This is a genomic window from Tatumella sp. JGM94, from assembly GCF_018257595.1.
GTDB classification, from domain to species: domain Bacteria; phylum Pseudomonadota; class Gammaproteobacteria; order Enterobacterales; family Enterobacteriaceae; genus Tatumella; species Tatumella punctata.
Genome location: NZ_JAERJN010000002.1, coordinates 115,344 through 173,014 on the forward strand (window position 1 = coordinate 115,344; position 57,671 = coordinate 173,014).

Consider the following 57,671-nt stretch of genomic DNA (forward strand, 5'->3'; position numbering starts at 1 on the left):
ACCTGTTTGGGGGTGGCCAGTTTACTGCTGGTGGGGTGCGCCGGTTCAAAACCGGCAGCCGACAATGTCACACCGGCCGTTAAACCCGAGTCGCAGCTACGGAGGGCTGCTGCCGCGCAGACTCCGGTTCCGCAGTCACAGCCTGCCGCTGCCTCCGGTTCAGGGCAACGCAGTGATCCGCTGGAAAGTTTTAACCGCACGATGTTTAACTTTAACTATAACGTGCTGGACCCTTATGTGCTTCGGCCGGTAGCCGTGGCCTGGCGGGATTACCTGCCGGTCCCGGCGAGGAACGGTCTGAGTAATGCGCTGAGTAACCTGGATGAACCTTCCAGTATGGTTAACTACCTGTTACAGGGGGATGTGCGCCGTGCTGCTATCCACTTTACCCGCTTTTTCCTGAACAGTACTCTGGGGCTGGGCGGGTTTATTGACGTAGCAGGTAAAGCGAATCCGGCACTGGCCCGTGAACATGCCTATGGCTTCGGCAGCACCCTGGGGCATTATGGGGTTGGCTATGGTCCTTATGTGGAATTACCGGGATATGGCAGTTTCACCGTACGTCAGGACGGAGGAGATGCGGTAGATACCCTGTATCCGCCATTAAGCTGGCTGACAATCTGGCTTTCGGCCGGCAAATGGGCATTGCAGGGGATCGAGACACGGGCTGAATTGCTCGATTCGGATGCTATCCTGAAACAGCAAAGTGATCCTTACGCCTTTATCCGTAATGCTTACTTCCAGCGCTACGATTTCCTTGCCAGTGGCGGTAAATTAAAACCGGAAGTTAACCCGAATGCTCAGGCTATTCAGGGTGATTTAAGCGAAATTGATGCTGACTGATCCCCGCTGACCACTCCCTGCGGGATCCCCACGGGCCGGATTTTTCCGGCCCGTGCTGTTTATGACGGATGACGTTTCTGGCTGACAGTGGGGTTGTTGCTTTGGATCAAGCTTTCGGTGTTCTCCGTACGGAAGGCATGCTTTCATCTGGCACAGTCCTCCGCGGGAGGCGTACACTGTGCTCAGTGATTCATAAACGCACCGGAGCACAAAATGACTGATGCAATTAAAAAGTGTAGTGCTAACGAAACGGCCGCCTGTTGCTGTGTGGATGTTGGCACCATGATTGATAACAGCGACTGCACCGCCAGCTGGTCGGCCAGCTATGCGGATCGGGCTGCCGCAGATGCTGCCCTGAAAGCGCTGACGGAAAAAGCACGGGCGGTGGAATCTTCACCCTGTGAGATTCAGGCAACCTTTTCTGACGACCCTGCTGGCGTTCGCTTGCAGGCTGAGTTTATTTTCAGCTGTCAGGCGGAGAATATGATTTTCCAGCTGGGGCTGCGTTAATTTCCCGCAGGGGCCGGTGTCCGGCCCCGTTTTTCTTTCTTTCCTGTTGCCACTTTTCTGTTGCTGATTGTGTTTGTTGTTTTGTATTTGTTTCCACAACTTCAGTTTTCAGGTACGCCTGCCGATTAGTCATCTGTACCATTGTCACCGATTTCCCGGCAAACAGTGCCGAAAGTTATAGTTCCCTGTCGCGACAGCGCGCAGGCAGACATTAACCGGTGAAGGTTTGCGCAGGGTCAAACCGCGGTAAAATTGCCTGTTCAGTAAATAAACAATTGGTTGACTGGAGCACGGGCTTTAGGTAAAACACCTGCTTTATTACTTGTTGCAGCTTATTGCAGGTGATGAAACCGTTCTTTTTTCTATTAACAGCGGTGCCATATGCAAGTTTATATTATGCGTCACGGTGAAGCGGCGCTCGACGCGGACTGTGATTCAGCCAGACCTTTAACCCATTGCGGATGCAGCGAATCACGACAAATGGCCAGCTGGCTGGGTAAACAAAGGGTCAGTATTGAAAGGGTGCTGGTCAGCCCGTATCTGCGGGCTGAACAGACACTGTCGGAAGTCAGGGACTGTATGCAGCTTCCGCAGCAGTTTGAAGTATTGCCTGAGCTGACCCCGTCAGGAGATGCTGAAATGGTTGCCAGCTATCTGCAGGTGTTAGCGAAAGACGGGGTGGCTGCCGTACTGGTGGTGTCTCATTTGCCGCTGGTAGGTTACCTGGTTTCTGCCCTGTGTCCGCAGGAAGCACCGCCAATGTTTGCCACCTCGGGTATTGCCTGTGTCTGTTATGACGAAAATACCGGCAACGGTGAACTGCTCTGGCAAACCAGCCCTTCAAAACTCGATAAAGCTATCTGACACCGGACCACAGGGCTGAGATGCCCCGTGGGTCAGGGTAAGTCCGGCGGCTGCCACTCTTCGGTTTCAATTAATACCAGCAATGCCGCATCCCCGCCGAACATACGCGGTGCCTGATGAAATGCCATGACAAAAGGGTGCTGTGCCAGCCACAATGGCGTTTGTTGCTTAAGTATCCGCTTACCGTGCCCGTGCATAACACTGGCACAAAACAGGTGTTCGCGACGACAGGCGGCAAGTAATGCCCCCAGTTCCTGCTTCGCTTGTTGTTGGGTCAGGCCATGTAAATCCAGAAAAATCTCGGGAGTATAGTCCCCGCGGCGCAGTTTCTTTAATTCATAGTGGCTGACGTCAGTCCGTACGTAACGCACCGGACCTTCTTCGGATAAGAAGGGCTGGAACTCATCGGAAAAGTAATGACTGTGATCCGCCTGTTCTGACAGGGCTCGTTTTTCCGGGAGATGACTGCTTTTCGTACGTACCGGTTTATGCAGAACGGTATCCTGCCTGAGGCGCCTGGTATCTGACATCAATTGCCGGAACAGCGCCTGGTCTTCAGAGGGGGTTTTTTTATCGTTCATATGACCACTGACTTTATCTGGGCGGTTAATCGGCTATTCTTCGTGGCTTCTCTGCAAAAAGCAAATACCTTTCTGAGTGCCCCCGGACCGTCGGGGGCTTCGCCGCAGAGAGGTTGTCTGCCCGCCGAAGATGACGGTGTTTTTTGTCTGTTTGGTGAAACAACCTCAGGATAACAGATAAAAGCCGCCTTTTTATCATTACGGCGCTGAATTCTGAATCACTTCATGGCAAACTACAGCCCGGATTCAGATATCGTCCCCGGAGGGCAATGTGGACAAAATTTTCGTCGATGAGGCAGTCAATGAACTGCACACAATTCAGGATATGCTGCGCTGGGCAGTGAGTCGTTTTTCTGCGGCTGATATCTGGTATGGGCATGGTACAGATAATCCCTGGGACGAAGCTGTTCAGCTGGTATTGCCAACACTCTGTCTGCCACCGGAAATTCCGGAAGATATGCATTATGCCCGTCTGACGACCAGTGAGAAAAAACAGATAGTTGAGCGGGTAGTGCGCCGGGTAAATGAACGTGTCCCGGTCGCTTATCTGACACATAAAGCCTGGTTCTGCGGGCATGAGTTTTATGTGGATGAACGGGTGCTGGTCCCACGTTCACCGATCGGTGAACTGATTAATCAGCGTTTTTCCGGGCTGGTTAACAGCGCGCCGGAGCGTATTCTGGATATGTGTACCGGCAGTGGCTGTATTGCGATTGCCTGTGCTTATGAGTTTCCGGAAGCAGAAGTGGACGCGGTGGATATTTCAGCCGATGCGCTGGCAGTTACCGAGCAAAATATTGAGACTCATGGTTTACTCCAGCAGGTTACGCCATTACGTTCTGACTTATTCCGCGATTTACCGGCGATTAAATATGATCTGATTGTCACTAATCCTCCGTATGTGGATGCGGAAGATATGGGTGATTTGCCGGATGAATATCGTCATGAGCCGGAACTGGGCCTGGCGGCGGGTATTGACGGGCTGGTATTAGTTCAGCGTATTCTGGCAAATGCAGCCGATTATCTGACTGATGACGGTGTACTGATTTGTGAAGTCGGCAACAGCATGGTGCATATGATTGAACAATATCCGGAAGTCCCCTTTACCTGGCTGGAATTTGATAACGGCGGCGACGGGGTATTTATGCTGGACCGTCAGCAACTGATTGAAGCACAACCTTATTTCAGACAGTATCAGTTTTAATTTCAGGGCGGACCGGCGGCCTGCCGGTCTGTGATTCAGCAACAAGGAACCACCATGGCCGGAAACAGTATCGGACAACTTTTTAAAGTCACCACCTTTGGTGAGTCTCACGGGATTGCATTAGGCTGTATTGTCGATGGTGTGCCTCCCGGAATCCCGTTAACGGAAGCAGATATTCAGCACGATCTGGACCGTCGCCGTCCGGGGACGTCACGTTATACCACCCAGCGGCGTGAACCTGATCAGGTTCGTATTTTGTCCGGTGTGTTTGAAGGTGTGACCACCGGCACTTCTATTGGACTGTTGATCGAAAATACGGATCAGCGTTCACAGGATTATGGTGCAATTAAAGATCTGTTCCGTCCGGGACACGCTGACTATACCTACGAACAAAAATACGGTCTGCGCGATTACCGCGGCGGCGGGCGTTCTTCTGCCCGTGAAACGGCAATGCGGGTCGCCGCAGGGGCGATAGCCAAGAAATATCTGCAGATGACCCACGGTATTGTGGTGCGCGGCTATCTGGCCCAGATGGGGGATGTACACTGCGAGTTACGCGACTGGCAGCAGGTTGAACAGAATCCGTTCTTTTCCCCGGATGAGAGCTCACTGGCGGCGCTGGATGAATTGCTGCGAGGCCTGAAAAAAGAAGGTGATTCCATCGGAGCCAAAGTGTCTGTGGTTGCCGAGGGTGTCCCGCCGGGACTGGGAGAGCCGGTTTTTGATCGGCTGGATGCCGATCTGGCCCATGCACTGATGAGTATTAATGCGGTGAAAGGTGTCGAAATCGGTGATGGTTTTGACGTTGTCACCCAGCGTGGCAGCCAGCATCGTGATGAAATTCGCAGTGATGGTTTTCAGAGTAATCATGCAGGCGGTATTCTGGGCGGGATCAGCAGCGGGCAAACCATTCGGGCGACCCTGGCGCTGAAACCGACGTCCAGTATCACGGTGCCCGGAAAAACCATTACCCGTGATGGTGAAGAAACGGAGATGATTACCAAAGGGCGTCATGATCCTTGTGTCGGTATCCGTGCGGTACCGATTGCCGAAGCGATGATGGCGATTACCCTGATGGATCATCTGCTCCGTCATCGTGCCCAATGTGCAGATGTTGTGACTACCGTCCCCCGCTGGTAATTCTATGAAAGAATATACGCTGGCTGTCCTGATGTTATTACTGAGTGCCGGAGCGCTGGCTGCGGGTACTCCCTGGCAGAATATTCAGCATCCTGTCAGTGGCCCGCCACAATCGATTGGCAGTTTTGCTAATGGCTGTATTATCGGAGCGCAGAGTCTGCCCCTGAATGCAGACCATTATCAGGTGATGCGTCAGGATCAGCGGCGTTATTTTGGGCATCCGGACCTTATCCGTTTTATACAGCGTTTTTCTGGCCGGGTGGCACAACACCGGCTGGGGGAAGTACTGATCGGTGATATGGGGATGGCCGCCGGAGGACGTTTCAGTAGCGGACATGCCAGTCATCAGACCGGGCTGGATGTGGATATCTGGTTACAGCTGCCGGCATCGCGCTGGAGTGCACAGCAACTGCTGCACCCCCAACCGCTTGACCTGGTCACCGCAGAGGGTAATCAGGTTGTTGCCCGCCACTGGACCCCTGCAGTCCCAGAGATGATCAAGCTGGCGGCAGAAGATCCGCAGGTGTCGCGGATTTTTGTCAATCCGGCAATTAAACAACAGCTTTGTCTGCAGGCGGGCAGCGACCGTGGCTGGCTGCGTAAAGTCCGTCCGTGGTTTGCACACCGCGCACATATGCATGTCCGGCTGAGTTGTCCGGCTGGCAGTACCGAATGTCAGGATCAGTCGCCACCGCCGCCGGGTGATGGCTGCGGAGCAGAACTACACAGCTGGTTCCTGCCAGCGAAACCGGGCAGTAGTCCGCCGCTAAAACGGACGCCTCCGCCGCTGCCTGACGGGTGTCAGGCACTGCTCGATAAACATTTACTGTAAGGAACCCTATGGAGTGGTTTTTAGTCAGTCCCTGGATGGTAGCATTATTATTTCTGGTGGCAGTTGCTGCCGCGTTTATTGATTCCATTGCCGGTGGTGGCGGATTACTCACCGTGCCTGCATTACTTGCCGCCGGGCTCTCTCCGGCACATGCGCTGGCAACCAATAAATTACAGTCGGTAGGCGGGTCTTTTTCCGCCAGCCTGTATTTTGTGCGTCGCGGTGCGGTGCGGCTGGCTGAACAGCGGTTAAATATTGCGATGACATTTATCGGGGCCATGCTGGGGGCAATTCTCATTCAGCATCTGCGCGCTGATGTGCTGCGCCAAATCCTGCCAGTCTTGTTAATAGGTATCGGTCTCTGGTTTCTGTTGATGCCGAAACTGGGCGAAACCGACCGCGCGTCACGACTCTCCGGATTACCCTATGCATTCGTTGGCGGGGGATGTGTTGGCTTCTATGACGGATTCTTTGGTCCCGGGGCCGGATCATTTTATGCACTGGCATTTGTTACCCTGTGTGGTTTTAATCTGGCGAAGGCCACCGCACATGCCAAAGTCCTGAATTTTACGTCTAATCTGGCCGGGCTGCTGTTTTTTATGTTTGGTGGTCAGGTGGTATGGGGCCTGGGGGCCGTTATGCTGCTGGGGGCATTTTGCGGTGCGCGGCTCGGCGCCAGGCTGGTACTGACCCGCGGCCATCAGCTGATCCGGCCAATGGTGGTGACAGTGTCGGTAGTGATGAGCCTGAAATTATTGTGGGACAGTCACGGGCAGACTATTTTGCGGGCATTAGGGCACTGAATGCCTTGCCGTACAGGGAGTTCAGCCGCAGGATCCTGCGGCCTGGCAGAGATGTTAACTGAATAAGAGCAACCCGATGACAACACATAATTATCAGGATCTGATGGTCATTTTTGACCAGTGTTTTTATAAAGATTTTAATACCCGGCTGATCAAAGGTGATGATGAGCCGGTGTATTTACCGGCTGATCAACACAGTGACTTCCACCGTGTTATTTTTGCCCACGGTTTTTATGCCAGCGCCATGCATGAGATTTCTCACTGGTGTGTTGCCGGAGAGGCACGCCGCCAGCAGGTAGATTTTGGCTACTGGTATTGTCCGGACGGGCGGGATCAGCAGACTCAGCAGCAATTTGAAGCCGTAGAAGTGACCCCGCAGGCACTGGAATGGATGTTTTCCGTCGCAGCCGGTTTTCCGTTTAATGTCAGCTGTGACAACCTTGACGGTGATTGTGAGCCGGACAGGGTGGCTTTTCAGCGTAAGGTGCATCAGCGGGTTGCCGGTTATCTTGAACAGGGGATTCCGCAACGTCCGCAGCGTTTTATACAGGCGCTCAACCATTTTTATTCGACCCCGCCATTGAGCCTGCAGCAGTTTCCGTGGCCGGAAGAGTTATCCTGATAACTTAAATTTAATGAGAGGTCCCGATTGATGCTTGAAATTGAAGCGCAGATCCTGGCAATGATAGATGAGATGGTGGAAAGCGCTTCCGATGATCAGTTGTTTGCCGGGGGCTATTTACGCGGGCATCTGACCCAGTCGGTTGCGGAACTGGAACTGCGGGGCGAAGACAGCCCGCAGGCACTGAAACAGCAGGTTGAACAGAGCCTGCAGGCGGCGATCCGTCAGCAGGAGTTGTCGCCGCCGGATCAGGTGCTGGTGCTGGACTTATGGCAACGCCTGTACCTTAAGGCCGCTGCAAAACAGTAAGCCGTCGCGGCCCGCGATCTTTCAGGTTACGGGCCGTCCCTTCAGTAATTTTCTTATCCAGAAACGGTTCGGTTGTAAAGCATCGAGGGTATCCTGATCCACAGGCTGAGGTTCGCCACTGATCTGTGCTGCCAGTACTTCTGCAGCTAACGGTGCGCTGCATAACCCGCGGGAACCCAGCGCCGCCAGCAGGTATAACTGTGGCCAGACCGGTGCCGGAGTCACCGTTTCCGGTTGCCCGCAGCGGGTATCTAAGTCTGCATACTGGCTGAGAGTGGCCTGATAATCGGGCATTGCACCGACCATTGGTAAATGGTCGCGAATAGCGCAACGAACTCCGTTACGAGCCTGCTGCTGAGATACATCGACCTCTCTGGTCCAGTCGCTTTCCGGCAGGCAATTGATCAGCCGCTGACGGTTTTGCTGCTGGTCTGTTTCCCGATAGCTGGCAGTGTCTTCAGCACGGTGGTAACTGGCACCAATACAATGGGTCTGATGCTCTGCGCTGAGAGGGGTCAGATAGCCGTCATAGCAAAGGACGGTTTTCAGCGCTGATAACTGCGGAGCTGCCGGTATATGGCTGACCTGGCCTGATACCGAGTAAACCGGTAATCTGGCTGACTGAGTTAACTGATTTATCCGGTGTCCGTTCGCCATCACCAGTACACTATGATGGCGAGCAGGCTGTTGACGAAAATGAAGCTGCCAGCCATCGTTCTGTGGCTCTGCCTGCTGCAGTTCATGCTGCCAGTAACAGCGCAAGCCTTGCTGTTGCGCAAGGCGGAACATATCGCGGGTTAATTGGCCAGGGTTCAGCCAGCCACCCTGCGGGTAACAAATGCCGCCGCAGGCCAGCGGTAGCCCCGCCAGATCGCTGGCCTGTGACGCATCGACGCCGGTTGCCAGGGTCTCCGGCAGGGCCATGTCCAGCATTTGCCGGATTTTATGCCGGCTTTTATCGTCCCAGCCCAGTTGTAATACTCCGCTCCATTGATGTTCAAATTCACACGGCAGGCTGTCATAAAAGCGCCGTGCAAAGCCGAAGGCGGCAGGGAAAAAGGTTGCCAGTGCCGGGTCATGGCTGTTCAGTAACGGATAAAGTGCGCCCTGACGGTTACCTGAGGCGTTACCGGCGGGGGCGCTATCGGCACAATATAAACTGACCTGGTATCCCCGGCGCAGTAATGCCAGCGCCAGGCAGGCGCTGGCGATCCCCCCGCCGGTAATGGCGATATCTTTTCCACGGGCCGCCGGCCGCCGGAACCACGGACGGCGGCAGGGCAGAGCCTCTGTCTGTGGCAAATAACCACACAGCATTTCCCGTTTATGGGCGAAACCTTTACGTCTTTCGACACTGAACCCTGCCTGCTGAAGTCCACGGCGAACAAACCCTGCGGCAGTAAAGGTTGCAAAGGTGCCTCCGGCACGTGACAACCGGACCATGGCACTGAACAGACGCTCGTTCCACATGTCAGGGTTTTTTGACGGCGCAAAACCGTCCAGAAACCAGGCATCAACCTGATGGTTAAGGCTGTCGTCGAAACTATCAATCAACTGATTAATATCCCCGAGCCACAGATCAAGCGTTATCTGCCCCTGGTTAAATATCATCCGCTGGCAGCCTGCGACGGCATCCGGCCATTGTTGTTGTAACTGTTGTGCATACCCGGCCAGTTCCGGCCAGTGCCGGTGGGCGGCAATAATATCGTCGCGTGTCAGCAGAAATTTTTCACAGCTGATAAAGTGCAGACGCCGGAGTTTTCCGTCCGGGTTTTCCCGTACCGCCTGATCGAATGCCTGCCAAAGGGTGAGAAAGTTGAGCCCGGTACCAAATCCGGTCTCTGCGGCAATAAAAAGTCCGGACTGATGGCTGGAAAAACGTTGCGGAAGCTGGTTCCCGCCGAGAAAAACGTAACGGGTTTCGTTGAGACCATTATCGTTAGAAAAATAGACGTCATCAAAAAAATCAGAAACAGGTGTACCCTGTTCGTTCCAGCGGAGGGTGGCATGTTCTATTCGGCAGGGTTTCACGGCGTAAGGCTCATTGGTCAGGCAATAGACTAATTTTATCGATATCATTACGGTGACGCAAATTTACACGGGAATTTGCTGATCGGACTTGTTCGGCTTACAAGTGTACGCTAAAGTGCACCGTAAACCGAAGAGATGTGAAAGAGGAATTTTGAATGAAACGTGCAGTGATCACTGGCCTGGGGATTGTTTCCAGCATTGGTAATAATCAGCAGGAAGTTCTGGCGTCCCTGCGGGAAGGTCGTTCGGGTATCACCTTTTCAGAGGAAATGAAAGAAGCGGGCATGCGCAGCCATGTCTGGGGTAACGTAAAACTTGATACCACCGGCCTTATTGATCGCAAAGTTGTGCGTTTTATGAGCGACGCCTCTATTTATGCTTACCTGTCAATGGAACAGGCGGTTAAAGATTCCGGCCTGAGCGTTGAGCAGTACCAGAATAACCCGCGTGTCGGTCTGATTGCCGGTTCCGGCGGTGGTTCTCCGCGTTTTCAGGTCTTTGGTGCTGATGCAATGCGCAGCCCGCGTGGCCTGAAAGCCGTTGGCCCTTATGTTGTGACCAAAGCAATGGCTTCCGGGGTTTCTGCCTGCCTGGCAACACCATTCAAAATTCACGGTGTTAACTACTCAATCAGTTCTGCCTGTGCAACCTCTGCGCACTGCATCGGTAATGCGGTGGAACAGATTCAGTTAGGTAAACAGGACGTGGTATTTGCCGGCGGCGGTGAAGAACTGAGCTGGGAAATGGCCTGTGAGTTTGATGCGATGGGCGCACTGTCAACCAAATACAACGATACCCCGGAAAAAGCATCACGTACTTATGATGCAAACCGTGATGGTTTCGTTATTGCCGGTGGCGGTGGCATGGTGGTGGTCGAAGAGCTGGAACATGCACTGGCCCGTGGTGCTCACATTTATGCAGAAATCGTGGGTTATGGTGCGACATCTGATGGTGCTGACATGGTTGCACCGTCTGGTGAAGGTGCAGTACGTTGTATGAAGATGGCATTGCAGGGTGTTGACACGCCGGTTGATTATCTGAATACCCACGGTACTTCAACGCCGGTCGGTGATTTAAAAGAACTGGGTGCTATCCGTGAAGTGTTTGGTGATAACTCACCGGCGCTTTCGGCAACCAAAGCCATGACTGGTCACTCCTTAGGTGCTGCCGGTGTTCAGGAAGCGATTTACAGTCTGCTGATGCTGGAGCATGAGTTTATTGCACCAAGTATCAATATTGAAGATCCGGACGAAGCGGCAAATGGTCTGAATATCGTGACCAAAGCTACTGATAAAAAACTGACGACAGTTATGTCTAACAGCTTTGGTTTCGGTGGTACTAACGCCACACTGACGATGCGTAAATATCAGGCATAATCGTCACGGCGAAGAAAAACCCGGCAGTGTGTATTGCCGGGTTTTTTTATACCTTTTCGCTGACAGTGCGGGCAGGTATTTGTACTACTGTGAATGTTCGGTTTTACCGGCACTGGCAGGCACCATACCCCAGACGGCCAGTACCGACAGGATACAGAAACCGACATTAACCAGCAGGGCGGTCATTGCAGAAATATCTACCGAAATGCCCGATGCTTTCATGGCTGAATATATAGAGGCTGAAATAGCAACCCCGAATGCACCACCGAGAGAACTTGCCATTTTATACACGCCGGAAGCCGTGCCTATTTTATCCGACGGGGCATTAGATATGGCGGTATCTGTTGACGGAGTGGCATAAAACCCCAGACCTAAACCAAATAGCACAAATCCGGCCATCACAGAACTGATATATACCCCGTCAGTCAGAAATGTCAGAGACATCAGCGCCACACCCGCACCGGTCATCAGTGCACCGAAAATCATCGGTTTTTTTGCCCCAATCCATTGCAGTATTTTTTCTCCGACACGGATCATCACCAGTACAGCAATCAGGTAACCGATAGACAGCATTCCCGTCTGGAAGGGGCTGAACCCGCGTCCTTCCTGAACATAGGTATTGGTAACCAGTAATGTCCCGGCAACGGCATTCAGCATAAAATTAGAGAAAGTTGCGCCACTGTAAGGGGCATTTCTGAACAGTGAAAAGTCGATAAATGCCGCCGATTTTTTCACAGATTCAGTGAGGTAGAATAAAATCCCGCCAATGACACATAACACCAGTAATCCCAGGGTAATGATGTCACTCCAGCCCCATGCCGCGCCTTTGGTGATAACCAGGTTCAGACAGAGCAGGAAGATAACAAACAGTAACACACCCAGATTATCAAAACGGGTTTCACCGGTAGTGCGCGGGGCTTTTTTCTCCGGTACACCGCGCATCAGCAGCATCCCGGCGATGGAAAATATAATGGAAATAATAAATATCCATTGCCATCCAAACCAGGTAGCAATTGCGCCGCCCATCAGAGAACAGAATCCTGAACCGCCCCAGGATCCGATAGACCAGAAACTGAGAGCCCGCTGACGCTGTGCACCGCGGTAGTAGACTTTTAGTAACGCCAGGGTGGCAGGCATAATACAGGCCCCGGAAAGCCCCTGAATAATACGTCCGGTGATCAGCATGGCACTGCCGTCGGCAATAATCAGCAGCAAAGAACCGATAATACTCAGGATAAAGCCAAGATAGGTAAACCGCATCAGGCCAAATTTATCAGCCAGTCCCCCGGCAACCACAATAAAACAGCCGGAAAAAAGCGCCGTAGCGCTGATTGCCAGATTCAGGGACTCATTACTGATATTAATATCTTTTTGGATATCCGGTGCGATATTAAACATCGACTGCGCGAATAGCCAGAAAGTCAGTACTCCGAAGACAATACCTATAATAAACCTGTCGCCGGGCGGTTGCACCGGGTCTGGCAATACAGGATCATTTGCCGTGGAGACTCGTTTACTCTCATCACTTGACATATAAATTCCCTTTTTAATAAATAGTTCCTGAATCAATACTTCCTTCTTTGGCTATGTTTATTTTCCGGTGACGGGCAATATCAGGTTTATCCGGTGGTTATTTTAACCGGGATTCAACCAGCGCTGCCCAGCATGAGGCTGCCGGAATAATTAAATCATCGTTAAAATCGTATCCCGGGTTATGAACATTACAGAATCCCGGCTGGTCGCCATTACCAATCAGAAAATAGCTGCCGCACGGATTTGCCTCCAGCATAAAGGCGAAATCTTCACTGCCCATCAGCGGGGGAGTGCCGGTATGGACTTTCTGCGCGCCGAAGAGGTCGGTAGCGACCTGCGCCGCAAATGCTGTTTGCTGAGCATCATTTACCAGTACCGGACTGCCATTGACGTGCGTAATTTTTGCGGTAGCGGAAAAACTCTGTGCCTGGGCGGTGACCAGTTCATTAATCCGCCGGAGCAGTTGTTCACGCACCACGGGATTAAGGGCACGGACGGTTAATTTCATCAGTGCATAGTCATTCACCACATTGGGTGCGTCTCCGGACTGGATGCAGCCGACGGTGATCACTGCGGCTTCAGCCGGCGCGATATTACGGGAGACAATACTTTGTAACGCACAGCCTATCTGGCAGGCGATCAGGGTAGCATCCACACCTTTCTCCGGCATCGCACCATGGGCACCGATGCCGTTAATTTCTATATGCAGGGTATCTGATGAGGCCATCAGTGCCCCCTGGCGAAAATAAAACTCACCGGTTTTCATGCCCGGCATATTGTGCAGGGCAAAAATACTGTCACAGGGGAATTTTTCGAAAAGCCCGTCATCAAGCATCACTTTTCCGCCGTACAGTAACTCTTCTGCAGGCTGAAAAATAAGATGCAACGTACCATTAAAATGACGGGTTTCTGCCAGGTATTTAGCGGCACATAGCAGTATTGCCGTATGTCCGTCATGACCGCAGCCGTGGAACTTCCCTTCGTTATGGCTGCTCCAGGTTTTACCGCTTTTTTCATGAATCGGTAATGCATCTATATCAGCACGGATACCGAGGCGCTGTGGCCCGTCGCCTTGTTGTAACGTGGCAACCACACCGGTGGTGGCCATGCCACGGTGAATGCTGTACCCCAGTTTTTCCAGGTACTGCGCGATGAAATCACTGGTGCTCTGTTCTTCAAAACCGATTTCCGGATGCTGATGCAGCTGACGGCGAATCGCGATAAACTCATCAGCGCTTTTGGTAATACTATCAATAATATTTTTCATAAAGACCTCTTGCAGATAACGGGTATATAAATACTAGAACGATATGCCGGACAGAAACAGAGAAGTATTTGCACTAAAAAGGGGGTTTATTTGACTATTATCATCCCCTTATTTGTAAACAGGTAAAATAATCCCTATGAGTTATTTTACTTCGGGGGATTGTATATGCTGGCAAAACCACCGCCTGATTATGGATTACAGGCTTATTTTATAAGTTATTGTAAGAATTATGGGTATAACGGTATTACCTTTATTTATGTTATCAGTGGAAGTGTACGGGTAATCAGTGATAACCGGCAGGTTGTGCTGGACGAAAATGATATCATGACGATTAACCAGTCACAGGATTACAGTATTATCAGTGACCAGGATAATGTTGTTCTGCTTCTGGAAATATCCGGACATTTTATATCTCGCTATTATCGTAAATATTATTCTGAAAATTATGTAGTATTACCCGGAGAAGACGGGCGTTACCGTGAGGGGTATATAGATAACCTGAGGGATTTAATATTCAGATTATTTATCTGTCCTCTGAAAGGTAATGATGAAATTTTTCTTTTGGAATCGAACAGTATCCTGTCAAAGATCATGATGGTTTTAATCGCTTATTTCAGGGTGAGAAAAGAAGGCGGCGTGAAAAAAACATCAGGACGTAGCAGGAGGGTCGAGGAAATCGTAAAATATATAAATAATAATTATACATCACCCGTCTCTTTACAGCGTATTGCAGAAAAACAGGGGATGTCATTAAGTTATCTGTCGCGGCTGTTTAAACAGGAAGTAGGGGTCAGTTACCGGGATTATTTACATAACCGGCGTTTTGAATCGGCGATCATCGATCTGCTTAACAGTAACAAACCTAATTATCAGATTGCCCGGGATCATGGTTTTTCTGACAGCAGGCAGTTTGTTTCTTTGTTCAGAAAAAATTATCAGAAAACACCGTCCCAGTTCCGTCGTGATAACGCTTATCAGATCGATAGCAGCAGATCATCCCCGCAGATACGTGAGAGTATTGGTGTAGTAAATAAATTTTGCCAGCCGGTCAGCAGTGCAAGAGTACTTTCATTGTTAAGCCATATGCTGAATCAGACACAGGGTGAGGGGCATCATGAGGCGTTTTCCGGTATTGAAGAGTCGTCTGTCGATATTAGCCGCCAGCCGGCGATACTGACGCCCGCGAAAAGAGCAATTATTATCACCGTCGGTGAGTTTAGCGAACTGTTAAAAACGCAAGTACAACAGCAAATTAGTCTGCTATCACAGGCAGGTATTATCGATTTTGTTGATCTGTCACCAGGGATTTCAGTGACAGCGACAGGGCCCGGGTTTCACACTGACGAGCCGGTAAACACCTATTCAGCCTATGCGGATCACGATGCGGCGATTTCATTTCTTTACCGGCTGAATATCCCTTTGTTTATCAGGCTCCGTCAGCCGGCAACAGAGCCGCTGTCAGAACTTTTTATCCACCAGATGATGGGTTTCTTACAGCATTGTCTGCGGTTATATGGCCGGACATACGTTTCACGCTGGCATTTCGTTGCGGTGCCGGCAGAAGATGAGACGCTTCAGGCAGAAGGGAATCCGTTTTTCTGTGACCTGTTTTCGGCGATTAAGTCCCTGTGTCATGGGGTAAAAACCGGCGGAATGTGTTTTTTTCGTGACGGCAGGCTGACAGAGTATTCTTACCTGCGGGCAATGCCACTGTCGACGTTTATTGAGTTTATTGGTTGTGATATTGAGAATGATAACGGCCAAAACAGCGGGGCGGGGAACAGGTCTCTGCAGCAGCATACAACGGATATCGGAGAGCTTGTCCGGCAACTGACACGGTTGCTACAGGAAGAGTTGCTGTTTGCACCACTTATTCTGATGCGCTGGAACACACTGACCGGGGACACTCGTCATATCAACGGTAGTTTTTTTCGTGCAGCAATTATCTTTAATTTTCTGCAACAATTGCCGGCCAGTGTTTGTGGAGTCTCGCTGGCGTTAAATACCGAAATTCTGAAAGAAACCTTACCGTCACGTATTGATACCCGGGGGATAGCGGTTTTTTATACCGGTTGCCTGAAACGGCCGGTATTTTATGTGCTTGGTTTTATAAGAAGAATGCACGGCATTATCCTTGCGCAGGACGGTGATTATATATTAACAAAGACAGCCACCGGCTATCAGATGGTTGTGACCAATGCTGCGATTTTTGATCCCCGTCTTTCGGTACAGGAGTCGGTGATCCGTAATTTACGGAAGAAGAAAAAAATAGTGATTAATGGAATAGAAGCCGGGCAGTATCAGCTGACCCGCGCGATTTTTGACCAGCAACACGGTGATTTATATAGTCTGTTTCAGCTATTTCAGACTGAGTATGGGCGGGTTCAGGAAGTTATTGATTATCTTAACCGGCATACGGGGCCCGGTTTACGTGTTCGCGATGAATACCTGCCCCGGGATCAGTGGATATTGCTGGCAGAAATGGAAGCGAATGCGATCCACTTCTATGAACTGACCTTTATCGGACAGGGAGGCAGATTGGGCAAAGACGACGGGGTTACGGCGATAAATTGACAACCGGTACAGTTCTGTCAAAATCCTGGTTATTATTAGTTTGCTTATTACTTTTGCAGGGGCTTCCGGCGGACTTTCTGTTGAAGACGTCACCCCTGCAAGCCTTATAAGGACGTTCTCGTTTATGGCTGATACTTCCCCGCAGGATCCTCAGCAAGAGAGTGCATCATCTCTGCCGGTGGCTGTGACTTCTTTTTCGGTGTTTCTTACCTACCTGACAGCAGGCCTGGCGCTGCCGGTGATCCCGCTATATGTTCATCAGCAACTGGGAATGAACGATGTGATGGTCGGTCTGGCTGTCGGTATTCAGTTTTTTGCCACCCTGATGACACGCGGCTTTGCCGGTAAACGGGCTGACCAGAAGGGGGCCAGACTGACCACCTTACAGGGGATGATGGTCATTATTTTTGTCGGTGTTGCCTGTCTTGGATCAGCACTCTTCCGCGGATCGCTGGCGGTACAATTTGGTCTGTTAATTCTTGGCCGGTTATTGCTCGGATTCGGCGAAAGTCTGTTGTTTACCGGCAATCTGACCTGGGGACTGGGACTGATAGGCGCAAAACGATCCGGTATTGTGATGTCGTGGAATGGTATGGCTATCTACGGGGCTCTGGCGGCGGGTGCACCACTTGGTTTGTTGATCAACAACCATTATGGCTTTGTCGGAGTGAGCGCGGTGGCAACCCTGTGTCCGCTACTGGCACTGGCCTGTTGTTTTCGGATCCGTCCGGTCGCTGTCAGCTCCGGTAAGCGGCCGCCATTATTCAGCGTTGTCCGGCAGATCCTGACCCCGGGCACAGTACTGGCATTGCAGGGAGTGGGTTTTGCGGTGATTGGCGCATTCACATCACTGTATTTTGCTGACCGGCATTGGGGAAATGCCGGTTATACCCTGACTGCATTCGGGCTTTTTTATGTTGTGGTGCGTATTTTCTTTGGCGGATTGCCGGACAAAATGGGCGGGATCCGTGTGGCAATGATTTCACTGGGCGTGGAAACCGCGGGGTTGCTGTTATTGTGCACCGGCACTCAGGAATGGATGGCATTTGCCGGTGCGGCACTGACCGGCTGCGGATGTTCACTGGTCTTTCCGGCGATGGGCGTTGAGGTGGTACGCAGTGTCGAAGCAAAAGTCCGGGGAACCGCGTTAGGCTGTTTCTCGGCTTTTCAGGATATTGCTTACGGCGTCAGCGGGCCGGTTGCCGGCCTGCTGGCGAGTGGTTTTGGTTATGGCTCGGTTTATCTGGCCGGGGCCTGTGCTGCGTTTGGCGGGCTGGTGATCACTCTCAGGCTGCTTATTCAGTCAGGTAAACGGCGCAGTAGCTGACAGGCCGCCCGGGTTTCGGCCGATTGCAGGACCAGATTCCCTCTCTGCGCTTTATCGCCGGTTATAATCGCTGATACCGGCGGTAAAATTAACCGGAAATGCTGCGTTGTTTCACCATAACTGTGACCGTTAAAATAGCCACAGTACCACGATGATTATCAACAACGGAATCACCAGCAGCCATAGCCGCGATAAACCGGTGTTACCCGGCACGACAGCTGCTGGCGGAAGCTGAGTAGTGAGTGGCTGAGGAGGCACAGCCATTTGTTTTCTGTTTGCACGGATAAGTTGTTCTGCACGTAAACGAAACAGTTTATGCAGTAAATCCTGTGCCTGAATGTCGGTCAGTTGCTGCCCCTGAACTGACGGAAATTGTTGTTCACAATAGCCGATCAGTTGCCGGGTTTCGCTGTCAGAGGCCGGGTGTTTCAGCGATTTTAATAATTCCGCCAGCGTCACCGGCTGTGTCCGGGTATGCAGTGTTATTTTCGCCTGCAGGTACTGTGTCAGCAGCGGGTAGAAGCGCGACGGGATCGGATCACCATTTTTTAACGATAGCAGGCTGAATAAACTCTGCCATACGCTGGACGGTGACTCTCCGCCGGAAATTGTCAGTTTAAGAACCTGCTGCTGTAAACTCTGATGTTCGGCAGGCAACAGTGTCCGATCCGTGGTACGGATTTGCTGTGGCGACGGAATATCCATTTGTCCGTTTTTCAGCATAGTCAGTACCTGCTGCAGTTGTTGCTGAGTCAGGGAGCTGAGCACGGTCTGGCCGAAATTCTGGCGAATAAAGCTACTGACGGCCTGCCGGTTATTACCGACCGGCAGCAGATCAGTCAGTTGCTGCAGTAAAATTCGTGCGGAACGGGCATTTTGCTCCTGAAGCAGACGATCAGTCAGCCATTTTTCAGCAGCAGGGAAATGGCTGGATAACAGCTCATTATCACTCTTAACCCCGGACTGATGACGGATCCCTGCCCATAGCTCCGCAGATTTCAGAGAGCTGATTGCCATAATTTTGACAATAATTCGTTCCAGTGTGGTGCGTTGCGCGCTGGTCAGGGCAACAGACGACACTGCAGGATGTGTATCTTTTGGATGAGCAGAGGGTGTTCTGTCACCGGTGACCTCAGAAGGGCCGCGGAGTGGTTGCATGACAAACATTCCAGCTAGTAGAGAGAATTCAGCCCGGGGTAAGCCGGAGTAACGGCGGGTATGATAACAACCTCCCTGTAAAATCCAAAGAGCTATACAGAAAGAATTGTTCAGCGCCGGTGCATATAATCCCTAGCGGGGCTTATTTCCTGTACGCCGGCCAACAGGAATGCGCAACCGTTGCGCCAGAATGACGCCAGCCAGTGTCAGTGATCCGCCAATCCAGTGCCAGCTATGCATTTTCTCATGCAGACAGGTGATTGCGATCACTGCGGTAAATACCGGGGCAAGATTGAGAAAGATACTGGCGGTATTGGCTCCGAGCCGCATCACCCCCTGGATCCATAAATAAGGCGCAATAATGGAAGCCGCAATTGCCGCATAGAGTACCAGCGGGATATTTTTAGCGGTCAGGGCCACTGACGGGGTGATTAAAAATCCGGGCAACAACATTAAAACGGCAAACAGGATTTGGATATACAGGCTTTGCCACCGCGGCAGATCCATTGACCAGCGTTTAGTGAGCACACCGTATAAGGCATAGGCCGCTGCTGCTACTATCATCATCAGCTCACCACTGCCAAGTCCCTGTGACAGTAATTGTTGCGGATGACCGTCACTGATAAGCCATGCCAGTCCGGCAAAAGAGATAACAGCACCGAGTACAATTCCGAGTGTCGGTGTCAGGCGCAGAATAAACAGGCTAAAAATAACCGTCAGTAGCGGAATGCTGGCGATCAGGATACCGATAAATAATGCACTGACGGTCCGGGCGGCATAATAGGCCAGGCTCTGGTATAGCACCATACCCAATGCGCCAAGTATCAGTAGTTTCAGCCACTCCCGGGACAGGGCTGTGCGGTGACGGATCACCCCCGGTAATACAAAAGGCGTCAGCACCAACAGAGCGAGCATCCAGCGGTAAAAAGAGATGGCTTCCGGTGTGATCACCCCGACCGACAGTTTACTGACAATCGAGTTCACCGCCCAAATCAGGACAGCCCCCAGAGGAAACAAAAAGTTCATCGCCCGTTCTTCCATATCATATCAGCGTATTCTCTGTGGTTTTAGCGGTTCAGGAACCAATAATAAACGGCTGATAAGATGAAGCACAAACGGGGCAAAGGCAAGCTATTCAGCCGGCAATCGCCGGATGTTTTCTACCCCGCTTTATGACAGAATATTATGATATTTCCGGTTCAACAGGACAAATCCAGTGAAAATTGTTGTCGATGAAAATATGCCGTATGCACGTGAGTTATTCAGCCGTCTGGCTGAGGTTGTGGCAGCACCGGGGCGGACCTTGTCATCCGGGGAATTAGCCAGTGCCGACGGGCTGATGGTCAGGTCAGTCACCAGGGTGAATCGTCAGCTTCTGGCAGGCAGCCGTGTCCGTTTTGTCGGTACTGCCACCGCCGGTCAGGATCATGTCAATAGTGACGAGTTACAGGCGGACGGCATCGCGTTTTCGGCTGCACCGGGCTGCAATGCGATAGCCGTCGTGGAATATGTGTTTTCGGCGTTACTGGCACTGGCTGAACGCGACGGTTTTCTGCTGACCGATCGTACCGTCGGGATTGTCGGTGCCGGTAATGTCGGAGGCCGGTTACAGAAACGGCTGGCAGCCGCAGGGATTAAAACCCTGATTTGCGATCCACCGCGGGCCGACCGCGGGGATGAGGGTGAATTCCATCCGCTGGAGACTCTGGTCCGTAAAGCCGATATTATTACCTTTCATACGCCATTATTTAAAGACGGCCCTTATAAGACGTTACATCTTGCTGACCAGTCATTGCTGGAGAAACTTGTCCCCGGCGCCATCCTGATTAATGCCTGCCGCGGTCCGGTGGTTGATAACCAGGCATTACTGGCGGTGCTGGAAAAGCGCAGTGATTTGTCTGTGGTACTGGATGTCTGGGAGCCGGAACCGGAACTGTCATTACCGTTACTGGAAAAAACGGCTATCGCTACCGCGCATATCGCCGGTTATACCCTCGAGGGTAAGGCCCGCGGCACCACCCAGGTGTTTGAAGCCTGGTCGGCGTTTGTCGGGCAGCCTTGTCAGGTGGCTTTAAGCGAGTTACTGCCGGTGCCGGATATCCGCCAGATTACCCTGCACGGGGAATGTGATCAGGCAATGCTAAAACGTCTGGCACATCTGGTGTATGATGTGCGCCGCGATGATGCCCTGTTACGTGCCGTCGCGTCACAACCGGGTGAGTTTGATCGTCTGCGTAAGCAATATCAGGAGCGACGTGAGTGGTCTTCGCTGCAGGTTGATTGTGATAACGCGGCAACAGCAGATAAACTGCGGCAACTGGGTTTTGATGCAAAATTTAGCGGTGATTGCTGAGTCTGTCGGCAATCACCATATCCTGTTCAGGCGGTGTCTCTCACCGCTTTATTTTTTGTTTTTCTGGAGTAAACCAACATGTCTGACGGCTGGAATATCGCCCTTTTAGGGGCAACTGGCGCAGTGGGAAGTGCTGTACTGGAGTTATTGACGGAGCGTCAGTTCCCGGTTGGTGATTTATTTTTACTGGCCAGTGAAAGCAGTGCCGGTGAAACGGTACGTGTCGAGGGTAAAAATCATCAGGTACTGAATGCTGAAGACTTTGACTGGTCGCAGGCGCAGCTGGCCTTTTTTGTGGCAGGGACCGAAGCGTCAGCCCGCTACGCAGAGCAGGCGGCCAATGCCGGTTGCCTGGTGATTGACAGTAGTCCTTTATTTGCGTTGTCGCCGGACGTGCCTCTGGTTATCGCTGATGTTAACCCACAAGTGTTAGCCGATTACCGTAACCGCAATATTGTCAGTGTCGCCGACAGTCTGGTCAGTCAGCTGCTGTGTGCAGTGAAACCGCTGGCAGATAATGCCGGGCTGGGACGTTTGCAGGTGACGAATCTGATGTCGGTCTCCAGCCATGGAAAAGCCGCAGTGGACGGGTTAGCCGGAGAAAGTGCCCGTTTGCTGAACGGTATGCCGGTTGAAGAGTATCATTTCGGCCGGCAGCTGGCATTTAACCTGTTGCCTTTACTGCCTGATGAGCAGGGCAGTGTGGCGGCCAACCGCCGGATGGTGGATCAGGTGCGTAAAATTCTGCAGGACGAAGGGCTGCCGGTTTCCGTCAGTTCTGTACAGGCACCGGTCTTCTACGGTAATGCCCAGAGCGTACAACTGGAGTGTCTGCGCCCTTATTCTGCCGGGGAAGCACGTAATGACCTGGCGATGTCGGGTGATATTCTGCTGAGCGATGAAGGTGAATTCCCGACACCGGTCAGTGATGCGACTGGCAGCGGGCAATTGTGTATCGGTTCGTTACACAGTGACTATGGTATTCCTGAGCAACTGCAATTCTGGTCAGTGGCTGATAATATCCGCTTTGGCGGGGCACTGATGGCGGTTAAAGTCGCCGAGCAGCTGGTGCAGGAGTATCTGTAAACATGTCTGATGTAAAGACGCGCAAGCTGGCACTGGGAATTGAATATGATGGCAGCCGTTATTACGGCTGGCAGCGTCAGCCGGAAGTGCGCAGTGTGCAGGGCTGTCTGGAAAAAGCCCTGTCGCAGGTCGCGAACCATGAAGTCAGTGTGTTTTGTGCTGGCCGGACGGATGCCGGAGTGCATGGGACAGGTCAGGTGGTGCACTTTGAAACGACGGTGCAGCGGGCCGACAGTGCCTGGACGCTGGGTGTGAATGCTAACTTGCCAAAAGATATCGCGGTCCGCTGGGTCACTGAGGTCTCTGACGATTTTCATGCGCGGTTCAGTGCGACAGCCCGGCGTTACCGTTACATTATTTACAACCAGCGGTTGCGTCCGGCGATTTTAGGGCAGGGGATCACCCATTTCTATCACCCGCTGGATGAAGCCGCAATGCATCGGGCCGCCCAGAGTCTGCTGGGGGAAAACGATTTTACCTCTTTCCGGGCTGTACATTGCCAGTCTAAAACGCCGTGGCGGAATATCAGTCATATCCATGTCTGGCGGCAAGGGGCGTTTGTCATCGTTGATATTAAAGCCAATGCTTTTGTTCACCATATGGTACGTAATATTGTCGGCAGTCTTATGGACGTGGGATGCGGTAACCAGCCGGAGTCCTGGATAGGGGAACTGCTGGCTGCGAAAGATCGCAAGCTGGCATCAGCGACGGCCCGTGCTGAAGGGCTGTATCTGGTCGCTGTCGACTATCCGGCCGTTTTTGGTTTGCCGGAGCCGGAGCCGGGCCCGTTATTTTTGGTCAGTGATTTTTTTTCACAGAATAAAGGATAGAAATTCATGGAGTACGTCCATTTCATTATTGATTTTATCCTGCACATTGATGTGCACCTCGCGCGGCTGGTTGCCGATTACGGGGTATGGATTTACGCGATTCTGTTCCTGATCGTTTTTTGCGAAACCGGGCTGGTGGTAACGCCTTTTTTACCGGGGGATTCCCTGTTGTTTGTCGGCGGTGCCCTGGCTGCGCTGCCGGGAAATGATCTGAATATTCATCTGCTGGTACTCTGTATTGTCATTGCCGCCATTGCCGGTGACGCAGTCAATTATACTATTGGACGCTTATTCGGTGAAAAACTGTTCAGTCGTCCGGACTCAAAAATATTTCGTCGCAGTTATCTGGAAAAAACCCATCAGTTTTATGAAAAACATGGCGGGAAAACCATTGTGTTTGCCCGTTTTATCCCGATAATTCGTACTTTTGCGCCGTTTATCGCCGGAATGGGTAAAATGTCTTACCGTCAGTTCGGGCTGTTTAATATTGCCGGCGGAGTTGCCTGGGTATTGCTGTTTAGCTATGCCGGGTATCTGTTTGGCGATTTACCTGTGGTACAGAAAAATCTCAATTTGCTGATTGTTGCTATTATTGTGATTTCGATATTGCCCGGCATTATCGAGGTCTGGCGGCATCGCAGACAGGCCACCCGGAAAACGTAGTTTTTCCCGCAGGCCCCTGACCGTTAAACCAGATTTTTATCCACAGCGTGGACAGGTTGTGGTTTAATGGGCGTCATTTACCGGCTGTTGGATAAAAATTCAGCAGAAATAAAACAACTGGATAACCCAGGTTCAAACAGAAAGGTCATCAATGAGCTGGATTGAACGCATTCTTAATAAAAGTAATGTCACCCCTGCGCGTAAAGCGAGTATTCCTGAAGGGGTTTGGACGAAATGTGATAGCTGCGGCCAGGTGCTCTATCGCGCGGAGTTAGAAAGAAATCTCGAAGTCTGTCCGAAATGTGATCACCATATGCGGATGCATGCCCGTGACCGCCTGACGTCATTTATGGACCAGGGCACGATGGTTGAACTGGGCAGCGAGCTGGAACCGAAAGATATTCTGAAGTTCCGTGACTCGAAAAAATACAAAGACCGTTTGCTGGCAGCACAGAAAAGTACCGGTGAGAAAGACGCGCTGGTGGTGATGAAAGGTGAACTGCACGGTATCCCGGTGGTGGCTGTCGCGTTTGAATTCTCCTTTATGGGGGGGTCAATGGGGTCAGTGGTCGGTGCCCGTTTTATCCGTGCTGCAGAACAGGCGCTGGAAGATAACTGTCCGCTGATCTGTTTCTCGGCCAGTGGCGGCGCGCGTATGCAGGAAGCATTAATGTCACTGATGCAGATGGCTAAAACCAGTGCTGCACTGGCAAAAATGCGTGAGCGCGGACTGCCGTATATTTCGGTACTGACAGATCCGACCATGGGTGGTGTGTCAGCCAGCTTTGCTATGCTGGGTGATCTGAACGTTGCCGAGCCAAAAGCCCTGATTGGTTTTGCCGGTCCGCGGGTTATTGAGCAAACAGTACGTGAAAAACTGCCGCCGGGCTTCCAGCGCAGTGAGTTTCTGATCGAGAAAGGGGCGATCGATATGATCATCCGCCGGCCGGAAATGCGCTACAAACTGGCCAGTCTGCTGGCGAAAATGATGAACCTGCCAGCTCCTTTGCATGATGGTGTTGAATCTGACGTTGAGACCACACCGGACCATAACGAGGCCTGACAGTAATGATAAAGACGCTTTTACAGCGTCTTTTATTTATGTACCGCAACAACATCAACGGGACACATGGAAAATCTTCACCGACCTCAGGCCACGTCTCCTCTTGCTACGTGGCTGACTTATCTGGAAAACCTGCACAGCCAGGCGATTGACTTAGGTCTTGAGCGTGTGCGTCTGGTTGCCTCTCAGCTTAACCTGCTAAAACCTGCCCCTTTTGTGTTTACTGTGGCAGGCACTAATGGCAAAGGCACGACCTGCCGTACCCTCGAAACCTTGCTGATTGCGGCGGGATATCGGGTTGGCGTATACAGTTCTCCTCATCTGGTCCGTTATACAGAACGGGTGCGTATTCAGTCTCAGGAACTCAGTGAGGCTGAGCATACGGCAAGCTTTGCGGCGATCGAGCAGGGCAGAGGGGACACCTCCCTGACCTATTTTGAGTACAGCACGTTGTCGGCCCTGTATCTGTTCCGGCAGGCTGATCTGGATGTGGTGATCCTTGAAGTCGGGTTAGGTGGCAGAATGGATGCGACAAATATTGTTGATGCCGATGTGGCGGTTGTCACCAGTATTGCCCTCGACCATACGGACTGGCTGGGCGCGGATCGTGAGAGTATCGGCCGTGAAAAAGCCGGCATTTTCCGCACCGGCAAACCGGCAGTGGTGGGTGAACCGGATATGCCCGCCACTATTGGTACCGTCGCGGCGGATAAAGGAGCTATCTTACTGCAACGTGACTGGCAGTGGTCTTATACCGAACAGCAGGGCAGCTGGGATTTTCGTGATATTCAGGGAGAGCTGCGCCAGTTACCGCTGCCGCGGGTTCCTCTGCCGAATGCGGCTACCGCGCTGGCGGCGTTGCGGGTTTCCGGGTTACAGGTCAGTGAAGCCTGTATCCGTGAGCACCTCGCCAGCGCAGAGTTAACCGGACGTTTTCAGACAATCAGCGAGTCACCGCGAGTGATCCTGGATGTCGCCCACAATCCCCATGCGGCAGCGTACCTGGCATCGCGGTTAGCCGCCTTAGGAGCTACCGGTAAGGTGCATGCGGTGGCCGGGATGCTGCATGATAAAGATATTGCCGGAACACTGGCACAACTGACGCCGCAAGTCGATTACTGGTATTGTGCGCCTCTTGAAGGGCCGCGTGGAGCCAGTGCTGAAGAGTTAGTCTCGCATTTGCCTCAGGCAGCCAGCTTCTCTTCGGTGGCGGAAGCCTGGTATGCCGCCCGCGATCGGGCAGCGGCTGAAGATATTATTCTGGTTTGTGGTTCTTTCCACACCGTAGCACAGGTGATATCTGTCTCAGGGGAGGGAGGACGTGGCGAGTAAATTTCAGAATCGTTTAGTCGGCACCATTATTCTGGTGGCTGTCGGAGTGATAGTCCTGCCGGGCCTGCTGGATGGTAAGAAAAAGCACTATAAAGAGGAATTTGCTTCAATTCCGCTAGTGCCTAAGCCCGGTGATCAGCAGGACAATGATCTGGTGCCTCCGGTCACTCAGCCTCTGAGTGGACAGCCGGCCCCGGCACCGGTGTCCGGCAATACTGCTGCCAGCGGAACCGGCACTCAGCCAGTGGCAGCACAGCCTCAGGTTACAGCTCCGGTACCTGCCGCCCCGGCTCAGATACAAAGCTCGCAGGCTGCCAGTGCTGCCCTGCAACAGCAGGAGGCCGCACGCCAGAAGCAGGATCGTTTAGTGCGTCAGCAGGCAGAGCGTGAAGCCAGTGAAGCTAAGGCTCAGGCCAGGGCACAGCGTCAGGCCAGTGATGCCGCAGAAAAAGCACGGCAGCTGCGGGCTGAACAGGAACGCCAGCGTGCACTTCAGGCATTGAATGATCAGTCTTCCGCACCCGCACCGGTTAGCGGAACCAGTAATACAGCAGAAACGCCGGCAGGACAGGCGTATGTTATTCAGTTGGGCGCCTTAAAAAATGCTGCCAGAACCAGTGAAATAGTCAGCGAACTGCGCAGTGCCGGATTCCGCGCTTACTCTCTGCCGGCGACCCCGGTACAGGGCCAGTTAAACCGTATTCTGGTCGGGCCGGACAGTTCGAAAAGCCGTCTGCAGTCGCAGCTGGCAGCGCTGAAGAGCAAAACCGGTCTGAGTGGTGTTGTCAGGCCTTATTCTGCCCGCTGACAGACAGTATCTGATCAGTAAATTGGGCAGTTTTTTGTATATCTCCATATAAAACATATGGTTAGTTAGTTGTTATTGTCAGGGCAATGAAACGAAATTTTCATTGCCCTTTTTCTCTGCCGTCGGGGGAAAACGCTACGCAAACGTTTTCTTTTTCTGTTAAAATGCGCCCCGAACCGATTGCAGAAAGGATAAATGTTGCAGCGGAAGAGCTCATGAACTGGATTGATTACGTCATTATCGGGATAGTCGGATTTTCAGCGTTAGTTAGCCTGATCAGAGGATTTGTGCGTGAAGCCTTATCTTTAGTCACCTGGGGATGTGCTTTTTTTGTTGCCAGCCATTATTTTTCCTATCTTGCGGTCTGGTTTACCGGGTTTGAAGAGCCCATGGTTCGTAATGGTGTAGCAATTGCCGCGTTATTTATCGCGACGCTGATTGTCGGAGCTATAGTGAATTACGTGATTGGATCTCTGGTCGAAAAGACCGGATTGTCCGGCACGGACAGGGTACTGGGTGTCTGTTTTGGCGCGTTAAGAGGGGTGCTGATTGTATCGGCAATTCTTTTTTTCCTCGATACATTCACGGGTTTTTCCAAAAGTACTGACTGGACACAATCGCAGCTGGTTCCGCAGTTTAGCTACATCATCAGATGGTTTTTTGACTATTTACAGAGCACGTCGAGTTTTTTACCCCGGCCATAACAGCGGGGGGATGTGGCTTAATGAGGAAATGACAACATGTGCGGTATTGTCGGTATCACCGGATTTCTGCCGGTCAACCAGTCTATCTATGATGCATTAACTGTATTACAGCACCGCGGTCAGGATGCTGCCGGTATCTGTACCATTGATGCAATGAATTGCTTTCGCCTGCGAAAAGCAAACGGACTGGTGAGCGATGTGTTTGAAGCACGTCATATGCAGCGCCTACAGGGGAATATGGGGATTGGCCATGTTCGTTACCCGACAGCAGGAAGCTCTAGTGCCTCGGAAGCCCAGCCTTTTTACGTAAACTCTCCTTATGGCATCACCCTGGCCCATAACGGAAATCTGACTAACGCCCATGAATTGCGTTCCCGGTTGTTTGAACACGGGCGCCGCCATGTGAATACCACCTCAGACTCTGAAGTCTTACTGAATGTCTTTGCCCAGGAACTGGACCGTTTCCAGGACTATCCGTTATCGGCAGACAATATTTTTGCAGCGGTAGAGTCACTGCATAAACAGGTACGTGGTGCTTATGCCGTCGTCTCCATGATCATCGGCCATGGCATGGTTGCTTTCCGTGATCCTAACGGTATTCGTCCTCTGGTTCTGGGTAAACGGGTATTACCTGATCAGCGCACAGAATATATGGTCGCCTCTGAGAGTGTGGCACTGGATACATTAGGTTTTGAATTTATCCGTGATGTGGCACCGGGCGAAGCGGTTTATATCACCGAGAAAGGCGAACTGTCGACCCGACAGTGTGCCGAAAACCCTAAAACGCATCCCTGTCTGTTTGAGTATGTCTATTTCGCCCGCCCGGATTCATTCCTCGATAAGATTTCGGTCTACAGCGCGAGGGTACGGATGGGCACTAAACTGGGTGAAAAAATTGCCCGTGAGTGGGAAGATCTGGATATTGATGTGGTTATCCCTATTCCGGAAACATCGACGGATGTGGCTCTGGAGATTGCCCGTATTCTGGATAAACCTTACCGGCAGGGATTTGTGAAAAACCGCTATGTCGGGCGTACCTTTATTATGCCGGGCCAGCAAATGCGTCGCAGTGCTGTACGACGTAAACTGAACGCAAACCGTGCTGAATTCCGGGATAAAAACGTATTACTGGTGGATGACTCGATTGTACGTGGTACCACCTCAGAGCAGATTATTGAGATGGCCCGTGAAGCCGGGGCAAAGAAAGTGTATCTTGCCTCTGCGGCCCCGGAAGTACGTTTCCCTAATGTGTATGGTATTGATATGCCGAGCGTCACCGAGTTGATTGCTCATGGTCGTGAAGTTGACGAAATTTGCCAGCTAATTAAAGCCGATGCCCTGATTTTCCAGGATCTGAGCGACCTTATCGCTGCCGTGCGCGAAGAAAACCCGGACATCAGCGAGTTCGATTGTTCTGTGTTTGACGGTATTTATGTCACCAAAGACGTGGATCAGGGATATCTGGATTATTTACAGGCTTTGCGTAATGACGATGCGCAGGCTGTTGCCAGACAAACGGAAGTCGAAAACCTGGAATTACATAACGAAGGGTAAGCCCTTTGATATTCTCAGGAAACACAACAGGGCGGATTTCCGCCCTGTTGTGTTACAGGAAATCTATTCGCCTCAATGGCCTGTGACACGTTATTATGCACACTTTAATGTGTTATCCGGAGCAGGTTATGAAAAGACTCATTGTCGGGGTGTCAGGTGCCAGCGGCGTTATTTACGGTATTCGTCTTTTACAGGTACTGAAAGAGGTACCGCAGGTTGAAACTCACCTGGTCATGAGTCAGTCAGCGCGTCAGACACTTGCTTTGGAAAGTGACTTCTCTGTACGTGATGTGCAGCAACTGGCGGATGTTGTTCATGATATTCGTGATATTGGTGCCAGTATTTCCTCCGGCTCCTACAAAACGGATGGAATGGCCTTATTACCCTGCTCAATGAAAACCCTGTCCGGCATTGTGCACAGCTACAGTGATAACTTACTGATCCGCGCTGCCGATGTGGTACTCAAAGAGCGGCGTCGGCTGGTGCTTGGGGTACGGGAAACGCCTTTACACCTTGGTCATTTAAGAATGATGACCACTGCCGCAGAAATGGGGGCCATTATTATGCCTCCGGTCCCCGCATTTTATCACCGCCCGCAGAACGTCATGGATATCGTTGATCAGACAGTGAACCGTGTTATTGATCAGTTTGATATTGAATTACCGAAAGATTTATTTGCCCGCTGGCAGGGCAAAAGCTGATCCCTCAGGGCACCAAAACAGAGCAATTACATACCGGGGCACTATCAGAGTGCCTTTTTTGCACCATTAGGGTGCCTGAGTGTAAATAGCAAGCCATCCGGCAGTGCGACGCCGGGGGGGTAGGCTGCGCCATACATAACATCCGGTGCCGGACGAAGGGGCTGGCGGGAAGATAACTGCCTGGCATGAAATGTGCTAAAGAATCAGTGAGCACACAACATTTATTACTCAACACTATAAAAATTAACCTGAGGGCAGTCCATGAAAAAGCGAGTATTAGCTCTTTCTCTGATGCTGGCATTCTCCAGTGCCGGCAGTGTTTTTGCAGCAGTCCCGAAAACGCTTCGTATCGGAACTGATCCGACCTATCCGCCCTTTGAATCAAAAAATGCCAACGGCCAGCTGGTGGGGTTTGATATCGATTTAACCAATGAAATTTGTGCCCGTATTCATACCAAATGTACTTATGTGGAAAGTGATTTTGACGGGCTGATTCCGTCACTGAAGGCGGAGAAAATAGACGCAATTATCTCTTCATTGTCGATTACCGAAAAACGTGAACGTGAGATCGCGTTCTCGGAGAAACTGTATGCGGCTAACTCCCGGCTGGTGGCGAAGAAAGGGTCAGTCTTACAGCCAACAATCGCTTCACTGAAAGGTAAATCCATCGGTGTTGAACAGGGGACGACCCAGGAGACTTATGCTAACCAATACTGGCGTCCGAAAGGCGTGAATGTGGTCTCTTATGCCGGACAGGATCAGGTGTATCAGGATTTGAATGCCGGGCGTATCGATGCGGCTTTCCAGGATGAAGTACAGGCCGAAGAAGGCTTCCTGAAAAGTCCGGTGGGTAAAGCCTATGCCTTCTCTGGCCCGGCAGTTAAAGATGATAAGATTTTTGGTGTCGGTACCGGAATGGGGCTGCGCAAAGGTGATAATGAGCTGAAAACCGCAATAGATAAAGCCTTCGAGTCAATGCGGCAGGATGGTACTTACCAAAAACTGGCGAAACAGTATTTCGACTTTAATATTTACGGCGATTAGTGCGTCGCGAGCTGCCCGCTTTAGTGTGCGGGCAGTTGTTGTTTCTTTTGTTGCAGGAATTTTTTGATGCTCTATGGATATACCGACGTCATTATGAAAGGTGCGCTGGTAACAATTGAACTGGCAATCAGCTCTGTGGTTCTGGCGGTGATTCTGGGCCTGACAGGTGCCGCGGCGAAGTTATCTAAAAGCCGCCTTTTATCGACTATTTTCGGCCTGTATACCACTATTATCCGCGGTATTCCTGACCTGGTTCTGATGCTGTTGATTTATTATGGTTTACAGATTGTCCTCAATCAGCTGACTGACGCACTGGGCTGGGATCAAATTGATATTGACCCGATGGTTGCCGGGATCATTACCATTGGTTTTATCTACGGTGCTTATTTTACCGAAACATTTCGCGGAGCGTTCCTCTCGGTACCTAAAGGACAAATTGAAGCGGCGACGGCCTATGGTATGTCAGGGGCTCAGATTTTCCGCCGAGTCACCTTTCCGCTGATGATGCGATTTGCGTTACCTGCTATTGGCAATAACTGGCAGGTGATCCTGAAAGCTACTGCGTTAGTGTCATTGCTCGGCCTGGAAGATGTGATCAAAGCTACGCAACTGGCCGGTAAGAGTACCTGGCAGCCGTTCTATTTTGCCATCGTTGCCGGGGTAATTTATTTGTTCTTTACTACGGTGTCTAACGGGGTGCTGTGGTTGCTGGAACGCCGTTATTCAGTTGGGGTGAAAAAGGCTGAATTATGATTGATATTCTTCACGACTATTGGAAGTCATTGTTATGGACTGATGGCTATCGCTTTACCGGGGTTGCTATCACGCTGTGGTTATTGATCATTTCTGTGGTTATTGGTGGCGTGATGGCCATTTTTCTGGCGATTGCCAGAGTCTCTTCTAACCGGTTTATCAGTACCCCTGTCTGGCTGTTTACCTATATTTTCCGCGGGACGCCGTTATATGTTCAGTTACTGGTATTTTATTCCGGGATGTATACCCTGGAAATAGTGAAAGGTAACGAACTGCTGAATGCTTTTTTCCGTAGCGGCATGAATTGTGCCATCCTGGCGTTTACGCTGAATACCTGTGCCTATACGACAGAGGTATTTGCAGGGGCTATCCGTTCGGTGCCCTATGGTGAGATTGAAGCAGCGAGGGCTTATGGGTTCTCTCGTTTTAAAATGTACCGCTGTATCATCTTGCCTGCCGCTTTGCGTATCGCGCTGCCAGCTTATAGCAATGAGGTGATACTGATGCTGCACTCCACCTCACTGGCATTTACCGCGACCGTACCGGATGTATTGAAAATAGCCAGAGATATTAATGCGGCTACTTATCAGCCATTTACTGCGTTTGGTATTGCTGCCGTTATTTATCTGATTATTTCTTATTGTCTGATTACGTTGTTCCGTATGGCTGAGCGTCGCTGGCTGCCCCACGTTACCTCCTGATTTCGCAGAGTAAAATTATGGCTGATATAAAATTAAGTGTGACAGAACTCCACAAACGTTATGGCGAGCATGAGGTTCTCAAAGGTGTTTCATTACAGGCTGCGGCTGGTGATGTGATTAGTATTATCGGATCTTCCGGTTCCGGTAAGAGTACCTTTTTACGTTGTATCAATTTTCTTGAAAAACCCAGTGAAGGCTCTATTTCCCTGAATAATGAAAATATCCATCTGGTACGGGATAACGACGGGCAACTGAAAGTGGCTGATAAAGAACAGCTGCGCAAATTACGTACCCGGCTGACGATGGTGTTTCAGCACTTTAATCTGTGGAGCCATATGACGGTGCTGGATAATGTGATGGAAGCCCCGGTGCAGGTACTGGGGGTCAGTAAGCAGGAGGCCCGTGCACGGGCGATTAAATACCTGGATAAAGTGGGTATTGATGAACGGGCCCGAGCCAAATACCCGGTACATCTGTCGGGAGGACAGCAACAGCGGGTATCGATTGCCAGAGCCCTGGCGATGGAACCGGAAGTGTTACTGTTTGATGAACCCACATCAGCACTGGACCCGGAGCTGGTGGGTGAGGTACTGCGTATTATGCAGCAGCTGGCAGAAGAGGGAAAAACCATGGTGGTCGTTACCCACGAAATGGAGTTTGCCCGTCACGTTTCAAATCATGTTATTTTCCTGCATCAGGGGAAAATCGAAGAGCAGGGTGATCCGCAGACAGTATTCAGTCAGCCGAAAAGCCCGCGCCTGCAACAATTCCTTTCCGGTGCATTAAAATAATCCTGTCCCGCCTGGCCTGCGGGCTGAGGCGGGGTATCTGGCAACCGGCAAAGGGGGCTGAACGTGCGTTTTTTCCGGTGAGGTTGCGGAAAAATCAGCCAGCGTGCCGTGACAGAGTAATATTTCATACTGACTTTTGGTTCATTGTAATAATTGTCTGATAATATTAGTACAGTGAGTATCAGCTGGATAAAAGGGTTACGGATGGTGGAGCAAATTTCTGAAAACGGTATTGAGCAGGTTGATATCGTGAGTGAAGACGATAACGTTGTCACAACAACCAGTCGCGTGCAAATGCGTGCCGAGTGTCTCCGTCACCGGGCAACCTATATCGTGGTGCATGACGGAATGGGGCGGATACTGGTTCAGCGCCGGACCGAAATTAAAGACTTTATGCCAGGTAAGCTGGATGCGACTGCCGGTGGTGTCGTTCAGTCCGGAGAAGATGTGCTGGCATCAGCGCGCCGCGAGGCTGAAGAAGAACTAGGAATTGCGGCGGTTCCTTTTGCCGAACACGGTAAATTCTACTTTGAAGATGAGCATTGCCGTGTCTGGGGATCATTATTCAGTTGTGTTTGCCGCGGGCCTTTTGCCATGCAGGAAACAGAAGTGGCTGAAATTTTCTGGATGACACCTGAAGAAATTACCGTTCGTTGTGACGAATTCACCGATGATTCTCTGAAGGCGTTATCTTTATGGATGAGCCGTAATAACGAAGGCCGTCGCGCTTCTAACGAGCTGCAGCCATAATCTTTATGGTATTTAGCCGGCATAAATAACAGACAGGCGGGCATCAATGCCCGCCTGTCTGTATCCGGAGATTAGTGATTATTTTCAGCCTGTTTTGACTGAATCGCGGTTAACGCAATGGTGTAGACAATATCGTCGACCAGTGCTCCGCGTGACAGGTCATTCACCGGTTTACGCATGCCTTGTAACATCGGCCCGATAGAGATCAGATTTGCAGAGCGCTGTACTGCTTTATAGGTGGTGTTACCTGTATTCAGGTCCGGGAAGACAAACACCGTTGCCCGGCCTGCGACCACGGAATCCGGGGCTTTGGACTTCGCCACATCTTCCATAATGGCGGCATCATATTGCAAAGGACCGTCGATAATTAAATCAGGCCGTTTTTCTCTGGCCAGACGAGTAGCTTCCCTGACTTTTTCCACATCACTGCCGGCCCCGGAATTTCCGGTGGAGTAAGAGATCATGGCGACTTTCGGATCAATACCAAAGGCACGGGCTGAGTCTGCTGACTGAATCGCAATTTCTGCCAGTTGCTCTGCCGTCGGGTCCGGGTTAATCGCACAGTCACCGTAAACCAGTACCTGTTCCGGTAGCAACATAAAGAACACCGATGATACCAGTGAACTGTTAGGCGCTGTTTTAATCAGCTGTAATGGCGGACGGATAGTGTTAGCGGTGGTATGAACAGCCCCCGAAACCAGCCCGTCGACTTCGTTCTGTTCCAGCATCAGGGTTCCGAGGACCACATTATCTTCCAGTTGCTCGCGGGCGACAATTTCGGTCATCCCTTTATTCCTGCGCAACTCAACCAGCCTCGGCACATATTTTTCCCGTACCTGTAGCGGATCGATCACTTCGATACCCTGACCGAGGCTGACGCCCTGGGCTGCGGCGACACGGTGTATTTCATCCGGATTACCGAGCAGCACACAGGTCGCGATACCCCTGGCAGCACAGATGGCAGCAGCCTTCACCGTTCTGGGCTCATCCCCCTCAGGCAGCACAATACGTTTAGCCGCCTGACGAGCCAGTTCAGTTAACTGATAACGGAAGGCAGGAGGTGAGAGCAGGCGGTTTCGTACCGATGTTTCGCCCAGTGAATCAACCCAGTGACTGCTGATATGGCTGGCCACATATTCCTGTATTTTTTCGATACGCTGGGTATCATCCACCGGCACTTCCAGGTTAAAACTTTGCAGGTTGAGCGATGTCTGCCAGGTGTTGGTGTTGACCGTAAACACAGGCAGACCGGTTTGCATCGCCCGCGAACAGAGATCGAGGATCGGCAGGTCAATATCATATCCCCCGGTCAGCAGAATGGCACCAATTTCCACACCGTTCATCGCAGCCAGACATGCTGATACCAGTACGTCCGGCCGGTCAGCTGAGGTGACCAGCAGAGATCCCGGCCGGAACAGTTCCAGCATATGCGGAAGACTGCGGGCACAGAAGGTCACTGATTTTATCCGCCGGGTGCGGATGTCACCCTGATTGACGATCCGCGCATTCAGATGACGGCACATATCGATAGCCCGGGTCGCTATCAGGTCAAAACTCCAGGGAATACAGCCTAAGACCGGCAACGGACTGATTTCACGAAACTGTTCGCCTTCCAGGCTGGCAACGCCGGCTTCGGTTGAATCTTCGAAAATTTCTGACAGATCAGGACGTGTCCGGCCCTGATCATCGATCGGTGCATTCAGCTTATTGATAATGATGCCTGAAATATTTTTATTTTTTTTTCCGCCGAAACTGCCCTGAACGATCTCAATCCGTTCTTTAAATTGCGCAGCTGAATCGTTACCGGGTGACATGACGAAAATAATCTCAGCATTCAGAGTACGGGCAATTTCGTAATTCAGTGCATTGGCAAATTCGTGCTTGCGGGTCGGAACCAGCCCTTCCACCAGTACCACCTCTGCATCACCGGCGTTCTCATGATAGCGGGCGATAATCTCTTCCATCAGCACATCCTGCTGGTTTGAGCCCAGCAGGTTTTCCACGTAAGACATGCGGAACGGTTCGGCGGCAGGGATGGTTGAATTATGGCGGATAATTGCGGTGGTATGGTCTTCCGCATCGCTATTTGAACGGGGCTGTGCGATAGGTTTAAAGATGCTGAGGCGCATCCCTTTACGTTCCATAGCGCGAAGTACGCCAAGGCTGACACTGGTCAGACCGACACTGGTGCCGGTGGGGATAAGCATAATTGTGCGGGACACTATCGACCTCTCTTCATTTTGTCGGGTCTTAAAAACAACACCGTCAGCCTGAGCTGACGGTGAGATAATAAATTCAGGCGGTGAGCCTTGCGGCATCCCGGGCAATCACCAGTTCTTCATTTGTCGGGATCACCAGCACCGGCCGGGTGCCGGGTTTATTGATAAATCCGGATTGTCCGAAACGGGCAGCAAGGTTGCTGTCATGATCAACATCCAGATTCAGTAATGCCAGTCTTTTCAGGGTCAGTTCACGCACTCTGGCGGCATTTTCACCAATTCCTCCGGTAAAGACGACGGCATCTAACCGGCCATCCATTAATGAAGTGTAGGAGGCGATATATTTTGCCAGACGATGACAGAACACATCCATTGCCCGGCGCGCATTGTCTTCCGTCAGGTAATTTTCTTCCACATAACGGAAATCATTAGTGGCTTCCGTCAGCCCCAGCAGCCCGGATTCTTTGGTCAGCATGTGGTTAATCTGGTCGGTTGTCATCCCCAGATTATCATGCAGGAAGAAGATAATTGCCGGGTCAAGATCACCACTACGGGTTCCCATGACCAGTCCTTCCAGCGGCGTTAACCCCATGGACGTATCAACGCATTCACCATTACGGATTGCCGCCACTGAAGCCCCGTTCCCCAGGTGGCAGGTAATAACATTCAGCGACTCTGCCGGGATTTCCAGGATCTTTGCGGCTTCACGTGATACATAATAGTGACTGGTGCCATGGGCACCATAGCGACGTATCCCATGTTGGGTATATAACGGGTAAGGCAGGGCATAAAGATAAGCTTCTTCGGGCATAGTCTGGTGGAATGCTGTATCAAATACCGCGACATTTTTGTCCGACAGATGCGGGAAGTTTTTTAATGCTTCTTCGATGCCAATCAGATGTGCCGGATTATGCAATGGCGCAAAGCCGGACGCATTACGGATTTCTGCAATCACGTGTTGATCAATAATCACTGACTGGGTCAGGCGCTCACCACCATGTACTACCCGGTGCCCGATAGCAACAATCTGTTCTGACAGCAGCGGTTGCTGGCGAAGGATATTACTGACGATAAAATCAAGTGCCTGACTGTGGGCTGCATAAGCGCCAAGAGATGCTTCCTGTTTACCGCTTTCCTGAGTCCATTTTATCCGTGCTTCCGGCAAATTAAAGCATTCTGCCAGTCCGGAAAGATATTCATCACCGTTTTCAGGGTTTATGATAGCAAACTTCAGGGAAGAACTGCCGCAGTTGAGGACCAGGACTAACTTACTCGACATGGAAGCACCTATTTGTTTAAAGTGGCGATGAACAGCGCCATCAGACGTTAATGTAACCCATGAATGCTGACGGGGTTAGAATAAATACCCGGCCGGAGCAAAATATTGTCCATACTCAAAAAAAACTGTAATTTCTGCATTTTTTTTTGAATGTGCAGCGATGATTTTTTGCGAGCGGCACCGGGGATGATCTGCTGTAAAAAAGCCTATGGTATTTAAAGCGATGTTAAATTTCACCTGATTAGTGACTGTTTTAAAATTTTTTTGATGTTTTATTGATATAGTTGAGGTTCCGTGATGAGTAATTCAGGCAATGTAAGCTGGTTTGGTATATTACAACGCGGTCAGCACTATATGAAAACCTGGCCTGATGATAAGCGTCTGAGGCCGGTATTCCCTGAACACCGCATCGGTAAGGCGATACGGTTTGGTATCCGGTTTATGCCACCGCTGGCGATATTCACCCTGTGCTGGCAAATTGCGTTACATGCACAATTAGGTCCTGCGGTAGCCAGCGCGCTATTTGCCTGCAGTCTGCCGTTGCAGGGATTATGGTGGATGGGCAAACGCTCGGTTAAGCCTCTGCCGCCGTCATTATTACAGTGGTATCATTCGTTACGGGAAAAACTGGCCCATGCGGGCCAGGCAACGGCTATGCCGGAAGGTTCTCCGACGTACCAGTCTCTGGCGGATGTGCTTAAGCGGGCTTTTAACCAGCTGGATAAAACCTTTCTTGATGAACTCTGACTGATACCCTGTTCCTCTCTGCCCGCAGGCAATAACCCTGCGGGACAAAATGATATCCGGGGTATCGGCTAGCGATAGTGCTCCGAGATTTTATCGAGGGTAGTGGTACAGCTGGCACAGAATACTGCCATAAAATCGTTCACTTCCGGCATCTCATGGCGTAGTTGGCCGATACGTTCTTCCAGTCCTTCTTTGACATGCTGAAACTCATCGTTATGAAAGCGTAACTCGTTTAATGCTTTGATATAAGCGGATAAAATATCTGCCGCTTTGACGATAGCTTTGTATTGCGGATCGACATCATTCTGAATGATCAGCCCCGAGAAACTTGCCCGCAAGTCTTCGGGTAAGGTCTCAATACACTCCTGCTCGGCCAGAGTTTCCAGCTGTTTAAATGCCTCCGTGAAACGGGGGTTATGGTACTTGGTCTTGGAGTTGATATCCTGAAGCTTGGTTTCGGAGACTTCATGATATAAGGCGATGACTGCAGCACGATCAGGATTGAGAGTATTTCCATAACGGGTATTACCGATGACAGTCAGTAAATGGGCAATCACAGCTACCTGATGACTATGCTCAGCGACATTCTCTTCCTGAAAACAATGCATTAATGCCCAGCGTTTGATCAGTGGCATGCGGGTGATCCATGCCATAAACGTACTTTGTAACTTCATACACAAACTCCTTACCTGCCGTTCTCGTCGTGAGTGGCATCAATAATAGCAGCGGATAATGACAGGCGGGAAACCGGAGCGGGTGAAATACGGAATTCAGGATAATAAAAATGCCCGGAATCTGCTGATCCGGGCAGGTCGGATGCCGCTGATTACTGGTGGTAGTGTTCCAGGAACCGGCCGAATTTACCGATAGCCATTTCGAGGTCATCAACACGTGGCAGTGTGACAATCCTGACATGGTCAGGCCATGGCCAGTTAAACGCGCTGCCCTGAACCAGCAGGACTTTTTCCTGTAACAGAAAATCCAGTACCATTTTCTGGTCATCGTGCAGATTGAATTTTTTCGGGTCGATACGCGGGAACATATATAATGCGCCCTGTGGTTTTACACAGCTGACACCGGGAATTTCGTTAATCAGTTCCCAGGCACGGTCCCGTTGCTGGTAAAGACGCCCGCCGGGAGTAATAAACTCGCTGATACTCTGATAACCCCCTAATGCGGTCTGGATCGCATGTTGCGCCGGTACGTTGGCACACAGACGCATAGAGGCCAGCATTTCAAGGCCTTCGATATAGCCTTTGGCATGTTTTTTCGGGCCATTCAGCACCATCCAGCCTTGTCTGAAACCGGCCACACGGTAAGTTTTGGACAATCCGTTAAAGGTGACAGTCAGTAAGTCCGGAGCCAGAGCGGCAATAGACTGGTGCCGGGCTTCATCATAAAGAATTTTATCGTAAATCTCGTCGGCAAAGATAATCAGGTTATGTTCACGGGCGATAGCCACAATTTCCAGCAATAGTTCTTTGCTGTACACCGCACCTGTCGGGTTATTCGGGTTAATAATAACAATCCCGCGGGTCCGCGGAGTGATCCTGGCCCGAATGTCGTCCAGGTCAGGGAACCAGCCAGCAGATTCGTCACAGAGATAATGTACCGCTTTACCGCTGGATAAGGAGACCGACGCTGTCCATAGCGGGTAGTCAGGTGCCGGTACCAGCATTTCGTCACCGGTGTTCAGTAACGCCTGCATAGATTGCACGATCAGCTCTGAAACACCGTTACCGATATAGATATCTTCAACAGTGACATCACGCATACCCCGTTTCTGATAGTGCTGCATAATGGCTTTGCGGGCGGAGTAGAGTCCTTTTGAATCACAGTATCCCTGGGAGGTCGGCAGATGTTTAATCACATCCACCAGAATTTCATCCGGCGCTTCAAACCCGAACGGTGCCGGATTGCCGATGTTGAGTTTGAGTACTTTATTACCTTCTTCCTCAAGGCGTTTAGCCTCTTTCAGTACCGGACCGCGTATGTCGTAACAAACGTTCTCAAGCTTCGCAGATTTTTCAATTTTATAAGTCATTACAATCGCCTTGGATGGCAGAGTCCATGTGTCTGCCCTGTGAGTCAACACTATAAATGTACTCTTCTGATGGTGCTAAAAGAAGGGTAAAGGCATCTTTTGGGGATTTGTTCAGCTCATCAGTAATTTTAATATTATCATATAATGTAAAATATAATAAAACCAGATTAATTAACCAGTAATCTCTATAAACATAGAATTTTATTCTGGTTGTTGCTTTCAGGCTATCTGATTGAAATTTACCGTGTAAAAGATGAACAGTTAACCGAAGGTAAAGATAAAACTGTAAATTATTAGTAAGGACAGATTAATTGTTTATTTATGTAATCGGTTCCATTTTTATTGTATAGATAAGAAAATTAGCAAACAGCATTTCAAATCAATAGTTAATTAAGATAATTCTGTTAAATTTTAATGATTGTCCTGATTTTATTTATATTGATGATGTTATATTACATATAAAAAACAGCAGGATAGGGTTTTTTGCTCAACTATTTTCGGTTATCTTTCTCGCCGGGATGATGTCAGTGGTAAATACCGCTCTCTGAATATGAAGCAGGTCAAAAATTATGTACTTTTATATAAAAAAAATTCCAATTCCCGGTTAAAAATGATTAAGTATTATTAATAAATTTAATGCGATTAAAATCTGCAATAAATTTTACGACCTGCCATTTTCTGGTCAGGATAAATATTCAGCAGAAGCGTGAAACATTTCCGGAGAAAATGTCTTCTTTCACGCAACATAGAAATAATTGTGTTAATGAGAACTTTCTGAAACAGGGCCGCTTTTCTGTCTGCGCTTATTGCCGATGGACCCTTTTTTGGAAATACTCACCCCGATTTGTATCCTGCCGGCAGGCAGGTTTTGAAGTAATACCAGGGCAGTAAGTAATAAAAATCTTATAAGTGACTAAAAAATATGACAAATACTAATCCTCCAATTATGAATCTGGATCTCGACCTGCTAAGAACATTTGTCGCAGTAGCGGATCTGAATACGTTTGCCGCCGCCGCCGCGGCTGTGTGCCGTACTCAGTCAGCTGTCAGCCAGCAAATGCAGCGGCTTGAGCAACTGGTCGGAAAAGAACTGTTTGCACGACACGGGCGTAATAAATTACTGACAGAGCACGGTATTCAGTTACTTGGCTATGCCCGTAAAATTTTACGTTTTAACGATGAAGCCTGTGCATCGCTGATGTACAGCAATGTGCAGGGAGTATTGACTATCGGTGTGACTGAGGACACGGCCGAGACCTTGCTTCCTTATGTGCTTAACCGTATTACCACGTTATATCCGAAACTGACGATTGATATCCGTATTACCCCGTCGGCCACTGTGTTTGAGCTGCTGGAGAGAAAAGAGGTTGATATCGTGCTGAGCACTTCAGCCGGTGATGGCGTTATCAGCCAGGTACTGCGTACTTCTCCGACATTGTGGTTTTGTGCCGCAGATTATGCTTTCCGGCACGGTGAAGCCTTGCCGTTGGTTTTACAGGATGAGTCTAACCCTTATCGTGAAATGGCCATCGAAAATCTTAATCGTAATGGAACGCCATGGCGTATTTCCTACGTGGCGACCTCTCTGTCTGCGGTGAAAGTCGCGGTAAAATCAGGCCTGGGAGCAACAGCACGTCCGGCCGAAATGATCGGCCCGGAAGTCAGAGTGCTGGGCAATGCGGAAGGACTGCCTGCTCTGCCGGATACCCAGTATCTGGTGTGTCGTCAGCAAGATAATGATAACGAACTGTTGCGGTCGGTCTTTACCGTATTACAGCCGCTGGCTGATCCGTCACATCCGTTATCTGAAGATAACGAGACTCTGCCAGAAGAGGATGAAGATCTGACGGATGTCATCCCGGGAAATAGTGAAGATCACTAGCGGAACAGCCGTTAGCGTTACTGATTATTAAAACCCGTCATCTCTGTGGCGGGTTTTTTATTGCCGTCACCCGCAAAAACTTGAATAAAAACCCGCAATCTGGCTGTTTTTTATTCATCCTTCTCTGAATTCTGCTCTCGATCAAAAAATAATTCATCCTTTCCGGGGTAAATTGAAAAAGACCTGCCAGACTATAAGGACATCGTTGCTAAATTAAACAGTTCGCCCTATGAGCAACCATGACTGAAGCGATTTAGCTGGACGAAGTCGCACTGTTTGTTAATAATATGTGTGTTTTGTGAATTAGTCTTTAATTATAATTGTCAGTGTTGACAAAAGGTTACTGTAGAGGGTAGATAAACCATAATTATACTGTGGGTACCATAGGTGCAGCAGATTTTTATAAGGTTAACCCTTCCTTTGAATGATTGTGGTGACGGGCGTTAAGCGTCAGCTGGCTTCCGGATCTACGTTTGATGAGTAAGCATGAGTATGTCAACAACCACTGAAGTAATCGCACATCATTGGGCTTTCGTTGTATTTGTCATTATTGCTTTCGGGCTCTGTGCTTTCATGTTAACCGGGGGCTGGTTACTCGGGGGCAGGGCAAAAGCAAGATACAAAAATACACCTTTCGAGTCGGGTATCGACGCGGTCGGTAATACCCAGCTGCGCTTGTCTGCAAAATTCTACCTGGTGGCGATGTTCTTCGTCATTTTCGATGTTGAAGCGCTGTTTCTTTACGCATGGTCAGTTTCTGTGCGCGAAAGCGGCTGGATAGGCTTTGCCGAAGCGGCGATCTTTATTTTGGTATTACTGGCGGGTCTGGTGTATCTGGCACGTATCGGTGCGCTGGACTGGGCACCTGCCCGTCGTCGCGTCACCACAGATTCCGGACGTAGTGATATCCCTTCTCAAAAGCAGTAACAGTGAGGCATTAGAATGGACTATACGCTGACCCGCATAGACCCTGAAGGCAGCGGGAATAATGATCGTTATCCCCTGCAAAAACAGGAGATTGTGAGCGATCCGCTGGAACAGCATGTACACCGCAGTGTGTATATGGGCAAGCTGGAGCATGCGCTGCATGACATGGTTAACTGGGGCAGAAAAAACTCTCTATGGCCTTATAATTTCGGTCTTTCCTGCTGCTATGTTGAAATGACCACTTCTTTTACTGCTGTCCATGATGTAGCACGTTTTGGCGCCGAAGTGATGCGTGCCTCTCCCCGTCAGGCTGATTTTATGGTGATTGCCGGGACACCGTTTACCAAAATGGCCCCGGTAATACAGCGTCTCTATGACCAGATGCTCGAGCCAAAATGGGTTATCTCAATGGGAGCCTGTGCCAACTCTGGCGGTATGTACGATATCTATTCTGTTGTGCAGGGCGTTGATAAGTTCCTGCCGGTGGATGTGTACATCCCCGGCTGCCCGCCTCGTCCTGAAGCCTATATGCAGGCCCTGTTGTTGTTGCAGGAATCGATCGGTAAAGAACGCCGGCCACTCTCCTGGGTGGTCGGGGATCAGGGGGTCTACCGGGCCAATATGCCTTCAGAGCGTGAACGAAAACGTGGCGAACGTATTGCTGTGACAACTTTACGCACCCCGGATGAAATCTAAGCCGGTTATTCAGGGATGAGTGTATCCCGGCGTCATCTGAACCATCATCCCGCCGGCCGCCATCCTGATGTCATCTTATAAGTGCCTGAATACAGGCCGGAATGGTGAATATCGTATGACTGATTTGAACACGCAAGACTCCGTTCTGCCCGCCTGGCAAACCAGAGATCATCTTGATGATCCTGTTATCGGTGAACTGCGTAATCGTTTTGGCCCTGAGGCCTTTACTGTTCAGCCAACCCGTACCGGGCATCCGGTGGTCTGGGTTCCGCGTGAACAGTTACCGGAAGTAATCACCTTCTTACGCGCACTGCCTAAACCCTATGTCATGCTTTACGATTTGCATGGAACAGATGAACGGCTGCGTACCCACCGTCAGGGGCTGCCTGCTGCTGACTTTTCTGTTTTCTATCATCTGTTATCGATTGATCGTAACCGCGATATTGTGATCAAGGTAGCGTTAGCGGAAAGCGATCTGTATTTGCCGACTCTGACCACAATTTTTCCCAATGCCAACTGGTATGAACGGGAAACCTGGGAAATGTTTGGCATTACGTTCCGCGGACACCCGCACCTGACCCGTATCATGATGCCTGATACCTGGAGTGGTCATCCGTTACGTAAAGACTATCCGGCCCGTGCCACGGAGTTTGATCCTTTTTCCCTGACCAAAGCGAAAGAAGATTTGGAAATGGAGGCTCTGACATTTAATCCCGATGCCTGGGGCATGAAGCGCGGTACGGCCAGTGAAGATTTTATGTTCCTCAACCTCGGCCCTAACCATCCGTCAGCCCATGGTGCCTTCCGGATCATTCTGCAGCTGGATGGTGAAGAAATTGTCGATTGTGTGCCGGACATTGGTTACCACCATCGTGGTGCTGAAAAAATGGCAGAGCGCCAGTCATGGCATAGCTATATTCCCTACACGGACCGGATTGAGTATCTCGGCGGCTGTGTTAATGAAATGCCTTATGTACTGGCTGTCGAAAAGCTGGCGGGGATCACTGTTCCCGATCGGGTCAATGTGATCCGTGTGATGCTTTCTGAGCTGTTCCGTATCAACAGCCATCTGCTTTATATCTCGACGTTTATTCAGGATGTGGGGGCGATGACCCCGGTATTCTTTGCCTTCACTGACCGGCAAAAAATTTATGATGTGGTGGAAGCGATCACCGGATTCCGGATGCATCCTGCCTGGTTCCGTATTGGTGGCGTTGCTCATGATCTTCCTAACGGCTGGGAACGGTTACTGCGTGACTTTCTCGACTGGATGCCAAAACGGCTCAAAGAATATGACAAAGCCGCATTGCGTAATAGTGTGCTGGTTGGCCGCTCGCGGGGAGTCGCCGCCTATAACCAGCAGGAAGCCCTGGCCTGGGGAACTACCGGGGCCGCATTACGTGCCACCGGGCTGGATTTTGATGTCCGTAAATGGCGCCCGTATTCCGGTTATGAAAACTTTGAGTTTGACATTCCGGTCGGCGGGGGCGTCAGCGATGCTTACAGCCGCGTGATGCTGAAGATGGAAGAGATGTGGCAGTCACTGCGTATTCTTGAACAATGTCTGAAAAATATGCCGGCGGGTCCGTTTAAAGCGGATCATCCTCTGACAACACCACCGCCGAAAGAGCGCACATTGCAGCATATCGAAACGCTGATTACCCACTTCCTGCAGGTTTCCTGGGGTCCTGTGATGCCTGCTAATGAATCGTTCCAGATGATTGAAGCGACCAAAGGTATCAACAGTTATTACCTGACAAGTGATGGCAGCACCATGAGTTACCGGACCAGGGTCAGAACGCCGAGCTTTCCGCATTTACAGCAGATCCCTTCGGTGATCCGTGGCAGCCTGGTATCAGATCTGATTGTCTATCTTGGCAGTATTGATTTTGTTATGTCTGACGTGGACCGCTAATGATGAATAACCAGCAAATAGCCGTTAAAACGATAGACCCTGCAGAAACTTTTGTGCTGAGCGCAGAAGAACATCAGGCCATTGAACACGAAAAGCATCATTACGAAGATGCCCGCGCCGCGTCGATAGAAGCTCTGAAAATTGTCCAGAAACATCGCGGCTGGGTTCCCGACGGGGCGATTGATGCGATTGCCGGTGTGCTCGGTATTCCGGCCAGTGATGTCGAAGGGGTCGCCACCTTTTACAGCCAGATTTATCGCCAGCCGGTCGGCCGGTATGTTATCCGCTACTGTGACAGCGTGGTCTGTCATATTACCGGCTACCAGGGGATACAGACGGCACTGGAACACACCCTGAATATTAAACCGGGACAGACCACCGCCGACGGGCGCTTCACGCTGTTACCTACCTGTTGTCTGGGAAACTGTGATAAGGGGCCGGTCATGATGGTCAACGAGCAGACGCATGTCCATCTGACACCGGAAGCAATTGCCACTTTACTGGAGCAGTATCAATGACCGTTAAAACAATCATTCGTACTGCGGAAACCCATCCTCTGACCTGGCGGATGCGGGATGATAAGCAACCCGTGTGGCTGGAAGAGTACCGCAGTAAAAATGGCTATGCCGGTGCTGTAAAAGCACTTCAGAGTTTGTCGCCGGATGACATTGTGGCACAAATCAAGGACTCCGGGCTGAAAGGCCGTGGCGGGGCTGGTTTCTCCACCGGCCTGAAATGGAGCCTGATGCCTAAAGATGAATCCATGAATATCCGTTATCTGTTATGCAATGCGGATGAGATGGAGCCCGGCACCTATAAAGACCGCCTGCTAATGGAACAGATGCCACACCAGCTGGTGGAAGGGATGCTGATTGGGGCATTTGCTCTGAAAGCCTACCGCGGCTATATCTTCCTGCGCGGTGAGTATATTGAAGCGGCCGCGCACCTGCGACGGGCAATAGATGAAGCGACCGCGGCGGGCCTGCTGGGAAAAAATATCCTTGGGACCGGTTTTAACTTTGAATTGATCGTTCATACGGGCGCCGGGCGCTATATCTGTGGTGAAGAAACCGCTCTGATTAACTCACTGGAAGGCCGCCGGGCTAACCCGCGCTCCAAACCACCGTTCCCGGCATCCGCTGGTGTGTGGGGTAAACCGACCTGTGTGAATAATGTTGAAACCCTGTCAAATGTGCCGGCCATTATTGCCAACGGGGTGGACTGGTACAAAGGGATTTCCGGCAGTGATGATGCCGGGACCAAAATGATGGGGTTTTCCGGACGGGTGAAAAACCCCGGTGTCTGGGAACTGCCTTTCGGGATTACTGCCCGTGAAATTCTTGAGGACTATGCCGGAGGAATGCGTGACGGGCTGCAGTTTAAAGCCTGGCAACCCGGCGGTGCAGGCACCGACTTTCTGACTGATGCGCATCTCGATTTACCGATGGAGTTTGCCAGTATTGGTAAAGCCGGCAGCCGTTTGGGGACCGCGCTGGCGATGGCGGTTGATCATGAAATTAATATGGTTTCCCTGGTCCGTAATCTTGAAGAGTTTTTTGCCCGCGAGTCCTGTGGCTGGTGTACCCCGTGCCGTGATGGCCTGCCGTGGAGTGTCAAAATTCTTCGCGCTCTGGAACAGGGAAAAGGGCAGCCGGGGGATATTGAAACGCTGCAACAACTCTGTCGCCAGCTAGGCCCGGGCAAAACGTTCTGCGCCCATGCGCCTGGTGCCGTAGAGCCATTGCAGAGTGCGATTAAATATTTCCGTGATGAGTTTGAAGCGGGTATTGCACCCCAGGTATTCGGCAATATCCGTCCTGTGAAGGGTATTCAGCCTAACCTGCTGAAATCACGATGGTAAGTCAGGTAGCCTCCCCGCGGTCAGGGGAGCCTGGCGCCTGATTCACCACGATAAATTATAAGTATTATGTTTAACGCTCGTGCCGGCACGAGCCTTACGGAAGCATGTTCACTATGGCTACTATTCATGTAGACGGTAAAGAATATGAAGTAAACGGGGCTGACAATCTGTTACAGGCTTGTCTTTCTCTCGGGCTGGATATTCCTTATTTTTGCTGGCATCCGGCGCTGGGCAGTGTAGGTGCCTGCCGTCAGTGTGCGGTAAAGCAATACCAGAATGCCGAAGATACCCGTGGACGTCTGGTGATGTCCTGTATGACCCCGGCCTCTGACGGCACTTTTATTTCGGTGGAAGATGCCGAAGCGAAAGAGTTTCGTGAAAGTGTGGTTGAATGGCTGATGACCAATCATCCCCATGATTGTCCTGTCTGTGAAGAAGGGGGGAATTGTCATCTGCAGGACATGACGGTGATGACCGGACACAGTTTCCGGCGTTATCGTTTCACCAAACGCACCCATCGTAACCAGGATCTCGGGCCTTTTATCTCTCATGAGATGAACCGCTGTATTGCCTGCTATCGTTGCGTCCGTTATTACAAAGATTATGCGGGTGGTACCGACCTCGGGGTCTATGGTGCCCACGACAATGTCTACTTTGGCCGGCCGCAGGATGGCACCCTCGAAAGCGAATTTTCAGGTAACCTGACAGAAGTCTGCCCGACCGGCGTGTTTACCGACAAAACTCATTCCGAACGCTACAACCGTAAATGGGATATGCAGTTCGCTCCCAGCATCTGTCAGCAGTGCAGCGTCGGCTGTAATATCAGCCCCGGTGAGCGTTATGGTGAATTGCGACGTATCGAAAACCGTTTTAACGGCAGTGTTAACCACTATTTCCTGTGTGACCGTGGCCGGTTTGGCTACGGGTATGTAAACCGTGATGACCGTCCCCGTCATCCTCGCCAGCGGCACGGCAGTGACTGGGTTACCCTGAGTTCAGAACAGGTGATTAATGCGGCTGCCGATATAATACGTCAGGGGAAAAAGGTCATTGGTATCGGCTCCGGACGCGCCAGTATAGAAAGTAACTTTGCGTTACAGCAACTGGTCGGAGCAGAAAACTTTTCGACCGGAATGGCCAGCAGTGAACATAATAATGTGATGCGGGTTCTGCAGGTGCTGCGTGATGGCGGTATCAACACGCCGTCCTTACGGGATATCGAATCTTATGATGCCGTACTGGTACTGGGAGAAGACCTGACCCAGGTAGGGGCGCGGGTAGCCTTATCCGTACGTCAGGCCCTGAAAGGAAAAGCGCGTGAAATGGCAGCGGCCCAGAAAGTGGCTGACTGGCAGATTGCGGCGATCCTCAATATCGGCCAGCATGCGAAACATCCGCTATTTTTAACCCATACCGAGGAAACCCGGCTGGATGATATTGCTGCCTGGAGCTATCGGGCAGCGGTGGAAGATCAGGCCCGGCTTGGCTTTGCGATTGCCCATGCCATCGACAGCTCGGCACCGGCGGCCGGAGAGATGGACGCCTCTCTGGAGGGCAAACTGGATGTGATTGTGCAGGCACTGAGTGGTGCGAAGAAACCGCTGATTATTTCCGGCACTCACTCCGGCAGCCAGGCAATAATCGATGCCGCGGCCAATGTGGCCAGAGCACTGAAAAACCGCGGATCAGATGTGGGTATCACTCTCCTGTTGCCTCAGGCTAACAGCCTCGGGCTGGCGATGCTCGGTGGTCAGCCGCTTGAGCCGGTACTGGATAGGCTGCACCAGGGGGACGCTGATACGGTTGTAGTCCTTGAGAATGACCTCTATCGCCATGCTCCGGCATCACTGGTGGATGCGGCGCTGGCACGTTGCCAGCAGGTCATAGTGGCGGATCACCAGCAGACCAGAACCCTGGATAAAGCCAGTTTCGTACTGCCTGCGGCAACTTTTGCCGAAGCTGACGGGACCGTTGTCAGCCAGGAAGGGCGTGCACAACGTTTCTTCCAGGTATTTGACCCTGCATTCTACGATAATTCGGTACAAATTACCGAAAGCTGGCGCTGGCTGCATTCGCTGCATGTGGCGCTGGAAAGCCGGAAAATTGACTGGTCACAGCTGGATCATGTTATTGACTCAGTGATTGCTGCACAGCCTCAGCTGGCGGCGATTAAAGATGCCGCTCCGGACGCAGCCTTTCGTATCCGCGGGCAGAAACTGGCCCGCTCACCTCATCGTTATAGCGGGCGTACGGCCATGCGCGCCAATATCAGTGTGCATGAACCGCGGCAGCCGCAGGATATTGATACGATGTTCGCCTTCTCCATGGAAGGGAATAACCAGCCTTCCGCACCGCGTTCTCAGGTGCCGTTCGCCTGGGCACCCGGCTGGAATTCACCTCAGGCGTGGAATAAATTCCAGGATGAGGTCGGCGGGCATTTACGTCATGGCGACCCCGGGGTCCGGTTAATCGAACCTTCTGCCGGACAACTGGAGTGGTTTATGCCGCCGCTGCCAGCCCCGGTGATCCGTGGTCAATGGCAGGTAGCCCCTCTGTATCGCTTATTTGGCAGTGAAGAGCTGTCACAGCGCTCGGCGGTGTTCCGTGAACGTATGACTGAAGCCTGTGTGGTTCTGAATCAGGGGGAGGCGGAAAAGCTGGGTATCACCCGCGGCACATGGCTGGAACTGCAATGCGCCGGTGAAACCCTCCGCCTGCCGGTCCGTTTTTCAGCGACGTTACCTGCCGGTCAGGCAGGCTTGCCGCTGGGAATGCCGGGGGTTCCTCTGTTCCTGTCCGGTGCCACTATTGAAAAACTGCAGGAGGCAGCACAATGAGTTGGTTTACTCCTGAAGTCATCGCGGTACTGATCCAAATAGTGAAGGCAATAGTTATCCTGCTGGTGGTTGTGGCCTGTGGCGCCTTGATGAGTTTTGCCGAACGCCGCCTGCTGGGGTTATTCCAGAACCGTTACGGGCCAAACCGTGTCGGCTGGGGGGGCTCACTGCAGCTGGCTGCAGATATGATCAAAATGTTCTTTAAAGAGGACTGGGTTCCGCCTTTTACTGATCGGGCTATTTTTACCCTTGCACCGGTCATTGCCTTTGTCGCCTTACTGCTGGCGTTTGCCATTGTCCCGGTCTCTCCGGACTGGATGGTCAGCGATCTGAATATCGGATTGTTGTTTTTCCTGATGATGGCAGGGCTGGCGGTGTATGCGGTGTTGTTTGCTGGCTGGTCGAGTAATAACAAATACTCACTGCTGGGGGCGATGCGTGCTTCGGCCCAGACGCTCAGTTATGAAGTCTTCCTCGGGCTGTCCCTGATGGGGGTCGTCGCACAGGCGGGCTCGTTCAATATGACCGATATTATCGTCAGTCAGACTCATCTGTGGAATATCATTCCGCAATTCTTTGGCTTTTTGACCTTCTGTATTGCCGGCGTTGCGGTCTGTCACCGTCATCCGTTTGACCAGCCAGAGGCTGAGCAGGAGCTGGCGGATGGTTATCACATTGAATATGCGGGGATGAAATTCGGTCTGTTCTTTGTCGGTGAATATGTGGCTATTACCACAGTATCGGCACTGATTGTCACACTGTTCTTTGGCGGCTGGTTAGGTCCCTGGTTACCGCCATTTATCTGGTTTGCCCTCAAAACGGCATTTTTTATGATGATGTTTATTCTGATCCGCGCTGCGCTGCCGCGTCCGCGTTATGACCAGGTGATGTCGTTCGGCTGGAAAGTATGTTTGCCGTTGACGCTGTTGAACCTGCTGGCTACCGCAGCAGTGATTCTGTACAACGCGCAATAAGGAGCTACACCATGACATTAAAAGATATTGTGGTGGGATTTGCGACACAGGTGCGCAGTATCTGGATGATCGGAATGCACGCCTTTGCTAAGCGCGAAACCCAGATGTATCCGGAAGAGCCGGTCTATCTGCCGCCGCGCTATCGCGGGCGGATTGTGCTGACCCGCGACCCTGACGGCCAGGAACGTTGTGTGGCCTGTAACCTCTGTGCTGTAGCCTGTCCGGTCGGGTGTATCTCTTTACAAAAAGCGGAAATGAGTGACGGACGCTGGTATCCGGAGTTTTTTCGCATCAATTTTTCGCGTTGTATTTTCTGCGGATTATGTGAAGAAGCCTGCCCGACTACTGCGATTCAGCTGACACCTGATTTTGAACTGGGTGAATTTAAACGTCAGGACTTGGTGTATGAAAAAGGTGATCTGCTGATTTCAGGCCCCGGCAAATATCCGGAATATAATTTTTACCGTATGGCCGGTATGGCTATCGACGGTAAGGATAAAGGTTCTGCCGAAAACGAAGCCAAACCTATCGACGTTAAAGGCTTATTACCCTAAGGAGTCGGCAATGGAGTTCGCATTTTATTTTTGTGGGGCAATTGCGGTGTTAACCACCTTCAGGGTGATTACTCACACCAGCCCGGTACATGCCCTGCTGTATCTGATTGTTTCGTTGCTGGCAGTGGCAGGCGTGTTTTTCTCCCTCGGCGCCTATTTTGCCGGCGCACTGGAAATTATCGTCTATGCCGGTGCAATTATGGTGCTGTTTGTGTTTGTGGTGATGATGCTGAATCTCGGCAAAGTTCAGCAGCAACAGGAACGTGAATGGCTGAAGCCGGGTTTATGGTTCGGACCCGGGACTATCTCATTACTGTTACTGATTGCTCTGGTTCATGCCATTTCCGGCATTAACGATCAGGGGATCGACGGTACGGTGATGGGTGCTAAAGCCGTAGGGATCAGCCTGTTTGGCCCCTATGTGCTGGCGGTGGAACTGGCGTCGATGCTGCTGCTGGCGGGGGTTGTGGTGGCTTACCATATTGGCCGTGAAGACAGACGGGGTGAGGTGCTCAGTAACCGGCCCGACGACACAATCAAAGGTAACAAGGAGGAACAGATATGATCCCTCTGCAACACGGACTTATTCTTGCGGCAATTCTGTTTGTGATGGGGCTGACCTCACTGATGCTGCGCCGTAATTTACTGTTTATGCTGATTGGTCTGGAAATTATGATTAATGCGGCCGCACTGGCACTAGTGGTTGCCGGCAGTTACTGGGGGCAGGCGGATGGTCAGGTTATGTATATTCTGGCGATCAGTCTGGCGGCTGCAGAAGCCAGTATCGGGCTGGCTTTACTTCTGCAATTGCATCGTCGTCGTCAGACTCTGAATATTGATTCAGTGAGCGAGATGCGCGGATGAACCTTCTCTATTTAACTATTTTATTGCCGCTGATCGGCTTTCTGTTACTGGCATTTTCCCGTGGCCGTTGGTCGGAGAATGTCTCCGCCACCGTGGGAATTGGCTCGGTGGGGCTGGCTGCGCTGGTTACGCTGTATGCCGGAATGGATTTCTTCGCCCGGGGCGAGGCTGTCTATCAGCAGGCCCTCTGGACCTGGATGCAGGTCGGGCAATTTAATATTCAGGTGAACCTGACGCTGGATGGCCTGTCCCTGACTATGTTGTCGGTGGTGACCGGTGTGGGTTTCCTGATCCATATGTTTGCCTCATGGTATATGCGCGGTGAAGAAGGGTATTCACGGTTTTTTGCTTATACCAACCTGTTTATCGCCAGTATGGTGGTGCTGGTACTTGCCGATAACCTGATGCTGATGTACCTCGGCTGGGAAGGAGTAGGGCTGTGCTCTTATCTGTTAATTGGTTTCTATTATACCAATCCGGATAACGGCAAAGCCGCGATGAAAGCATTTATCATTACCCGTATCGGGGATGTGTTTCTCGCCATTGCATTGTTTATTCTTTACAACGAGCTGGGTACGCTGAATTTCCGTGAAATGGTCGAACTGGCACCTGCGCACTTTGCGGCGGATAATCATATGCTGCAATTCGCCACCCTGATGTTGCTGGGGGGGGCTGTCGGGAAATCGGCCCAGTTACCGTTACAAACCTGGCTGGCTGATGCAATGGCCGGACCGACGCCGGTATCTGCACTGATCCATGCGGCGACTATGGTCACCGCCGGAGTCTATCTGATTGCCCGCACCCATGGCCTGTTCCTGCTGACACCGGACGTTTTACATCTGGTGGGGATTATCGGTGCAATAACCCTGGTGCTGGCAGGCTTTGCGGCACTGGTACAAACCGATATCAAACGGGTACTGGCCTATTCGACCATGAGCCAGATTGGTTATATGTTCGTGGCGCTGGGGGTCCAGGCCTGGGATGCTGCCATTTTCCATCTGATGACCCATGCGTTCTTTAAGGCTCTGTTGTTCCTGTCCTCCGGTTCGGTGATCCTTGCCTGTCATCATGAACAGAACATTTTCAAGATGGGGGGATTACGTAAGAGCCTGCCGCTGGTCTATGCCTGTTTCCTGGTAGGCGGTGCCGCGTTGTCTGCGTTACCGGTGATCACCGCAGGTTTCTACAGTAAAGATGAAATTCTCTACGGTGCAATGAGCAGCGGCCACAATGCTTTACTGGCAGCCGGTCTGGCCGGGGCTTTCCTTACCTCCCTGTACACCTTCCGGATGATCTTTATTGTGTTCCACGGTGAAGAGAAAATTAAGGCTCATGCAGGAAAAGGGATCACTCACAGTTTACCGCTGCTGGTATTACTGGTGCTTTCGACTTTTGTCGGCGCATTAATCACACCACCGCTGGCTAACGTTCTGCCGCAGGGTAACGGTGCTGATGGCGGGAAAATGGCCCTGGAAATCGCGTCGGGGATTGTTGCCGTTGCCGGTCTTGTGATTGCCGGGTTGTTGTGGCTGGGTAAACGCCGGCTGGTGTCAGCGGTGGCAGCCAGTGCACCGGGACGCATTCTCTCTCGCTGGTGGTTCGCTGCCTGGGGTTTCGACTGGTTATATGACCTGTTATTTGTCAGACCTTATCGCGCCATTGCCTGGTTACTGAAATCGGACCCGTTAAATACGCTGATTGGCTTGCTGGCAGGCGGTTCGCGGCTGGCCAGTAAAGGTCTGGTAGTGAGCGAAAATGGTTATCTGCGCTGGTATGTCGCTTCAATGGGCATCGGTGCAGTTGTGGTGCTGGCGTTAATGCTGGTGGTTTGAGGTGAGCTGGCAGGGACATTATGTCATTCCTTCCATGCTTGATAAATTTTCGCGGGTCGCAGACACCCGCGGATCACTAAAAGGGAACCAAACGCCGTGTTACTACCTTGGCTAATTATAATCCCCTTCGTTGGCGGCTTCCTTTGCTGGCTGGCTGAACGTTTTGGTGTTAAAGCACCACGCTGGATAGCACTGTTAACAATGGGGTTAACACTGGCACTTTCCCTGCTGCTCTGGTCGCAGGGGGGGTATTCATTAACTCAGGCTGCGGGTATCCCGCAGTGGCAGTCTGAATTTTCGGTGCCCTGGATCCCGGCACTGGGTATCAGTTTCCATCTGGCGATTGACGGATTATCGCTGCTGATGGTGGTGCTGACCGGGTTACTCGGGACAATGGCAGTGCTCTGTTCCTGGAATGAAATTCAGAAATATCAGGGTTTCTTTTACCTGAATCTGATGTGGATCCTGGGCGGTGTGGTCGGTGTCTTCCTGTCGATGGATATGTTCCTGTTCTTCTTCTTCTGGGAACTGATGCTGGTACCGATGTATTTCCTGATTGCTTTGTGGGGACATAAAGCCTCAGATGGTAAAACGCGTATCTCAGCCGCCACAAAATTTTTCATTTATACCCAGGCGTCGGGTTTAGTGATGCTGATTGCCATCCTTGGCTTAGTGTTCGTACATTTCGATGCAACCGGAGTGCTGACGTTCAGCTATGAACAACTACTGAACACACCGATGTCTTACCCTGTGCAATATTTGCTGATGCTGGGTTTCTTTATCGCATTTGCGGTAAAAATGCCGGTGGTACCGCTGCATGGCTGGTTACCGGATGCCCATAGCCAGGCCCCGACAGCAGGCTCAGTCGATTTGGCGGGTATTCTGCTGAAAACAGCCGCTTATGGCTTATTACGTTTCAGTCTGCCGCTGTTTCCTCAGGCATCAGCCGAATTTGCCCCCATCGCGATGGGGCTGGGTTTACTGGGGATTTTCTACGGTGCCTGGATGGCATTTGCCCAGACGGATATTAAGCGTCTGATTGCTTACAGCTCTGTTTCTCATATGGGGTTTGTGCTGATAGCGATTTATACGGGCAGTATGCTGGCTTTCCAGGGCGCCGTGGTACAAATGATCGCTCACGGGTTATCTTCTGCAGCCCTGTTTATTCTGTGTGGTCAGTTGTATGAACGGTTACATACCCGTGATATGCGTCTGATGGGGGGACTGTGGTCAAGAATTAAATGGTTACCGGGGCTGTCGTTGTTTTTTGCGGCGGCTAACCTCGGGATGCCGGGCACCGGTAACTTTGTCGGTGAATTTATGATCCTGACTGGCAGTTTCCGGGTAGTGCCGGTGGTGATTATTATCGCCACCTTTGGTCTGGTATTCGCTTCCGTATACTCATTAATCATGATGCAGCGGGCATACTACGGTGCACCCAAATCTCTGACGCCGCTGCGGGGCATGTCTGCCCGTGAGTTTCTGATGATTCTGGTACTGGTGGTATTGCTGGTGCTGCTGGGGGTTTATCCGCAACCGATTCTCGATACCTCAAGTGCGGCCATGAGTAATATTCAACACTGGTTTACCGCTTCAACTTTAATAACAAGGCCATGATTAGCCATGACAATAACTACTGAACAATTGATTGCGCTTCTCCCCCTGTTAATCACCGGATTAACTGTGGTGGTGGTGATGCTGTCCATTGCATGGCGACGCAACCCGGTTGTGAACGCCACACTGACAGTCATTGGTCTTAACCTTGCGTTGTTATCTCTGTGGTTTGTTGGCCATAACGGAGCAACGGACGTGACCTCCCTGTTACGGGTGGACGGTTATTCGGTGTTCTACAGCGCATTGGTACTGATGGCGGGCTTAGCCACCTGTACCTTTGCGTTTCCATGGCTGAAATCTTTCCGGGATAATAGCGATGAGTTCTATCTGCTGCTGAGCATCGCGGTTCTGGGCGGGATAGTACTGGCCAGTGCAGATCATCTGGCGTCAATGTTTATCGGAGTGGAGTTGCTCTCCCTGCCGTTGTTCGGGCTGGTGGGGTATGCCTTCCGTCATAAACGGTCACTGGAAGCGGCACTGAAATATACGATTCTGTCGGCAGCGGCTTCGTCCTTTCTGCTATTCGGTATTGCGCTGGTGTATGCCGGCAGTGGTGATTTAACTTTTTCCGGGCTGGGAAGTCACCTGCTGGCGGCTGGTCTGAATTCACCTCTGATGCTGACCGGATTCGGGATGATCGTTATCGGTATTGGTTTCAAACTGTCACTGGTGCCTTTCCATCTCTGGACGCCGGATGTTTATCAGGGCGCCCCTGCTCCGGTCTCTGCGTTCCTGGCGACCGGCAGTAAAATTGCTATCTTTGCGGTGATAATGCGTTTGTTCCTTGAAACGCCATTAACCCATAGTGAAGGTATGCGGACTGCACTGGGATTCATTGCCTTTGCGTCTATTCTGTTCGGTAACCTGATGGCTATTGCTCAGAGCAATATTAAACGCCTGCTGGGGTATTCTTCGATTGCACATCTGGGATATTTGCTGGTGGCCTTAATTGCCGCAGGATCACAGCAATTATCTCTGGAAACCACCGGCGTTTATCTGGCAGGGTATCTGTTCAGCAGCCTTGGCGCTTTCGGGGTCGTCAGCCTGATGTCAGCAGCCGGTCAGGAGACAGATACGGACTCTCTGTATTCTTATCGCGGGTTATTCTGGCACCGGCCGGCATTGTCTGCCGTGATGGCAGTAATGATGCTGTCTCTGGCAGGGATCCCGTCGACCCTTGGCTTTATTGGTAAATTCTATGTGCTGGCATCGGCGATACACGGCCAGTTATGGTGGCTGGCGGGAGCCGTTGTTGCGGGGAGTGCTATCGGGCTGTATTACTACCTGCGGGTTACTGTCAGTCTGTTCCTGAGCGCTCC

Annotated in this window: 52 protein-coding genes (2 of these 52 cut by a window edge); 42 read left to right on the top strand and 10 right to left on the bottom strand. The window is 51.2% G+C overall.

Translation table 11 applies throughout. The features are described 5' to 3' along the window. The 3 genes from mlaA to sixA all read left to right on the top strand — a co-directional run. Positions 1-843, top strand: partial view of a phospholipid-binding lipoprotein MlaA gene (mlaA, locus tag JK216_RS02245; RefSeq protein ID WP_212707260.1) — the 3' portion only. 15 nt of this gene lie to the left of the window's left edge; only the last 843 of its 858 coding nucleotides appear in the window; its start codon lies beyond the left edge, outside the window; the stop codon is at positions 841-843. Between the two features lie 213 nt (positions 844-1,056). Next, positions 1,057-1,353: a DUF406 family protein gene (locus tag JK216_RS02250; RefSeq protein ID WP_212707259.1), complete on the top strand. Its 297-nt coding sequence runs from the start codon at positions 1,057-1,059 to the stop codon at positions 1,351-1,353. Between the two features lie 381 nt (positions 1,354-1,734). Beyond that, the gene (gene sixA, locus JK216_RS02255) at positions 1,735-2,217 is read left to right on the top strand and encodes a phosphohistidine phosphatase SixA (protein ID WP_212707258.1); all 483 of its coding nucleotides are present in this window, start codon (positions 1,735-1,737) and stop codon (positions 2,215-2,217) included. A 32-nt stretch (positions 2,218-2,249) separates the two neighbouring features. Here sixA and smrB read toward each other — a convergent pair whose 3' ends face one another. After that, the gene (gene smrB / locus JK216_RS02260) at positions 2,250-2,798 is read right to left on the bottom strand and encodes an endonuclease SmrB (RefSeq protein ID WP_212711182.1); all 549 of its coding nucleotides are present in this window, start codon (positions 2,796-2,798) and stop codon (positions 2,250-2,252) included. Positions 2,799-3,069: 271 nt separating this feature from the next. Between smrB and prmB the strand changes: the two genes are divergently transcribed. From prmB to JK216_RS02290, 6 genes are all read left to right on the top strand, one after another. Further along, on the top strand, positions 3,070-4,002 hold the full coding sequence (prmB, locus tag JK216_RS02265; protein WP_212707256.1) for a 50S ribosomal protein L3 N(5)-glutamine methyltransferase: 933 nt from the start codon (positions 3,070-3,072) through the stop codon (positions 4,000-4,002). A gap of 54 nt (positions 4,003-4,056) precedes the next feature. Continuing rightward, on the top strand, positions 4,057-5,142 hold the full coding sequence (gene aroC / locus JK216_RS02270; protein ID WP_212707255.1) for a chorismate synthase: 1,086 nt from the start codon (positions 4,057-4,059) through the stop codon (positions 5,140-5,142). Between the two features lie 4 nt (positions 5,143-5,146). Next, on the top strand, positions 5,147-5,974 hold the full coding sequence (gene mepA / locus JK216_RS02275) for a penicillin-insensitive murein endopeptidase (protein WP_212711183.1): 828 nt from the start codon (positions 5,147-5,149) through the stop codon (positions 5,972-5,974). A gap of 8 nt (positions 5,975-5,982) precedes the next feature. Beyond that, complete coding sequence (locus tag JK216_RS02280; RefSeq protein ID WP_212707253.1) at positions 5,983-6,777, top strand: TSUP family transporter; 795 nt, start codon at positions 5,983-5,985, stop codon at positions 6,775-6,777. A 76-nt stretch (positions 6,778-6,853) separates the two neighbouring features. Continuing rightward, positions 6,854-7,399 carry an elongation factor P hydroxylase gene (locus tag JK216_RS02285; RefSeq protein ID WP_212707252.1) on the top strand — a complete coding sequence of 182 codons (546 nt, stop codon included), beginning with the start codon at positions 6,854-6,856 and terminating at the stop codon, positions 7,397-7,399. Between the two features lie 27 nt (positions 7,400-7,426). Then, on the top strand, positions 7,427-7,708 hold the full coding sequence (locus JK216_RS02290; protein WP_212707251.1) for a YfcL family protein: 282 nt from the start codon (positions 7,427-7,429) through the stop codon (positions 7,706-7,708). Between the two features lie 21 nt (positions 7,709-7,729). On the opposite strand, the gene mnmC is transcribed toward JK216_RS02290, so the two are convergent. Continuing rightward, positions 7,730-9,739, bottom strand: coding sequence for a bifunctional tRNA (5-methylaminomethyl-2-thiouridine)(34)-methyltransferase MnmD/FAD-dependent 5-carboxymethylaminomethyl-2-thiouridine(34) oxidoreductase MnmC (mnmC, locus tag JK216_RS02295; protein ID WP_212707281.1), 2,010 nt, complete (start codon positions 9,737-9,739; stop codon positions 7,730-7,732). 155 nt (positions 9,740-9,894) lie between these two features. On the opposite strand from mnmC, the gene fabB reads away from it, so the two are divergent. Continuing rightward, entirely contained in the window at positions 9,895-11,115 is a 1,221-nt protein-coding gene (gene fabB, locus JK216_RS02300; RefSeq protein WP_212707250.1) for a beta-ketoacyl-ACP synthase I, read from the top strand. An 84-nt stretch (positions 11,116-11,199) separates the two neighbouring features. On the opposite strand, the gene JK216_RS02305 is transcribed toward fabB, so the two are convergent. Beyond that, complete coding sequence (locus tag JK216_RS02305; protein ID WP_212711184.1) at positions 11,200-12,648, bottom strand: MFS transporter; 1,449 nt, start codon at positions 12,646-12,648, stop codon at positions 11,200-11,202. Between the two features lie 97 nt (positions 12,649-12,745). Beyond that, on the bottom strand, positions 12,746-13,915 hold the full coding sequence (locus JK216_RS02310) for a M20 aminoacylase family protein (protein ID WP_212711185.1): 1,170 nt from the start codon (positions 13,913-13,915) through the stop codon (positions 12,746-12,748). Positions 13,916-14,080: 165 nt separating this feature from the next. Here JK216_RS02310 and JK216_RS02315 point away from each other — a divergent pair, with 165 nt between their 5' ends. Beyond that, positions 14,081-16,489: a helix-turn-helix domain-containing protein gene (locus JK216_RS02315; protein WP_212707247.1), complete on the top strand. Its 2,409-nt coding sequence runs from the start codon at positions 14,081-14,083 to the stop codon at positions 16,487-16,489. Positions 16,490-16,613: 124 nt separating this feature from the next. Continuing rightward, complete coding sequence (locus JK216_RS02320; RefSeq protein WP_212707246.1) at positions 16,614-17,816, top strand: arabinose transporter; 1,203 nt, start codon at positions 16,614-16,616, stop codon at positions 17,814-17,816. Between the two features lie 129 nt (positions 17,817-17,945). Here JK216_RS02320 and flk read toward each other — a convergent pair whose 3' ends face one another. Then, positions 17,946-18,974 (bottom strand): flagella biosynthesis regulator Flk, encoded by a 1,029-nt coding sequence (gene flk / locus JK216_RS02325; RefSeq protein WP_212707245.1) that lies wholly within the window; start codon positions 18,972-18,974, stop codon positions 17,946-17,948. A 132-nt stretch (positions 18,975-19,106) separates the two neighbouring features. After that, a complete protein-coding gene (locus JK216_RS02330; protein WP_212707244.1) occupies positions 19,107-20,000 on the bottom strand; it encodes a DMT family transporter in 894 nt (297 codons plus the stop codon). Positions 20,001-20,190: 190 nt separating this feature from the next. Between JK216_RS02330 and pdxB the strand changes: the two genes are divergently transcribed. The 15 genes from pdxB to yfcD all read left to right on the top strand — a co-directional run bounded on the left by pdxB (position 20,191) and on the right by yfcD (position 34,107). Then, positions 20,191-21,327: a 4-phosphoerythronate dehydrogenase PdxB gene (pdxB, locus tag JK216_RS02335; protein WP_212707243.1), complete on the top strand. Its 1,137-nt coding sequence runs from the start codon at positions 20,191-20,193 to the stop codon at positions 21,325-21,327. 78 nt (positions 21,328-21,405) lie between these two features. Further along, positions 21,406-22,413, top strand: coding sequence for an aspartate-semialdehyde dehydrogenase (locus JK216_RS02340; protein ID WP_212707242.1), 1,008 nt, complete (start codon positions 21,406-21,408; stop codon positions 22,411-22,413). 2 nt (positions 22,414-22,415) lie between these two features. Beyond that, positions 22,416-23,243, top strand: a complete 828-nt coding sequence (truA, locus tag JK216_RS02345) for a tRNA pseudouridine(38-40) synthase TruA (protein ID WP_212707241.1) — start codon at positions 22,416-22,418, stop codon at positions 23,241-23,243. 6 nt (positions 23,244-23,249) lie between these two features. Then, positions 23,250-23,906, top strand: coding sequence for a DedA family protein (locus JK216_RS02350; RefSeq protein WP_212707240.1), 657 nt, complete (start codon positions 23,250-23,252; stop codon positions 23,904-23,906). 151 nt (positions 23,907-24,057) lie between these two features. After that, positions 24,058-24,969 carry an acetyl-CoA carboxylase, carboxyltransferase subunit beta gene (gene accD / locus JK216_RS02355; protein ID WP_212707239.1) on the top strand — a complete coding sequence of 304 codons (912 nt, stop codon included), beginning with the start codon at positions 24,058-24,060 and terminating at the stop codon, positions 24,967-24,969. 66 nt (positions 24,970-25,035) lie between these two features. Then, entirely contained in the window at positions 25,036-26,301 is a 1,266-nt protein-coding gene (folC, locus tag JK216_RS02360) for a bifunctional tetrahydrofolate synthase/dihydrofolate synthase (RefSeq protein ID WP_212711186.1), read from the top strand. Further along, a complete protein-coding gene (gene dedD / locus JK216_RS02365) occupies positions 26,291-27,109 on the top strand; it encodes a cell division protein DedD (protein WP_212709965.1) in 819 nt (272 codons plus the stop codon). Before folC ends, dedD begins: the two co-directional genes overlap by 11 nt. A gap of 215 nt (positions 27,110-27,324) precedes the next feature. Further along, complete coding sequence (gene cvpA / locus JK216_RS02370) at positions 27,325-27,813, top strand: colicin V production protein (RefSeq protein WP_212707236.1); 489 nt, start codon at positions 27,325-27,327, stop codon at positions 27,811-27,813. Positions 27,814-27,849: 36 nt separating this feature from the next. Further along, positions 27,850-29,367, top strand: a complete 1,518-nt coding sequence (purF, locus tag JK216_RS02375) for an amidophosphoribosyltransferase (RefSeq protein ID WP_212707235.1) — start codon at positions 27,850-27,852, stop codon at positions 29,365-29,367. 128 nt (positions 29,368-29,495) lie between these two features. Next, positions 29,496-30,068, top strand: a complete 573-nt coding sequence (locus tag JK216_RS02380; RefSeq protein WP_212707234.1) for a UbiX family flavin prenyltransferase — start codon at positions 29,496-29,498, stop codon at positions 30,066-30,068. A 261-nt stretch (positions 30,069-30,329) separates the two neighbouring features. Continuing rightward, positions 30,330-31,112: a lysine/arginine/ornithine ABC transporter substrate-binding protein gene (locus JK216_RS02385; RefSeq protein ID WP_212707233.1), complete on the top strand. Its 783-nt coding sequence runs from the start codon at positions 30,330-30,332 to the stop codon at positions 31,110-31,112. 66 nt (positions 31,113-31,178) lie between these two features. Continuing rightward, the gene (gene hisQ, locus JK216_RS02390; protein WP_212711187.1) at positions 31,179-31,865 is read left to right on the top strand and encodes a histidine ABC transporter permease HisQ; all 687 of its coding nucleotides are present in this window, start codon (positions 31,179-31,181) and stop codon (positions 31,863-31,865) included. Then, entirely contained in the window at positions 31,862-32,566 is a 705-nt protein-coding gene (locus JK216_RS02395) for an ABC transporter permease (protein WP_212709964.1), read from the top strand. The genes hisQ and JK216_RS02395 overlap by 4 nt, the downstream gene beginning before the upstream one ends. A gap of 17 nt (positions 32,567-32,583) precedes the next feature. After that, positions 32,584-33,357 (top strand): histidine ABC transporter ATP-binding protein HisP, encoded by a 774-nt coding sequence (gene hisP, locus JK216_RS02400; protein WP_212707230.1) that lies wholly within the window; start codon positions 32,584-32,586, stop codon positions 33,355-33,357. Between the two features lie 204 nt (positions 33,358-33,561). Then, positions 33,562-34,107: an NUDIX hydrolase YfcD gene (yfcD, locus tag JK216_RS02405; protein WP_212707229.1), complete on the top strand. Its 546-nt coding sequence runs from the start codon at positions 33,562-33,564 to the stop codon at positions 34,105-34,107. A gap of 71 nt (positions 34,108-34,178) precedes the next feature. Here the strand turns inward: yfcD and pta are convergent, their stop codons facing one another. Both pta and JK216_RS02415 read right to left on the bottom strand, forming a co-directional pair. Next, positions 34,179-36,329 carry a phosphate acetyltransferase gene (gene pta / locus JK216_RS02410; protein WP_212711232.1) on the bottom strand — a complete coding sequence of 717 codons (2,151 nt, stop codon included), beginning with the start codon at positions 36,327-36,329 and terminating at the stop codon, positions 34,179-34,181. A 73-nt stretch (positions 36,330-36,402) separates the two neighbouring features. After that, a complete protein-coding gene (locus JK216_RS02415) occupies positions 36,403-37,605 on the bottom strand; it encodes an acetate kinase (protein ID WP_212707227.1) in 1,203 nt (400 codons plus the stop codon). Between the two features lie 297 nt (positions 37,606-37,902). Here JK216_RS02415 and yfbV point away from each other — a divergent pair, with 297 nt between their 5' ends. Then, a complete protein-coding gene (gene yfbV / locus JK216_RS02420; protein WP_212707226.1) occupies positions 37,903-38,352 on the top strand; it encodes a terminus macrodomain insulation protein YfbV in 450 nt (149 codons plus the stop codon). 68 nt (positions 38,353-38,420) lie between these two features. On the opposite strand, the gene yfbR is transcribed toward yfbV, so the two are convergent. Continuing rightward, entirely contained in the window at positions 38,421-39,026 is a 606-nt protein-coding gene (yfbR, locus tag JK216_RS02425) for a 5'-deoxynucleotidase (RefSeq protein ID WP_212707225.1), read from the bottom strand. Between the two features lie 152 nt (positions 39,027-39,178). Continuing rightward, positions 39,179-40,396, bottom strand: a complete 1,218-nt coding sequence (locus tag JK216_RS02430) for a pyridoxal phosphate-dependent aminotransferase (protein WP_212707224.1) — start codon at positions 40,394-40,396, stop codon at positions 39,179-39,181. A gap of 922 nt (positions 40,397-41,318) precedes the next feature. On the opposite strand from JK216_RS02430, the gene JK216_RS02435 reads away from it, so the two are divergent. From JK216_RS02435 to nuoN, 14 genes are all read left to right on the top strand, one after another. Next, positions 41,319-42,278, top strand: a complete 960-nt coding sequence (locus JK216_RS02435; protein ID WP_212707223.1) for a LysR family transcriptional regulator — start codon at positions 41,319-41,321, stop codon at positions 42,276-42,278. A gap of 486 nt (positions 42,279-42,764) precedes the next feature. Continuing rightward, positions 42,765-43,205, top strand: a complete 441-nt coding sequence (locus JK216_RS02440) for an NADH-quinone oxidoreductase subunit A (protein ID WP_212707222.1) — start codon at positions 42,765-42,767, stop codon at positions 43,203-43,205. A gap of 15 nt (positions 43,206-43,220) precedes the next feature. Then, entirely contained in the window at positions 43,221-43,901 is a 681-nt protein-coding gene (locus tag JK216_RS02445; protein ID WP_212707221.1) for an NADH-quinone oxidoreductase subunit B, read from the top strand. A gap of 115 nt (positions 43,902-44,016) precedes the next feature. Continuing rightward, positions 44,017-45,816, top strand: coding sequence for an NADH-quinone oxidoreductase subunit C/D (nuoC, locus tag JK216_RS02450; RefSeq protein ID WP_212707220.1), 1,800 nt, complete (start codon positions 44,017-44,019; stop codon positions 45,814-45,816). A gap of 2 nt (positions 45,817-45,818) precedes the next feature. Continuing rightward, positions 45,819-46,334, top strand: a complete 516-nt coding sequence (gene nuoE, locus JK216_RS02455) for an NADH-quinone oxidoreductase subunit NuoE (protein ID WP_212707280.1) — start codon at positions 45,819-45,821, stop codon at positions 46,332-46,334. Further along, complete coding sequence (gene nuoF, locus JK216_RS02460; RefSeq protein WP_212707219.1) at positions 46,331-47,677, top strand: NADH-quinone oxidoreductase subunit NuoF; 1,347 nt, start codon at positions 46,331-46,333, stop codon at positions 47,675-47,677. The genes nuoE and nuoF overlap by 4 nt, the downstream gene beginning before the upstream one ends. Positions 47,678-47,790: 113 nt before the next feature. Further along, positions 47,791-50,514 carry an NADH-quinone oxidoreductase subunit NuoG gene (gene nuoG, locus JK216_RS02465; RefSeq protein WP_212707218.1) on the top strand — a complete coding sequence of 908 codons (2,724 nt, stop codon included), beginning with the start codon at positions 47,791-47,793 and terminating at the stop codon, positions 50,512-50,514. Then, a complete protein-coding gene (gene nuoH, locus JK216_RS02470) occupies positions 50,511-51,488 on the top strand; it encodes an NADH-quinone oxidoreductase subunit NuoH (protein ID WP_212707217.1) in 978 nt (325 codons plus the stop codon). Before nuoG ends, nuoH begins: the two co-directional genes overlap by 4 nt. A gap of 11 nt (positions 51,489-51,499) precedes the next feature. Beyond that, positions 51,500-52,042 carry an NADH-quinone oxidoreductase subunit NuoI gene (gene nuoI / locus JK216_RS02475; RefSeq protein WP_212707216.1) on the top strand — a complete coding sequence of 181 codons (543 nt, stop codon included), beginning with the start codon at positions 51,500-51,502 and terminating at the stop codon, positions 52,040-52,042. 10 nt (positions 52,043-52,052) lie between these two features. Further along, the gene (gene nuoJ / locus JK216_RS02480; protein ID WP_212707215.1) at positions 52,053-52,607 is read left to right on the top strand and encodes an NADH-quinone oxidoreductase subunit J; all 555 of its coding nucleotides are present in this window, start codon (positions 52,053-52,055) and stop codon (positions 52,605-52,607) included. Beyond that, positions 52,604-52,906: an NADH-quinone oxidoreductase subunit NuoK gene (gene nuoK, locus JK216_RS02485; protein ID WP_212707214.1), complete on the top strand. Its 303-nt coding sequence runs from the start codon at positions 52,604-52,606 to the stop codon at positions 52,904-52,906. The genes nuoJ and nuoK overlap by 4 nt, the downstream gene beginning before the upstream one ends. Next, positions 52,903-54,738, top strand: coding sequence for an NADH-quinone oxidoreductase subunit L (gene nuoL, locus JK216_RS02490; RefSeq protein WP_212707213.1), 1,836 nt, complete (start codon positions 52,903-52,905; stop codon positions 54,736-54,738). The genes nuoK and nuoL overlap by 4 nt, the downstream gene beginning before the upstream one ends. A 96-nt stretch (positions 54,739-54,834) precedes the next feature. Beyond that, positions 54,835-56,355 carry an NADH-quinone oxidoreductase subunit M gene (nuoM, locus tag JK216_RS02495; RefSeq protein WP_212707212.1) on the top strand — a complete coding sequence of 507 codons (1,521 nt, stop codon included), beginning with the start codon at positions 54,835-54,837 and terminating at the stop codon, positions 56,353-56,355. Positions 56,356-56,361: 6 nt separating this feature from the next. Further along, positions 56,362-57,671, top strand: partial view of an NADH-quinone oxidoreductase subunit NuoN gene (gene nuoN, locus JK216_RS02500; RefSeq protein ID WP_212707211.1) — the 5' portion only. 148 nt of this gene lie beyond the right edge of the window; the window shows 1,310 of its 1,458 coding nt (coding positions 1-1,310); its start codon is at positions 56,362-56,364; its stop codon lies off the right edge, out of view.

Excerpts from the sequence above, each read along its gene's own strand:
- JK216_RS02250 (WP_212707259.1), top strand. The coding sequence starts at position 1,057 with ATGACTGATGCAATTAAAAAGTGTAGTGCTAACGAAACGGCCGCCTGT.
- sixA (WP_212707258.1), top strand. The coding sequence starts at position 1,735 with ATGCAAGTTTATATTATGCGTCACGGTGAAGCGGCGCTCGACGCGGAC.
- smrB (WP_212711182.1), bottom strand. The coding sequence starts at position 2,798 with ATGAACGATAAAAAAACCCCCTCTGAAGACCAGGCGCTGTTCCGGCAA.
- aroC (WP_212707255.1), top strand. The coding sequence starts at position 4,057 with ATGGCCGGAAACAGTATCGGACAACTTTTTAAAGTCACCACCTTTGGT.
- mepA (WP_212711183.1), top strand. The coding sequence starts at position 5,147 with ATGAAAGAATATACGCTGGCTGTCCTGATGTTATTACTGAGTGCCGGA.
- JK216_RS02280 (WP_212707253.1), top strand. The coding sequence starts at position 5,983 with ATGGAGTGGTTTTTAGTCAGTCCCTGGATGGTAGCATTATTATTTCTG.
- JK216_RS02285 (WP_212707252.1), top strand. The coding sequence starts at position 6,854 with ATGACAACACATAATTATCAGGATCTGATGGTCATTTTTGACCAGTGT.
- fabB (WP_212707250.1), top strand. The coding sequence starts at position 9,895 with ATGAAACGTGCAGTGATCACTGGCCTGGGGATTGTTTCCAGCATTGGT.
- JK216_RS02305 (WP_212711184.1), bottom strand. The coding sequence starts at position 12,648 with ATGTCAAGTGATGAGAGTAAACGAGTCTCCACGGCAAATGATCCTGTA.
- JK216_RS02310 (WP_212711185.1), bottom strand. The coding sequence starts at position 13,915 with ATGAAAAATATTATTGATAGTATTACCAAAAGCGCTGATGAGTTTATC.
- JK216_RS02315 (WP_212707247.1), top strand. The coding sequence starts at position 14,081 with ATGCTGGCAAAACCACCGCCTGATTATGGATTACAGGCTTATTTTATA.
- JK216_RS02320 (WP_212707246.1), top strand. The coding sequence starts at position 16,614 with ATGGCTGATACTTCCCCGCAGGATCCTCAGCAAGAGAGTGCATCATCT.
- flk (WP_212707245.1), bottom strand. The coding sequence starts at position 18,974 with ATGCAACCACTCCGCGGCCCTTCTGAGGTCACCGGTGACAGAACACCC.
- JK216_RS02330 (WP_212707244.1), bottom strand. The coding sequence starts at position 20,000 with ATGAACTTTTTGTTTCCTCTGGGGGCTGTCCTGATTTGGGCGGTGAAC.
- JK216_RS02340 (WP_212707242.1), top strand. The coding sequence starts at position 21,406 with ATGTCTGACGGCTGGAATATCGCCCTTTTAGGGGCAACTGGCGCAGTG.
- truA (WP_212707241.1), top strand. The coding sequence starts at position 22,416 with ATGTCTGATGTAAAGACGCGCAAGCTGGCACTGGGAATTGAATATGAT.
- JK216_RS02350 (WP_212707240.1), top strand. The coding sequence starts at position 23,250 with ATGGAGTACGTCCATTTCATTATTGATTTTATCCTGCACATTGATGTG.
- accD (WP_212707239.1), top strand. The coding sequence starts at position 24,058 with ATGAGCTGGATTGAACGCATTCTTAATAAAAGTAATGTCACCCCTGCG.
- folC (WP_212711186.1), top strand. The coding sequence starts at position 25,036 with ATGGAAAATCTTCACCGACCTCAGGCCACGTCTCCTCTTGCTACGTGG.
- cvpA (WP_212707236.1), top strand. The coding sequence starts at position 27,325 with ATGAACTGGATTGATTACGTCATTATCGGGATAGTCGGATTTTCAGCG.
- purF (WP_212707235.1), top strand. The coding sequence starts at position 27,850 with ATGTGCGGTATTGTCGGTATCACCGGATTTCTGCCGGTCAACCAGTCT.
- JK216_RS02380 (WP_212707234.1), top strand. The coding sequence starts at position 29,496 with ATGAAAAGACTCATTGTCGGGGTGTCAGGTGCCAGCGGCGTTATTTAC.
- JK216_RS02385 (WP_212707233.1), top strand. The coding sequence starts at position 30,330 with ATGAAAAAGCGAGTATTAGCTCTTTCTCTGATGCTGGCATTCTCCAGT.
- hisQ (WP_212711187.1), top strand. The coding sequence starts at position 31,179 with ATGCTCTATGGATATACCGACGTCATTATGAAAGGTGCGCTGGTAACA.
- JK216_RS02395 (WP_212709964.1), top strand. The coding sequence starts at position 31,862 with ATGATTGATATTCTTCACGACTATTGGAAGTCATTGTTATGGACTGAT.
- hisP (WP_212707230.1), top strand. The coding sequence starts at position 32,584 with ATGGCTGATATAAAATTAAGTGTGACAGAACTCCACAAACGTTATGGC.
- yfcD (WP_212707229.1), top strand. The coding sequence starts at position 33,562 with ATGGTGGAGCAAATTTCTGAAAACGGTATTGAGCAGGTTGATATCGTG.
- JK216_RS02415 (WP_212707227.1), bottom strand. The coding sequence starts at position 37,605 with ATGTCGAGTAAGTTAGTCCTGGTCCTCAACTGCGGCAGTTCTTCCCTG.
- yfbV (WP_212707226.1), top strand. The coding sequence starts at position 37,903 with ATGAGTAATTCAGGCAATGTAAGCTGGTTTGGTATATTACAACGCGGT.
- yfbR (WP_212707225.1), bottom strand. The coding sequence starts at position 39,026 with ATGAAGTTACAAAGTACGTTTATGGCATGGATCACCCGCATGCCACTG.
- JK216_RS02430 (WP_212707224.1), bottom strand. The coding sequence starts at position 40,396 with ATGACTTATAAAATTGAAAAATCTGCGAAGCTTGAGAACGTTTGTTAC.
- JK216_RS02435 (WP_212707223.1), top strand. The coding sequence starts at position 41,319 with ATGACAAATACTAATCCTCCAATTATGAATCTGGATCTCGACCTGCTA.
- JK216_RS02440 (WP_212707222.1), top strand. The coding sequence starts at position 42,765 with ATGAGTATGTCAACAACCACTGAAGTAATCGCACATCATTGGGCTTTC.
- JK216_RS02445 (WP_212707221.1), top strand. The coding sequence starts at position 43,221 with ATGGACTATACGCTGACCCGCATAGACCCTGAAGGCAGCGGGAATAAT.
- nuoC (WP_212707220.1), top strand. The coding sequence starts at position 44,017 with ATGACTGATTTGAACACGCAAGACTCCGTTCTGCCCGCCTGGCAAACC.
- nuoE (WP_212707280.1), top strand. The coding sequence starts at position 45,819 with ATGAATAACCAGCAAATAGCCGTTAAAACGATAGACCCTGCAGAAACT.
- nuoF (WP_212707219.1), top strand. The coding sequence starts at position 46,331 with ATGACCGTTAAAACAATCATTCGTACTGCGGAAACCCATCCTCTGACC.
- nuoG (WP_212707218.1), top strand. The coding sequence starts at position 47,791 with ATGGCTACTATTCATGTAGACGGTAAAGAATATGAAGTAAACGGGGCT.
- nuoH (WP_212707217.1), top strand. The coding sequence starts at position 50,511 with ATGAGTTGGTTTACTCCTGAAGTCATCGCGGTACTGATCCAAATAGTG.
- nuoI (WP_212707216.1), top strand. The coding sequence starts at position 51,500 with ATGACATTAAAAGATATTGTGGTGGGATTTGCGACACAGGTGCGCAGT.
- nuoJ (WP_212707215.1), top strand. The coding sequence starts at position 52,053 with ATGGAGTTCGCATTTTATTTTTGTGGGGCAATTGCGGTGTTAACCACC.
- nuoK (WP_212707214.1), top strand. The coding sequence starts at position 52,604 with ATGATCCCTCTGCAACACGGACTTATTCTTGCGGCAATTCTGTTTGTG.
- nuoL (WP_212707213.1), top strand. The coding sequence starts at position 52,903 with ATGAACCTTCTCTATTTAACTATTTTATTGCCGCTGATCGGCTTTCTG.